Raw genomic sequence first — 57,671 nt, forward strand, 5'->3', positions numbered from 1 at the left:
CCCTTCCGGGCGGGAGAGGCGGGTGGGGCGGGTGCCGAGGATGAGGGTGTTGAGGGCGTGGTCGATGGTAGGGCCGAGGTACCAGTCGCCGGTGTGGTCGAGGCTGTAGACGCGGCCTTCGGTGTCGATGGCGAGGAGGGCCTGGGGGTGGCCGGCGGTGTGGGTGCCGCTGAGTTCCTCGCGGCCGAGGGGGGCGACGTCGGTGGCGAGGGCGCGGCCGAGGTCGCCGAGGGTGCGGGCGAGGTGGAGGCCGTGGAGCGGGTCGATGGTGAAGGGGGTGGGGGCGATGTGGCGGCCGGGGCCGGTGCCGGTGAGGTGGAGGCCGCCGAATTCGGCCCATGCCTCGACGGCGGCGGGGAAGACGGTGTGGCGGTGGCCGGCGGGGGAGGTGTGGTCGCGGAGGGTGTCGGCCCAGTGTTCGGCGTGCTTGATGTCCCAGCGGCCGGGGGTCCAGCCGGCGTGCTGGAGGGCGATGTCGACCGCCGGGGGGAAGCGGGTGGAGCCGGCGCGGTCGCGGGGGTCGTGGGTGTCGGTGGCGGGCACGGTGGTCAGCTCCCTGCGGGGGTGGTGCCGATGGGCATCACGCCGAAGTGGGCGAGGAGTGCGTCGCAGGAGCGGCAGGGGGGCGCGTAGCTGCCGTGCAGGGGGTCGCCGTCCTCGCGGATGTGACGGGCGGTGATCTTGGAGTGTTTCAGGGAGCGGCGGGCTTCGCCGTTGGTGAGGGGTTTGCGGGAGGCACGTTTGCCGCGGTTGTTCTCGACGGCGGTGAGGTGGCGGGAGAGCAGGACGGCTTCGGGGCAGCGGCCGGTGAACCGTTCGCGCTGGGCGGTGGAGAGGGTGTCGAGGAAGTCCTGGACGAGGGGGTGCAGCGCGGGTGGCTGCTCGGCCTTGCTCGCGGTGCAGGTGAGGGTGGCGCCGCGGACGGAGAGGGCGGCGCCGACGGTGGGGAGGATGCCGTCGCGGCGGTGGTGGAGCGTGGGGGTGTGCCCGTCGTCGGCGGGGTCGCTCCAGCCGATGCGGGGGTCGCCGGTGGCGGCGGTGTGGTGTGCCGTGGTGCTCATGCGGTGCTTCCCTCCCTGCAAACCCCCCGGTTGCGGGGGTCAGCCTGCCAAATGTCCCGGGTGTTCCGGTAGTCGGGCATGCCGTGGAGGGCGTCACGGGCGGGTGACAGTGTGTTGCGGGTGTGGCAACAGAGCTGGTTGGGGCGGGTGTGGTGTGTGGGGCGCGCAGACGCGGGTGGCGGCGTTTGTAGGGGTTCGGTGGGGGGCGCGGAGGGCGTCCGGTACCTGCGGTACGGCCTTGCGGTACGGCATAGGCTGTGCGCAGTAGCCAGATTCAGCCAGGGGGCACCGCGATGACGACAGGTCGGCTCGGGCAGCATGCCGCGCCACCGAACACCGCTTATGCCGGGCAGCTCGTGCGTTTCCCGGACCCGGTCCGTGCCGCCCGGCATCCCGCGGGGGTGCGGATGGACGGGCAGGGTTTCCCGTCGTTCTCGCCGTACGCGCGGGCGGCCGTGGAGATCGCCGAGCCGCCGGAGGGGTTCGGCGTCGATGAGTTGCGGTTGACGGACTACGTCTCGGCGAACGCGGCGATGCACGCGCAGCGGCACGAGCTGTGGGCGGACGGTCCCGCGGTGGCGACGCCGCACGGCTGGACGTGGCATCACGTCGCGGGGACGCGGCGGCTGGAGCTGGTGCCGGTCGAGGTGAAGGCGTTGCTGCGGCACCACGGCGGGCTGGCGACGGCGGCGGTGGCGCACGACAAGCGGGGCACCCGGCCGTTGCAGGAGACCCGTCCGGTGCACTTCGGGCTGGCGCACCGGGGGATCTCGGTGGGCGAGGAGCAGGTGGCGCAGGCGGAGGAGGCGCTGGGCTACCGGCTGCCGGGCGCGTACCGGTCGTTCTTGAAGGCGGCGGGGGGCTGCGCGCCGGTGGGTGTGGGGCTGGACGCGGAGCTGGGGCTGCTGGTGGACCAGCCGTTCTTCACGGTGCGCGATGACGCGGCGGTGAACGATCTGGTCTACGTCAACAAGTGTCTGCGCGACCATCTGACCAAGGATTACCTGGGCGTGGCGTTCGTGCAGGGCGGTCTGCTCGCGGTGAAGGTGCGGGGCGCGGACGCGGGCTCGGTGTGGTTCTGTCCGTACGACGACGCGCGGGATCGTGACGGGTGGACGGTGCAGGAGCGGGTGGAGCGGCTGCTGTTGCCGTGCGGGGCGGATTTCGACGCGTTCCTGGAGCGGCTCGCGGGGAACCCGCCGGAGCTGGAGACGGTGGCGAATCTGATGGTGGACGGTGGCTTCGCGCAGGTCGTCCCGGTGGAGGGGTGAGCGCGGTGGTGACGTTCGCGCAGGCGCAGGAGCGCGCGGAGCTGTGGGTCAACGGCGAGGTGGCGGCGGAGCTCCAGCGTGAGGTGCGGGTGCGGGAGTTCGACCTCGGGTTCGTCGCGTGGGCGGAGGACCGGGAGGACGGCGCGGGGCCGGGCGGGGGCCGCAGCCGGCTGGTGATCGCGCGGGACAGCGGGGAGACGACGCTGTGGCCGGGGTTGCCGGTGGGTGAGGTGATCCGGCGGTACGAGGAGGAGTACGGCGCGGCGGCGGCGCGGACACCGTCGGTGGTGGCGCCGCGGATCGATCTGGAGGCGACGTCGTTCCTGCTGACGCCGCCGGAGTGGTTGCAGGAGGCGGCGGACGCGCGGGCGGCCGAGGAGTCCGGTGCGGGCGGGGGGACGTCCGGCGGGGCGGCGGTGGCCGCGACTCCCGCGTCCGCGACTCCCGCGTCCGCGACTCCGGTCGGCGGGGACGGCGCGGCCGATGCCTGGGCCGGGGTGAACGTGACGGCCGGTGGCGGTCCGGGCGCGGCGGCGGACGACGACCGTTCCGTGGCGCCGCCGCAGACGGTGTTCGCGCCGCCGCTGGCCGGTCTCGACGAGGTCGGCGAGGAGGACGGTACGGACACGCCCGCGCCGCGCAGCAGCCCCGAGGCCAAGACCCAACTGCTGCAGGGCGGCAGTCAGTTGCCGCCGACGCGGGAGGCTCCGGCGTTGCGGCGGCCGGGGGCCGGCGGGCCGGGTGACGGGGCGTCCGGTGCGGGCGCGCCCGGTGGCGCGGGTGCGGCGTCCGGAGGGCAGCCGGTGCCGCCGATGCCGTCGGCGCCGCCCGCGGCTCCGGGGCTGGCGGATCTGCCGCCGCCGTCCGGTGCGCCGGTCGCCGATGTGCCGCCGCCGCAGGGCGCCGTGTCCGGCGCGTCCGTGCCGCCTGCGCCGCCGGTGGCCGGTGGCACGGGCGGCGGGGTGCACGCGGCGGCGACGATGCTGGCCGCCGGGGCCGCGGTGCCCGCCGACGCGGCGGGTCCGCCGCCGCCCCCCGGGGTGCCCGGCGGGCCGAAGGCGGCGTCCGGCGGCGCGGGTGCGCCCGCCGGGGGTTACGTACGGACGCAGTTGGTCTCGCAGCTCGACGGTGACGGGCTGGATCTGAGCGCGGTGGACGGCGCCGGTTCCGGTACGCCGGGTGGCACCGACGGTGCCGGGGGCGGGGTGCACGCGGCGGCGACGATGCTGGCGTCCGGCGCGGCGCTGCCCGACCCGGCGGCCGGTGGTCCCGGCGCGGGCGGCCCCGGTGTGCCGCCGCCGCCCGGTCCGCCCGGTGCGCCGAAGCCGCCGGGTCCGCCCGGTGCGCCGAAGCCGCCGGGTCCGCCCGGTGCGCCGAAGTCGCCCGGCCCGCCCGGTGCGTCCAAGTCCGGTGCCACGGGCGGGAGTTCGGGTGCGGGCGCGGACGGTCCGCCGCCGCCTCCGCCGGTGCCCGCGGCCGGTGGCGCCGGGGGCGGGGTGCACGCGGCGGCGACGATGCTGGCGTCCGGCGCGGCGGTGCCCGGTCCGGCGGCGCCCGGTCCGGGCAGCGGGCCGCAGGGCGCGGGCCCGGCGGGTCCGCCCGCGCCGCCGCAGGGCCCCGGTCCGGTGGCGCAGCCCGCGCCGCCGCAGGGTGCGGCTCCCGCCGCGCCGCCGCAGGGTGCCCCGGGCGCGTACGGCTACCCGCAGCCCGCGGGCGGGGTGCCGACGGTCGGGCCCGGTTACATGGCGGTGCTCAGCTACCGCGCGCCGGACGGGTCCGAGCAGAAGATCGTGCGCCGGTCCGCGCCCGGTACGCCGCACCCGGAGTGGCAGCTCCTGCACGAGCTGCGGGGGATGAACATCCCGCCGCAGCAGGTCCTGGAGCTCCACACCGAGCTGGAGTGCTGCGAGGTGCCCGGCGGTTACTGCGCCCGGCTGGTGCGGGACACCTGGCCGCAGGTGCGGATCAGCCACACCGCCGCGTACGGCCGCGACCACGCCTCGCGGCAGCAGGGCGTACGCCATCTCGTCGAGCACCAGGGCGAGTTGCACCAGGTGGCGGACGGCCCGGCGCGGCCGGCTCCGGTGCGGGCGCCGTTGCCGCACCCCTCGCAGGTGCAGCCGGTGCCTCCGGCGCCGCCGCAGGTCATCGGGCAGGAGCTGGAGCAGGCGTTCGGCCCGCAGGCGCTGTTCCGCTTCGATCAGCGGGCGGTCTCCCGGCAGGGCGTGCCGGAGGTCGTCGCGCAGATGCTGGTCTGGGCGGGGCTGCCGGTCGACTTCGGGCCGTTCTTCTGGGCGCAGGCGCAGCCGGGCCGTCCGGTGCCGACGCTGGCGGAGCTGGCGGCCGAGCGCGGGGTGCAGCCGTCGGCGGACGCCGGTTCGTACCTGGTGATGGGGAACGACTTCGGGCGGCAGCTCTGTGTGCAGTACGGCACGGCGCACATCGTGGCGGTGCCGCTGGAGGGGGTGCCGGGCGGGCGGCCCGCGCCGGCGCAGTTCGTCAACAGCGGGCTGCCGGAGTTCACGCGCTGTCTGGCGATGCTGGGCCGGATGTGGCGGCTGCGGTACGGGCTGACCCCGGAGCAGGCGGGCCGCTGGACGGTCGACTTCCAGGCGCAGCTCGTGGCGCTCGACCCGCCGGCGCTCGGTTCGCCGGAGACGTGGTGGTCGGTGCTGCTGGAGCAGATGTGGGACGGGCTGCTGTAGCGCCCTTCCGCAAGTTGTGGCCGCGACAGGGCCGCTGACCTCGGGTTTTTCCGGGTCGGCGGCGCTTCGTCGTACCGGCTCGGGCTGCGGGGACGGCCCGGCGCGCGGACCATACCGGTATGGAGCAGCTCGGGCAGGAGCCGCCACCGCCGGCCGCGACGACGTACCGCGCCGGGCGGCACGGCGGGCGCGGGACCGGACGCCGTCGCCGCCGCTGGCTGCGCCGGACGCTGCTGGCGCTGCTGGTCGTGGTGGTGCTGCTGGTCGCCGGAGGTGTGACGGCGTACGTCTGGGCCGGCGGGCAGGTGCGGCACGTCGCGGCGATCGGTACGTACCCGGGCCGCCCGGCGGCGGGCGCGGGCACCAACTGGCTGCTGGTCGGCTCCGACAGCCGCGCCGGGCTCACCCCGCGGCAGCGCAAGGAGCTGCACGTCGGCAACGGCGGCGGGCGGAACACCGACACCGTGATGGTGCTGCACACCGGCGGGCACGGCCCGTACCTGGTGAGCTTGCCGCGTGACAGTTACGTACCGGTGCCGGGCCACGGCCGCCGCAAGATCAACGAGGCGTACGCGGACGGCGGGCCGCGGCTGCTGACCCGCACCGTGGAGCAGGCGACGGGGCTGCGCATCGACCGGTACGCGGAGGTGAACTTCCTCGGCCTGGTGCAGGTCGTCGACGCGCTCGGCGGCGTACGGATCTGCCCGGAGAAGCCGTTGAAGGACGCGAAGTCGGGCGCGGACTTCCGGGCCGGGTGCCAGCAGGTCGACGGGCGGCGGGGACTGGCGTACGCGCGGGCCCGCTACAGCGACCCGGAGGGGGATCTCGGACGGGTGAAGCGGCAGCGGCAGCTCATGGCGGCGGTCGCGGACCGGATGCTGAGCACGGACATGCTCCGGCATCCGTCCCGGCCCGCCCCGGTGGTGCGCACCACGCTCGCCGCGATCCGGGTGGACGAGGGCGCCGGGATCCGGCAGCTCTGGGATCTGGGCTGGTCGATGCGGAAGATCACCGGAGAGAACGGGCGGGCGGTGACGGTGCCGGTGGCGCGGCCCGGGGTGAACGTCAGCGGCGCGGGCGACGTCCTGATGTGGGACGAGGCGAAGGCCCGGCAGTTGTTCCAGGCGCTCCGCAAGGGTGATCCAATTCCGACTTCTGTCACCAATTGACGCATCCTGGTGGGTGGAGCGGGCCGGTGCGTCGGGTGACGGGCGGCCCGGTCCGGAGAGTTCGGGTGCGGGACGGCGCACCGGCCGGACAGTGCGGTCCGGGCGGCGGGCCGTCGCGAAGGGCGTGACGTGTGCGCGCCGGAGAGGGGCTTGAGGATGAGTGCGTCGGTTTCGCCGCACGGTTTCATGACCGTACGCGGACGCGGCTACCGCCCGGACGACGTGGACCGCCGCGTCGCGGGCCTCACCGTCGACCGCGACTCGTGCTGGGAGCGGGCCGCGCAGCTCACCGAGACCGCCGAGGAGCTGGCGGCGCAGCTTTCGGAGCTGCGCGCGTACGTCGCCACGATGCCGCCGCAGACATACGAGTCCCTGGGCGAACAGGCGCTGCTGATCCTCACCACCGCCGAGTCCGAGGCGGCCCGGCTGCGCGCCGACGCGGAGCGCGCCGCCGAGGAGCTGCGGGACGCGACGGTGGCGTACGCGCGCGACACCGGGGAGGCGGCCGACGAGGTCGCGCACGCCCGCCGCAAGGACGCCGAGGAGCGCGGGCAGCGCACCCTCGACGCGGCGCGGGCGGACGCGGCGGCGCGGGTGAAGGCGGCGGAGAAGGACGCCGCCGAGTGGCGCGCGGAGGCCGCCGAGGCGCTCGCGGAGATGCGGCGCGACACCGCGGCGATGCTGGCCGACGCCGAGCAGCGGCAGGCCGACGCGTGGGAGGAGTGCGGCCGGGAGATCGCCGCGCGGGAGGCGGAGACGGCCCGCCGGATCGCGGAGCTGGAGGAGCGCGGCCGGGAGGTCGTGGCCCTGGCGGAGCGGCGGCACAAGGAGACGCGGGAGGCCGCCCGCCACCGGCAGGAGGACGCCGAGGCCCGCGCCGCCGAGCTGCTGGCCCAGGCCGGTGTCGAGGTCGAACGCATCGAGCGGGCCACCGCCCGCATCCTCCGCGAACACCAGGAGGAGCGCGACGAACTGCGCTCCCACATGACGCATGTCCGCAACAGCCTCGCCGCCCTGACCGGCAAGGACCCGGGCGACCTGCCGGGCCCGGACGGGGACGGGCCCGACGAGGCGCCGGGCGGTGCGCCCGGGGAGGGTCCGGCCGCACCGGGCGCCGCCGCCGGGGATGACGGTGCGGAGCCCGCCGCCGGGGACGCCGGTCCGGAGCCCGCGACCGGCCCCGCCGGCGGTGACCCGCGCACCCCCGTCAACCCGGACGACGAGGACACGATCGAGACGGAGCTGCCGCGCGCGACGTGAGGGGCGGGGGGCGGGGCGAGCCCGCTCCGTCCGCCCGCGCGGGCCCGCCGCGAGCCTGCTCCGTCCGCCGCCGCGAGCCTGCTCCGTCCGCCGCCGCGGGCCCGCCGCGAGGCCCCGGCCGCGGGCCCGCGGCGCCTGCCCGCACCCCGGGCGCGGGCCGGGCGCGGGCCCCTCGGCGCCGCCGTCCGACCGGTGGTCCGGGCCTTCCGTTCGCGCGGCGGGTTGTCGGTGGTCGGGCGTAAGGTGGGCAGCCCCGGCCCGTTCGACATGGGGACCGCTCCGGCCCAGATCGACGCGTCGGGCTGTTCGCGTTGTTCACCTCGCTGGGACGGAACCTTTCATGAGCCTTGCTGGTCTGCTCGACGCCGTCGTCAAGGATCCGGCGCTCGCCGAAGCGGTGCAGGCCGCCACCGACGGCCACCGCCCGCATGTGGACCTCGTCGGCCCGCCCGCCGCCCGCCCCTTCGCGGTGGCGGCGCTCGCCCGGGACGCCGGGCGGCCGGTGCTCGCGGTCACCGCCACCGGCCGGGAGGCCGAGGACCTCGCCGCCGCGCTGCGCACCCTCGTCCCGGCCGGCCAGGAGAACACCGTCGTGGAGTTCCCCTCCTGGGAGACGCTGCCGCACGAGCGGCTCTCGCCCCGCTCGGACACCGTCGGCCGCCGCCTCGCGGTGCTGCGCCGCCTCGCCCACCCCAGCCCCGACGACCCGGCCACCGGCCCCGTCTCCGTCGTCGTCGCGCCGATCCGCTCCGTGCTCCAGCCGCAGGTCAAGGGGCTCGGCGATCTGGTGCCCGTCAGTCTGCGGACGGGGCGGAGCGCCGATCTCGGTGAGGTCGTCGACGGGCTCGCGGCCGCCGCGTACTCCCGGGTCGAACTGGTCGAGAAGCGCGGTGAGTTCGCCGTCCGCGGCGGCATCCTGGACGTCTTCCCGCCCACCGAGGAGCATCCGCTCCGGATCGAGTTCTGGGGCGACGACGTCGAGGAGATCCGGTACTTCAAGGTCGCCGACCAGCGGTCCCTGGAGGTCGCCGAGCACGGGCTGTGGGCGCCGCCGTGCCGGGAGCTGCTGCTCACCGACGCCGTCCGGGAGCGGGCCGCGGAGCTGGCCGAGGCCCACCCCGAGCTGGGGGAACTCCTCGGGAAGATCGCCGAGGGGATCGCCGTCGAGGGCATGGAGTCCCTCGCGCCGGTCCTCGTCGACGACATGGAGCTGCTGCTCGACGTGCTGCCCGCCGGGAGCATGGCCGTGGTCTGCGACCCGGAGCGGGTCCGCACCCGCGCCGCCGACCTCGTCGCCACCAGCCAGGAATTCCTCCAGGCGTCCTGGGCCGCGAGTGCCGGTGGGGGAGAGGCGCCGATCGATGTCGGCGCGGCCTCGCTGTGGGGCATCGCCGACGTCCGGGCCCACGCCCGTGAGCTGGGGATGATGTGGTGGTCGGTGAGCCAGTTCACCGCCGACGAGGACACCGCGCCCGACTCCGGCGACACCCTCACCCTCGGGATGCGCGCCCCCGACACCTACCGCGGCGACACCGCCCGCGCCCTCGCCGACACCAAGGGCTGGCTCGCCGACGGCTGGCGCACCGTCTACGTCACCGAGGGCCACGGCCCGGCCGCCCGCACCGTCGAGGTGCTGGGCGGGGAGGGCATCGCCGCCCGCCTCGACGCCGAGCTGACCGCGCTCGCGCCGTCCGTCGTCCATGTCGCCTGCGGCTCCCTCGACAACGGCTTCGTCGATCCGGCGCTGCGGCTCGCCGTCCTCACCGAGACCGACCTGTCCGGGCAGAAGGCCGCCGCCAAGGAGCTGGGCCGGATGCCGGCCCGCCGCCGGAAGACCATCGACCCGCTGACGCTGAAGGCGGGCGACTTCATCGTCCACGAGCAGCACGGCGTGGGCCGCTACATCGAGATGGTGCAGCGCACCGTCCAGGGCGCCACCCGCGAGTACCTCCTCGTCGAGTACGCGCCCGCCAAGCGCGGCCAGCCCGGCGACCGGCTGTACATCCCCACCGATCAACTGGAGCAGGTCACCAAGTACGTCGGCGGTGAGGCGCCGACGCTGCACCGCCTCGGCGGCGCCGACTGGACGAAGACGAAGGCGCGGGCGAAGAAGGCGGTCAAGGAGATCGCCGCCGACCTCATCAAGCTGTACTCCGCGCGGATGGCGGCGCCCGGCCACACCTTCGGCCCGGACACCCCCTGGCAGCGCGAGCTGGAGGACGCCTTCCCGTACGCGGAGACGCCCGATCAGCTCACCACCATCGCCGAGGTCAAGGAGGACATGGAGAAGTCCGTCCCGATGGACCGGCTGATCTGCGGCGACGTCGGCTACGGCAAAACCGAGATCGCTGTGAGAGCGGCCTTCAAGGCGGTGCAGGACGGCAAGCAGGTCGCCGTCCTCGTCCCGACGACCCTCCTCGTCCAGCAGCACTACGGCACCTTCACCGAGCGGTACGGACAGTTCCCCGTCAACGTCCGCGCGCTGTCCCGCTTCCAGACGGAGTCCGAGTCGAAGGCGACCCTCGAAGGGCTCAAGGACGGCTCCGTCGACATCGTCATCGGCACCCACCGCCTCTTCTCCTCCGAGACGAAGTTCAAGGACCTCGGCCTCGTCATCGTCGACGAGGAGCAGCGGTTCGGCGTCGAGCACAAGGAGCAGCTCAAGAAGCTCCGCGCCAACGTCGACGTGCTGACGATGTCCGCGACGCCCATCCCCCGCACCCTGGAGATGGCCGTCACCGGCATCCGCGAGATGTCGACGATCACCACCCCGCCCGAGGAGCGCCACCCGGTGCTCACCTTCGTCGGGCCGTACGAGGAGAAGCAGATCGGCGCGGCCATCCGCCGGGAACTGCTCCGTGAGGGCCAGGTCTTCTACATCCACAACCGCGTCGAGTCGATCGACCGGGCGGCGGCGCGGCTGCGCGAGATCGTCCCCGAGGCGCGGATCGCGACGGCCCACGGCCAGATGTCCGAACAGGCCCTGGAGCAGGTCGTCGTGGACTTCTGGGAGAAGAAGTTCGACGTGCTGGTCTCCACCACCATCGTCGAGTCCGGTATCGACATCTCCAACGCCAACACCCTCATCGTCGAGCGCGGTGACAACTTCGGCCTCTCCCAGCTCCACCAGCTCCGCGGCCGGGTGGGCCGGGGCCGCGACCGCGGCTACGCCTACTTCCTCTACCCGCCGGAGAAGCCGCTGACCGAGACCGCCCACGAGCGGCTGGCGACGATCGCGCAGCACACCGAGATGGGCGCCGGTATGTACGTCGCCATGAAGGACCTGGAGATCCGCGGCGCGGGCAATCTCCTCGGCGGCGAGCAGTCCGGCCATATCGCGGGCGTCGGCTTCGACCTGTACGTCCGGATGGTCGGCGAGGCGGTCGCCGACTACCGCGCGTCCCTGGAGGGCGGGGCGGAGGAGGAGCCGCCGCTGGAGGTCAAGATCGAGCTGCCGGTCGACGCGCACGTCCCGCACGACTACGCGCCCGGCGAGCGGCTGCGCCTCCAGGCGTACCGCGCCATCGCGGCGGCATCCAGCGAGGAGGACATCAAGGCGGTCCGCGAGGAGCTGACCGACCGCTACGGCAAGCTGCCCGAGCCGGTGGAGAACCTGCTGCTGGTCGCCGGGCTGCGGATGCTGGCGCGCGCCTGCGGCGTCAGCGACATCACCCTCCAGGGCTCCAATGTCCGCTTCGGCCCGGTGGAACTGCGCGAGTCCCAGGAGCTGCGCCTCAAGCGCCTCCACCCGCGCGCCGTCCTCAAACCGGCCACCCACCAGGTCCTGGTGCCCCGCCCCACCACCGGCAAGATCGGCGGCAAGCCGCTGGTCGGCCGGGAACTCCTGGCCTGGGTGGGCGAGTTCCTGACGACGATCCTGGGGGCGTGAGGCGGTCGGACCCGCGCATACGGGCCGGAGGCGGCGGATGGCCTTCGGCCCGTACGGCGGTCGGCGGCCCGGCTCACCCCACCCGCCGCGCCACCTCCCGCGCGCACTCCCGCGCCGTGCGGCGGCCGGTGTCGACCTCGATGTCGTACGTCATCCCGCGGTGGACGAGGGACGCCTGGGCGGCGGCCATACCGGGGACGCGGTCGGGGCGGGTGCGTTCGCGGGCGGTGGCGGTGGCCGCGTCGCAGCGGACGCCGACCCACAAGACGGGCAGGCCGTCCAGGACGGGCTCCCAGGCGCGGCGCCCCTCGACGCCGCCGAGGAACACCTCGTCGAGGATGACCGGCGCCCCGGCGCGGGCGACCGCCGCGACGCCGTGCCGCCAGCTCTCCTGGAGCGCCTGGAAGGCGGCGCCGGGCGTGACCGAGCCGTCCGCGCCGAGGACCAGGCCGTCCGGGTCGTCCATCAGCCCGGGCGGCAGCGCCTCGATCAGACTGTCCACGCCGAACGTCAGCCACGGGCGCGGCAGGACCTCCTGGAGGGCGCGGGCCAGCGACGACGTACCGGAGCTTGAACCACCGTTGAGAACGATCACCTGGATGGGCATCGCGCCACCGTAACCACCGGTGGCCGCCACCGCCCCCGGTTTTCCGTCCGGTGCCGGGGCCCGCCCGGCGTCAGGGGCCGGATGTCCGCCGCAGCACCACGAGGTCCGTCGTCGTACCGGAGACCGCGTAGCGGGTGCGCGGATGGCGCTGCTCCGCCTCGGCCGCGGCCTGCTGCGGGGTGCGGCCGTCGGCCAGTTGCACGGCGACGTAGTCGGGGGCGATCCCGCGGGTGTCGCCGATCCAGAACACCCGGGTACGGGAGACCAGCCGGGACAGCGGCCGGATGTCCGCCTCGACGCTCGCGCCGTCCGGGACGGTCGCCAGCAGCCGGTTCGCGGCGACGGTCTGCGGCGGGACGCGGTAGGTGGCCGCCTCGGTGAGCCGGGACAGCGGCAACGTGCAGGTCAGCGCGAGCGCCGCGGCCAGGCACGCGGCCGGCAACTGGCCCGCCAGCGACCGCAGCCACGGCCGCGGCGAGCGCCCCGACCGCTCCAGCGCGTCGACGAGGGCGAGGAAGACCACCGGCATCAGCACCGCGTTGTAGTGCCAGTCGATGCCCCAGTAGTGCGGCTCGTGGGAGACGAACCGCCAGCCGAGCGTCGGGACCGCGGCCAGCAGCAGCGGGGAGCGCAGCGCCAGCGGCGCACCGGCCGGCAGCAGCACCCACAGCAGGGTGTGCAGCGCCTCACCCGCCCCGATCCCCGGCCCCGCCGCGCCCTCGCCGCCCAGCTTCGTCCAGTAGTCGTACGAGCCGGTGCCGTTGAACCCCGGGATGATCACGCCGAGGGCGACGGCGGTGGCGGCGAGACCGAAGCCGATCAGCGCCACGGCGAGCGGCACCGCCCGCCGCGCCCGCACCAGCACCACCACGCCGATGGCCGCGGCGGTGACGCCCAGATCCTCCTTGACCAGCACCAGCGGTGCGGCCCAGCACACCGCCGCCGTCCACCGCCCGCGCACCACCGCCTCCAGCGCGAACGCCAGCAGCGGCAGCGCGAACGCGATCTCGTGGAAGTCGAAGTCGACGGCCTTCTGCAGCCCCCACGACAACCCGTAGGCGACACCGACCGCCAGCCCCCGGGCGCGCCCCAGGAAGCGCGCGGCGGTGCGGGTGACCGGTACCGACGACAGCGCGAACAGCGCCGCCTGCGCCGTCAGCAGCGTCATCGGCGACGGCAGCAGCCGGTAGAGGGGCGCGAGCAGGATCAGCACCGGGCTGAAGTGGTCGCCGAGGATGTTGGTGCCCGGCCCCTTGAGGTCCACGATCGGCGCCCCGAGGTGGGCGTAACCGCGCACCGCCTGCTCGAAGATGCCCAGGTCCCACGAGGCGCTGCCCGCCGTGAGGTTCCGCAGCAGCGACAGCGTGGCGTACGCGGCGAAGAGCAGCAGCGCCGTCCAGTACGGATCGAGACGCGGGGCGCCCAGCGCCGCGAGGCGGCGGGGCCGGCGCGTACCGCCGGGGCGGTCGGCCCGCGGCGTGCCGGGCGGGGCGGTCCGCTGTCCGGGCGGCGCGCCGGCCGTCCGGCCGGTCGTGCCCGGACCGGCGCCCGCCGCCGTCGCTGCGGCCGTATCCATGCGCGTCCTCCGTCTCGGCTCCCGAAAAGATACTCGAAACCGTCGAACCGGACGGTGACGACCTGACGGGCGCCGGGTGTGCCGGGGCGTTTTCCCGCCGGGCCGTCAGACATGCCCGCCCCGTGCCGCGTACGCTCCTTCGCCGGACCGGCCACCGGCGCCCCGGCGGCCCAGCTCTTGAGGAGGGGACCCCGACGTGAACCGCATACGGACCGTACTGCCCGCCGCAGCCGTCGCCGCACTGCTCGCCCTGACCGGCTGTTCGCCCGCCGACGGGACGGACGCCGAGGACGCCAAGGACGGCGCGTCGGCGTCCGGCGCACCCGGCGCGGCCCTGTCGGCGCTGGCCGAGCTGCCCGTCAAGAAGCGCGGCTCGCAGGACGGTTACGCCCGCGCCCGCTTCGGCAGTGCCTGGGCCGACACCGACGGCAACGGCTGCGGCACCCGCGACGACATCCTCGAACGCGACCTGGAGAACACCAAGCACCGCGGGAAGACCTGCGTGGTCGTCTCCGGGACGCTCACCCACGACCCGTACACCGGCGGCACCATCCGCTACCGGCGCGGCAGCAGCAAGGTCGACATCGACCATGTCGTGGCCCTCTCCGACGCCTGGCAGAAGGGCGCCGCCCGCTGGGCGCCCCGCAAGCGGATCGCGCTCGCCAACGACCCGCTGAACCTCATCGCCGTGGAGGCGTCCGCCAACCGCGGCAAGAGCGACGGCGACGCGGCCGCCTGGCTCCCCGAGAACCAGGGGTACCGCTGCACCTACGTCGCCCGGCAGGTGGCGGTGAAGAAGAAGTACGGCCTGTGGGTCACCCGCGACGAGAAGACCGCGATGACGAAGGTCCTCAACGGCTGCCCGAGCGAGAAGCTCCCCTCCGGCGGCAACCCGACCGAGGCGCCGCAGCGGTTCACGGCGAAGTAGGGAGTAAGGAGTAGGGGGAGCGGGGGCGGTGGCCGGGGCGTGATGGGGCCCGGAGGCGCGCACCGGCCGGGCTTCCGTCCGGTGACGACGGGCCGGGCGCGGGCACCCCGTGCGCCGCGGGGACGCGGGGCGTCCGGCGACCCCGTCCCGCGTACCCAAAAACCTGGGGAATCGTTGGCCAACCGGTGGCCCGGGGCATCCGGACTCCCTACTATCGATCAACGCCAGATCGATGAGATGCCCGCTCCCGGCACCCGCCGGGAGCGCCCCGCCCACCGCCGCCGCACGGCGTTCGCGCCGCGCCGTCTCGTTCACGATCTCTGCCGGGAGGCCCCGTGCTCCGCCGTAGGACAGTGCTCTCCGTATCCCTCTCCGCCGCCCTGCTGGCCGCGACCCCGCTGCTCACCGCCTGCGGCAGCGACGCGCACCCCGGTGCCGCCGCGATCGTCGACGGCAAGCGGATCACCGTCGCCCAGCTCCAGGCGAAGGTGAAGGACGTACGCCAGGCGCAGAGCAGGTCCCCGCAGGGCGGCCAACTCATCTCCAACACCGGCCAGTTGAGCCTGGCCACCCTCAACGGCATGATCTTCCAGCGGGTCCTGGAGCGCAGCGCCGACCGCGCCGGGGTCACCGTCACCCGCGCCGATGTGCAGCGGTGGCGCACCACCGCCGAGAAGGAACTGGGCGGCCCGGAGCGGCTGAAGGCCGTCTGGCTCCAGCAGCAGTCCGTCGCCCCCGACGAGGTCGACGCGACCGTCCGCAACCAACTCCTCCTGGACGGCCTGGCCAAGAAGATCGGCGCCGACCGCACCAGCCCCGAGGGCCAGCGCCGCCTCGTCGACAACCTCGCCCGCACCTCCCGCGCCATGGGCGTCGACGTCAACCCGCGCTTCGGCTCCTGGAACGACCGCCGCGTCATCCTCGGCGCGACCAAGGACCCGTGGCTCACCCCCGCGACGACCGCCCGGCAGGAGGCGTAACCGGGTACGTACGCGTACGGGGCGCGGCCCCGGCGCCCGGCCGACCGATACGGCGGCCGGGCGCCGGGGCCGCTGCTCGTGTGCGGCGCGGGGCGGGGCCGGTCCGGGAGCCCGCCGGTACGGGCCGGTACGGGCGGGGGCTGCCGGCGGCTCGCGCCGGTGCGGCCCCGCCCCGCGGCCGCGGGGCGCTGTCAGTGGGGTGCGTTACGTTCGAGGGGTGAACGCTGACGTGCCCTTCGCCGACGCCGGAGCCGCCGACCGCCCCGAGGGCGGCACCGGACGCCTGGTCCTGCTCACCACCAGCCACCGCGTCGCCCCGGGACTGCTGTCCTGGCCCGCCTGGCAGGCGCTGCGCACCGCCGACCGCGTGCTCTGCGCCGACCCCGCCCACCCGCAGTTGCCCTATCTGCGCGAGGCCGGGATCACGGTGGAGCCCGCCGTCCCCACCGCCCGCGAGCTGGTCGACGACTGCGTCGCCGGGGACCGCACGGCCGTCGTCCTCACCTCCGCCGACGGCGAGAGCGCGCTCACCGACGGTCTGGCCCGCCTCGCCGGATCCGGCCGCGAGGCCATGCCCGACCTGGAGCTGCTGCCCGGCGCGTACGACCTGCCGGGCGCCCGGCTGCTCGACCTCGTCCAGGTCATGGACCGCATCCGCGCCGCCTGCCCGTGGACGGGCGTGCGCACCCACGAAGACCTCGCCAAGTACGCCCTGGAGGAGGCGTACGAGCTGGTCGAGGCCATCGAGAGCGGTGACCGCGAGGAGCTGCGGGAGGAGCTGGGCGATGTCCTGCTCCAGGTCGTCCTGCACGCCCGCATCGCCCAGGACGACCCGGACGCGCCGTTCTCGGTCGACGATGTCGCCGGGGCGCTGGTGGAGAAGCTGATCCACCGCCATCCGCACGTCTTCGGGGACGAGTCCGCCGAGACGCCCGAGGAGGTCCGGGCGCACTGGCTGCGCACCAAGGCGACCGAGAAGCGGCGCGCCTCGGTCACCGACGGCGTCCCGCTCACCCAGCCCGCGCTGGCCCTCGCCGCGAAGCTCGCCTCCCGCGCCCGCACCGCCGGTCTCGACGTCCGCCCGTCGCCCCCCGGCATCGGCTACGAACTCCTGGCCCTGGCCGCCCGCGCCGAAGCCGAGGGCACCGACCCCGAAACCGCCCTCCGCGCCGCCGCCCGCACCTACCGCACCGCGATCCGCGCGGCGGAGGGCCTGCCGCCGTCGGAGGAGCCCGCCCCGGGGGAGATACCGGAGTAGAGGGCCCTTCCCCCTTCGGCGGGGGAGCCGGACGGCCCTTCCCTTGGCGAGGGGGCTCGCCCTCACGGAGGCCCGCCCCTACGAGGGCCCGCTTACGGGAGGCCCTTCCTTCGGCGAGAGAGGCCCGCCCTTACGAGGTGCCGCCCTTGCGAAGGGAGGCGTCTACGAGGGGAGGCCCGCCCTCACGGCGGTGGCGGTGGGGGAGGCCCGCCCGTACGAGGCGGGCGCAGGGCCGTGCAGTCCGTGCCGCCCCGGGCAGCGGTTACCGTCGAAAGGTGCACCTCACGCCCGACGCCACCCCTGACGCGCCCCGCACCGCCCCGGGCCCCGCCGCCCGCCCCGCCGGAGCACCCGCCCCGGACCGCCCGTCCGCCGCCGCGCCCTCCACCGGGCCCGGCGCTCCCGGCTGCCCCGCGCACCCCGAAGCCACCAGGTCCGACGCGACGCCCCCGTTCCCGGAAGCCGCCACGGACCGGGCTCCTTCGGCTTCGGGCCGCCCCGTGCACCCCACCTCCACCGGTACCGGAGTGTCCCCTGCGACGTCCGAGCGCTCCGGACGCACCGGACCCGACGTGACTTCCCCGTCCCCGGAAGCCGCCACGGGCCTGACCTCTTCGGCCCCGGGCTGCCCCGTGCACCCCACCTCCACCGGCACAGGCGCGTTCGCCGCTACGTCCGAGCGCTCCGGACGCACCGGACCCGACGTGACTTCCCCGTCCCCGGAAGCCGCCACGGGCCTGACCTCTTCGGCCCCGGGCTGCCCCGTGCACCCCACTTCCACCGGCACAGGCGCGTTCGCCGCTGCGTCCGCGTACCCCGAAGCGACCGGGTCCGACGTGACTTCCCCGTTCCCGGAAGCCGCCACGGGCCTGACCTCTTCGGCCCCGGGCTGCCCCGTGCACCCCACTTCCACCGGCACAGGCGCGTTCGCCGCTGCGTCCGCGTACCCCGAAGCGACCGGGGCCGACGCGACGCCCCCGTTCCCGGAAGCCGCAGCCGAGCGCGTCCCCGCCGCCCCCGCCCTCTTCACCTGGGAGTTCGGTGCCGACCCGTATCCGGCGTACGCCTGGCTGCGGGAGCACGCGCCGGTGCACCGGACCGCGTTGCCCAGTGGGGTCGAGGCGTGGCTGGTGACGCGGTACGCGGACGCGCGGCAGGCGCTCGCGGACTCCCGGCTGTCGAAGAATCCGGTGCACCACAGCGAGAGCGCCCACGGCAAGGGCAAGGTCGGCATCCCCGGCGAGCGCAGCGCCAACCTCATGACGCATCTGCTCAACATCGACCCGCCGGACCACACCCGGCTGCGCCGGCTGGTCTCCAAGGCGTTCACCCCGCGCCGCGTCGCCGCCTTCGCACCGCGCGTCCAGGAGCTGACCGACAGGCTCATCGACTCCTTCGCCGCCCGCGGCGAGGCCGACCTCATCCACGAGTTCGCCTTCCCGCTGCCGATCTACGCCATCTGCGATCTGCTCGGCGTCCCGCGCGAGGACCAGGACGACTTCCGGGACTGGGCCGCGATGATGCTCCGCCACACCAAGCCGGGCGGCACCGGCGGCGGTCCGCGCGGCGGCGTCGCCAAGGCGGTCAAGAAGATCCGCGGCTACCTCGCCGAGCTGATCCACCGCAAACGCGCCGTCCTGCCGCCCGAGCCCGCGCCCGGCGAGGACCTGATCTCCGGCCTGATCCGCGCCTGGGACCACGGCGAACACCTCACCGAGAACGAGGTCGCCGCGATGGCGTTCATCCTGCTCTTCGCCGGCTTCGAGACCACCGTCAACCTCATCGGCAACGGCACCTACGCCCTGCTGCGCGCCCCGGACCAGCGCGAACTCCTCCAGAAGTCGCTGGCCTGCGGCGACGCGGACGTCCTCGCCACCGGCATCGAGGAGCTGCTGCGCTACGACGGGCCGGTCGAGCTGGCCACCTGGCGGTTCGCGACCGAGGAGCTGACGATCGGCGGCGAGCGGATAGCCGAGGGCGATCCGGTGCTGGTGGTGCTGGCCGCCGCCGACCGCGACCCCGCACGTTTCGACGCCCCGGACACCCTCGATCTGCGCCGCGGCGACAACCCGCACCTCGGCTACGGCCACGGCATCCACTACTGCCTCGGCGCGCCACTGGCCCGCCTCGAAGGACAGACCGCCCTCGCCACCCTCCTGACCCGCCTGCCCGACATCCGGCTTGCGGCGGAACCGGACGATTTGCGGTGGCGCGGCGGGCTCATCATGCGCGGTCTGCGCACCCTCCCCGTGACGTTCACCCCGGCCCCCTGACGACACGCCGCCCACCCGCGCGGACGGCCGTCCGGGGCCCAGTAATTGACGCTCCATCAGGCACGTGACCTACACGTGATCTCCGCTACACCAGCTTGTGACGCCCCGTGGGCCCGGCTACCTTGCCACCGAACAAACGCTCCACCGCTCGGTGGTGGCCGTACCGGACCCCGGGCGGCCGCGCCGGGGCGCCGGGGCGGACAACTCAACCGCCGCTCGAAAGGCAATCGCATGCGCACCGGCAACGGCAGACACCGTCGCCCCCGCCAGGCACCGGCCCTCTTTGTCACGGCGGGAGTGACCGGCGCGGGCCTCGCCCTGCCCCTCCTCGGCACGGGCGCCGCCCACGCCGCCGACGCCACCACCTGGGACCGCGTCGCCCAGTGCGAGTCGGGCGGCATCTGGTCCAGCGCCCCCGGCAACGGCTTCTACGGCGGACTCCAGCTCACCCTCGACATGTGGCGCGACCACGGCGGTCTGGAGTACGCCGCCCGGCCCGACCTGGCCAGCCGCTCCCAGCAGATAGCCGTGGCCCAGGCGATCCTCGCCGAACGCGGCCCGGACGCCTGGCCGCGCTGCGCCGTCGACGCCGGGCTCACCGAGGACGGCGGCACCCCCGACGTCGACCCCGGCGGCACACCCCCCGCCGACACGGACGGCAGGCTCCCCGACACCGGTACCGACACCGACCCCGGCACCGACCCCGGCGCCGACCCGGGCACGGACACCGGCCAGGACGGGACCCACGCCCCCGGCACCCCGGACCCGGACACCACCGACCCGTCCACCCCGGACGGCACCCCGGACCCGTCCACCACCCCCGGCACGCCTGACCCCACCGGCTCCCCGAAGACGCCGGGTGAGCCGCGGCGGCCCGACGGCACCGCCCCCTCCGGCGATCCGTCCACCGATCCGTCCGGCCACGCCACCGACCCCGCCGGGCCGTCGCACCCGTCCCGTACGACGCCCCCGGCGGACCGCGACGGCTCCCGCGGCGACGGCTCCGGGCGCCACCGCGGCGGCGGTGACGACGAGGGGGACGGCGACCGCACCCCGGGGCGGCACGCCTCGCGGGGCGGCGAGCGGGCGGAGCCGGGCGACGGCTCGTACACCGTGCGCCCCGGTGACAACCTGTCAGCCATCGCCGAGGCGCGGGAGCTGCCGGGCGGCTGGCCCGCGCTGTACGAGCGGAACGAGGACGTCATCGGTGACGACCCGGACCTCATCCACCCCGGTCAACTCCTCGATCTGGGCCACTGATCGGGGCGATAGGCGCCTTTTGCCCGTTTTGGCGAAAGTGAGACATGGCTCTCGTCGCGCTCCGTGGTGTCCGACCCGTCCCGGCAAATCCGCACCACGCCCCACCTGCGGAAATGTGACCCCTCTGTGATCATTGACGGTCAACTGGGCGCAGAAAGCGGGGTTTGAACGAAACAGAGGGTTCTGCTTACGGTCAGCACCGCTCGCCAAAGCGGGCCCTTCGTTCACACGCCGAATCCTGCCGGTGGGCGAAGGTGGTCGACGCGCAAGCGCCGAAGGCAGGAGCGGGGGACCCAAGGTAAGCGCCGGCCCCACCCGTGAAAGCGGGTCAACCGGCTTGGGGTGAAGCCGTGCGAAAGCACGGCCGGGCAATCCACGCCGCCCGAACCCGACAGCTCACCTCGCAGGCGTCGGTGAGGAAAACGAACCATGCTGAGCAACAAGGCCAAGCACCGCCGCCCCTCCAAGGCCGTCCGCGTCGCGACCCTCGCCGGTGTCGCCGGCGCCGCCGTGGCCGTCCCGCTGATGGGCGCCACCAACGCCTCCGCCGCCTCCGTCGCCACCTGGGACGCCGTCGCCCAGTGCGAGTCCGGCGGCAACTGGTCGATCAACACCGGTAACGGCTACTACGGCGGCCTGCAGTTCTCCGCCTCCAGCTGGGCGGCCGCCGGCGGCACGCAGTTCGCGCCCCGCGCCGACCTGGCCACCAAGGCCCAGCAGATCCAGGCCGCCGAGAAGCTCCTCGCCATCCAGGGCCCGGGCGCCTGGTCCTGCGCCGGCGCCGGCAACCTCACCGCCGGTGGCCCGTCCCCCGACCTGAACACCGGCGCCACCACCAAGGCCGCCCCCAAGCAGCAGGCGCCGAAGCAGCAGGCCCAGCCCAAGGCGGCGCCGAAGCAGCAGGCCCCGCGGACCGAGGCCGCCCCGAAGCGCGCCCCGCAGCACCACGTCATGGGCCACGGCAACTACACCGTGAAGTCCGGCGACACCCTGGCCAAGATCGCCAAGGCGCACGGCAAGAACTGGAAGTCGGTCTACGCGGACAACAAGTCCACCATCGGCTCCAACCCGAACCTCATCTTCCCGGGCCAGAAGCTCCACATCTGATCCCCGCGGCCCGATCCCCCCCCGCGGGGCACCGCTCACCGCCCCGCACCCCGGGCTCCCCGGCCCCGCCGTCCCCGTCCCCACCGCCACGAGGCGCGCCGGGACATGACGGCCGCCCCTCCCGGTCCACCGCTCCCGTACGTACGGCGGTACGTACGGCACACCGGACCGGGGGACGGCACCGGCGCCCGGGCCTCGCGGGCCGCGGCCCCGGCACCGTCCGGGCCCCGCGCCCGCCGCATCACCCTCCCCACGCGACGCCCCGTCCGGCGCGCACGTCCCCGGGGTGGCACCGGCTCCCGAGCCGGTGCCACCCGCCGTGCGCCGAGGCGGGGTTTCGCCGTTCCGTACTCTGGTGCCGGACACACCGTCGTGGCCTGCCCCTTATCCGCCTGCTTTTCCGTTCCGTGGCCTTCGTTGCCGAAAGGCCGGAACCCGGCGTCCGAGGCACTTTCGTCCCGTAGTGCGGGCCGCGAGGCAGTCGAGGACCCGGGGGCCGTTAGGCTCGTGCCGCAGAACTCCAGACACCCATGAAGGAGACAACGTGCCGTCCATCGACGTCGTCGTAGCCCGGGAAATTCTCGACTCGCGAGGTAACCCCACGGTCGAGGTCGAGGTCGGCCTCGACGACGGCTCCACCGGCCGGGCCGCCGTTCCGTCCGGCGCCTCCACCGGCGCCTTCGAGGCCATCGAGCTGCGCGACGGGGACCCCAACCGCTACCAGGGCAAGGGCGTCGAGAAGGCCGTCCTCGCCGTCATCGAGCAGATCGGCCCGGAGCTGGTCGGCTACGACGCCACCGAGCAGCGCCTCATCGACCAGGCCATGTTCGACCTGGACGCCACCGACAACAAGGGCTCGCTGGGCGCCAACGCCATCCTCGGCGTCTCCCTCGCCGTCGCGCACGCCGCCTCCGAGGCCAGCGACCTGCCGCTCTTCCGCTACCTCGGCGGCCCGAACGCGCACCTGCTGCCCGTCCCGATGATGAACATCCTCAACGGTGGGTCGCACGCCGACTCCAACGTCGACATCCAGGAGTTCATGATCGCCCCGATCGGCGCGGAGTCCTTCTCCGAGGCGCTGCGCTGGGGCGCCGAGGTCTACCACACCCTCAAGAAGGTCCTGAAGAGCAAGGGCCTGGCCACCGGTCTCGGCGACGAGGGCGGCTTCGCCCCGAACCTCGGCTCCAACCGCGAGGCCCTCGACCTCATCCTGGAAGCCATCAAGGAGGCCGGTTACGCCCCCGGCCAGGACATCGCGCTCGCCCTGGACGTCGCCGCCTCCGAGTTCTACAAGGACGGCAAGTACCAGTTCGAGGGCAAGGAGCGCTCCGCCGCCGAGATGACGGAGTACTACGAGGAGCTGGTGGACGCGTACCCGCTGGTCTCCATCGAGGACCCGCTGTTCGAGGACGACTGGGCCGGCTGGAAGGTCATCACCGACAAGCTCGGCGCCAAGGTCCAGCTCGTCGGCGACGACCTCTTCGTCACCAACCCCGAGCGGCTGGCCCGCGGCATCGAGGAGGGCTCCGCCAACGCCCTCCTGGTCAAGGTGAACCAGATCGGTTCGCTCACCGAGACCCTGGACGCCGTCGAGCTGGCCCAGCGCAACGGCTTCAAGTGCATGATGTCGCACCGCTCCGGCGAGACCGAGGACGTCACCATCGCCGACCTGGCCGTCGCCACCAACTGCGGCCAGATCAAGACCGGCGCCCCGGCCCGCTCCGAGCGCGTCGCCAAGTACAACCAGCTCCTGCGCATCGAGGAGATCCTGGACGACGCGGCGGTCTACGCCGGCCGTTCGGCCTTCCCGCGGTTCAAGGGCTGACCCTCTCCAGGGCTGATACCCCGGCACAGGTGCGCCCCGCCCCACCCGACCGAGGGCGGGCCACCCGCCGCCACGGCCTGCGTTCGTCCCCGGCGACGGTCCCGTACCGTTGCCGGGGACGGCTGCGCTTCCGACCGGCCCCGCCCGGCGGGAGCGCAGGAACTCCATGACGGTCGGCCCAAGGGGAGGCGACGTGTCCGCGGACCGGTTCTCGACCGCGACCCGGCTCAAGGCGCTCGGCGAACAGGCGGCGGCCCGCGTGCAGCGCGTCCGGCGCCCCCGCCGCAACCGCCTCACCGGCCGGGCGGCCCTGCTGGCCCTCGTCATGTGCTCCCTCGTCGTGGCCCTGGCCTACCCGATACGGCAGTACGTCTCGCAGCGCTCCGACATCGCCGACCAGCGCCGCAAGGCCCAGGAGGCGGCCCGGACGCTGGACCGGCTGCGCGACGAGAAGTCCCGCTGGCGCGACCCCGCCTACGTCGAGCAGCAGGCCCGCCTGCACCTGCACTTCGTCCGCCCCGGCGAGACGGGATATATCGTCCAGGACGGCTCACGCGCCGGTGACGGCGCTCCGCGCGAGGGCGCGGCGGCGGCCTCCACCCCCTGGTACGAGAACCTCTGGACCGACGTCGACACGGCCGACCGGTGACGCCCCGCGCCCCGGAACCGCCCGCCCCGGCCCGCGTCCGCCGGCGCGCCGCACCCGCCGCGTCCGCCCGTCCGCGGCCGTGAGCCCACCGAAGACCCCATCGAAGATCCCACCGAAAGCGCACATGGACACGCCTCCGCCCCAGACCGAGCCCACCGAGCCCACCGCCGCGGACATCGCCGCCTTCAAGGAGCAGCTCGGCCGCCCGCCGCGCGGCCTGCGGGCCATCGCCCACCGCTGCCCCTGCGGTCAGCCGGACGTCGTCGAGACGGCCCCGCGCCTGGAGGACGGCACACCGTTCCCGACGCTGTACTACCTGACGTGCCCGCGCGCGGCCTCCGCCATCGGCACGCTGGAGGCCAACGGCGTGATGAAGGAGATGACGGAGCGGCTGGCGACCGACCCCGAGCTGGCCGCCGCCTACCGCGCCGCCCACGAGGACTACATCCGCCGCCGGGACGCCATCGAGGTGCTGCAGGGCTTCCCCAGCGCCGGCGGCATGCCGGACCGGGTCAAGTGCCTGCACGTCCTCGTCGGCCACTCCCTCGCGGCCGGCCCCGGCGTCAACCCGCTGGGCGACGAGGCGATCGCGATGCTGCCCGAGTGGTGGCGCAAGGGCCCGTGCGTGAGCCCCTGCCAGGAGACGGCCCCCGAAGGAGACGCCGAATGACCCGGGTCGCCGCCGTCGACTGCGGTACCAACTCCATCCGGCTGCTCGTCGCCGACGTCGATCCGGCCACCGGTGAGCTGACCGAGCTGGACCGCCGGATGCGGATCGTCCGCCTGGGCCAGGGCGTGGACCGCACCGGGCGGTTCGCCCCCGAGGCGCTGGAGCGGACCTTCGCCGCCTGCCGCGAGTACGCCGCGGTCATCGAGGAGCTGGGCGCCGGGCGCACCCTGTTCGTCGCCACGTCCGCCTCCCGCGACGTGGCCAACCGCGACGACTTCGTCCGCGGTGTGCGGGACATCCTCGGCGTCGAGCCCGAGGTCATCACCGGCGACCAGGAGGCGAAGTTCTCCTTCACCGGCGCCACCCGCGAACTGCTCGCCACCGACCTGCCCCGCCCCTTCCTCGTCGTGGACATCGGCGGCGGCTCCACCGAGTTCGTCCTCGGCGACGGCACGGTCCGCGCCGCCCGCTCCGTCGACATGGGGTGCGTGCGGATGACCGAGCGGCACCTGGTGCGCGACGGCGAGATCAGCGACCCGCCGGCCCCCGACCGGATCGCCGCGATCAAGGCCGATGTGGCCGCCGCCCTCGACGAGGCCGCGGCCGCCGTCCCGCTCGGCGAGGCCGCCACCCTCGTCGGTCTGGCCGGTTCGGTGACCACCGTCGCCGCCATCGCCCTCGGCCTCGACCGTTACGACTCGGACGCCGTCCACCACGCGCGGATCTCCCGCGCCCGCGTCGCCGAGATCACCGACCGCCTGGTCGCCTCCACCCACTCCCAGCGCGCCGCGATCCCGGTGATCCACCCCGGCCGCGTCGACGTCATCGCCGCCGGCGCCCTCGTCCTCCTCGCGATCATGGACCGCACGGGCGCCGAGGAGGTCGTCGTCAGCGAGCACGACATCCTGGACGGCATCGCGATCAAGGCGGCCGAGGAGGCCGCGTAGTACGGGCGATACGCCCCCCGGACGACGCCCGCCTGCTTCCGGCCGGGCGGTCCCCGGAACCTCCGGCCCCCGTGTCCTCCAGGGCACGGGGGCCGTGCGCAACGCGCCCCGTACGCCCCCGTTCTCACGCCAGGTCAGCCCCTTCCGGCGGTGGCGCGGGCCGGTCCGCCGGGAAAGTTCGTGAAACTCTTCACATGAAAAAAGTGGCCGATGGTCGAAGAAAGGGGTCCTACGAGCCTCAATCGAAGGTCCTAGGACCTCTTGAACCGGTGAATACGCGGCGGGGCGGGAACGGTGTCGGCGCTCACCCGGCGTGTGGTTCGGTCGCCCGTGTGTTCACAAGCCCTGATCACAAGGGGTCTCAACGGGTCGTGGCGCCGGGTGGTTCCCCGGAGGCGGTATGGCGTCCGTCACGGGGGCGGCGCAGTGTAGCAGACCCCCCTGCTGTTCTTGTGAAGGGGCTCACGAGCGGCCCCCCAGGGGGAGGTGGATACTCGATTGCATGAGCACCACGGAGCGTCCCAGGATCCTCGTTGTAGGCGGTGGGTACGTAGGCCTGTACGCGGCACGCCGCATCCTCAAGAAGATGCGGTACGGCGAGGCGACCGTCACGGTCGTCGACCCGCGCTCGTACATGACGTACCAGCCCTTCCTCCCTGAAGCTGCGGCCGGCAGCATCTCCCCGCGCCACGTCGTGGTTCCGCTGCGGCGTGTGCTGCCCAAGGCGGAGGTTCTCACCGGCCGGGTGACCACCATCGATCAGGACCGCAAGGTCGCCACCGTCGCGCCGCTGGTCGGCGAGGCGTACGAGCTGCCCTTCGACTACCTGGTCATCGCGATGGGCGCGGTCTCCCGTACCTTCCCGATCCCCGGCCTGGCCGAGAACGGCATCGGCATGAAGGGCGTCGAGGAGGCCATCGGTCTGCGCAACCACGTGCTGGAGCAGCTCGACAAGGCCGACTCCACCACCGACGAGGAGGTCCGCCGCAAGGCGCTGACCTTCGTCTTCATCGGCGGCGGCTTCGCCGGTGCGGAGACCGTCGGCGAGGTCGAGGACATGGCCCGCGACGCCGCGAAGTACTACAACAACGTCAAGCGCGAAGACATGCGCTTCCTGCTGGTCGACGTCGCCGACAAGATCCTTCCCGAGGTCGGCCCGAAGCTCGGCGCGTACGGCAAGGCCCACCTTGAGGGCCGTGGCGTCGAGGTCTACCTCAAGACCGGTATGGACTCCTGCGTCGACGGTCACGTCGTGCTCAACAACGGCCTCGAGGTCGACTCGGACACCATCGTGTGGACCGCGGGCGTCAAGCCGAACCCGGCGCTCTCCCGCTTCGGTCTGCCGCTGGGCCCGCGCGGTCACGTCGACACCGCCGCCACCCTCCAGGTCCAGGGCACCGACTACATCTGGGCCGCGGGCGACAACGCCCAGGTGCCGGACATGGTCGGCCGCAAGGCCGGTAACGAGAACGCCTGGTGCCCGCCGAACGCCCAGCACGCGCTGCGGCAGGCGAAGGTCCTCGGCGACAACGTGGTCTCCGGTATGCGGGGCTTCCCGCAGAAGGAGTACAGCCACGCGAACAAGGGCGCCGTCGCGGGTCTCGGCCTGCACAAGGGCGTCGCGATGATCGTCATGGGCAAGATGAAGATCAAGCTCAAGGGCCGTCTCGCCTGGTACATGCACCGCGCGTACCACGGCATGGCGATGCCGACGTTCAACCGCAAGATCCGGGTCTTCGCCGACTGGACGCTCGCGATGTTCCTCAAGCGTGAGGTCGTCTCGCTCAGCGCCATGCAGAACCCCCGCGAGGAGTTCTACGAGGCGGCGAAGCCGGCGCCGAAGCCCGCCGCCGAGGCCGACAAGCCGAAGGCCAAGGCTTCTTGATCTCCAGGCCGGTGTAGTCCGGTCGGCCCGAAGGGCGTCCGCCATCCGTGGGGCGGACGCCCTTCGGCATGTCCGCCGTCGGAGCCGTTGCGCGCTTTGCCGTCCCCTTACGCGGGAACGGGATTATCCGGGCGCCTGCACGGCGTTTACGTGGTCGGTGAAACTGTTTCGCCGACTCGTCAAGACGGAGGTGTGCGACATGGCCGACGCCGCTGGACGGCTCACCAAGCTCGCCGAGGAGGTGCTGGGGGCGAAGCTCCCGGTCCGTATCCGCGCGTGGGACCGCAGCGAGTTCGGCCCTCCGGGCACCCCGGTCCTCGTGTTCCGTAACCGCCGCGCGCTGCGCCGCCTGCTCTTCAAACCCGGCGAACTGGGCCTGGCCCGCGCCTGGGTCGCCGGTGACCTCGACATCGAGGGCGATCTCTACGAGGCGCTCGACCTGCTGGCCGGCCTCATCTGGGAGCGCGGCACCGCCGCCCCCGCACCGCAGCGCGCGCCCGTCCTGCGGGCCCTGGCCCGGCCCGAGGTCCGCGCCGCCGCCAAGGAGTTGCTCTCCCTCGCGGGCGCGCCGCTGCCGCCGTCGCCGCCCGCCGAGGAATCCCGCCACCGCCGCGGCCCGCTCCACACCCTGCTGCGCGACAAGGACGCCATCAGCCACCACTACGACGTCGGCAACGACTTCTACGCGCTGGTGCTCGGCCCGTCGATGGTCTACTCGTGCGCGTACTGGTCGGGCCCCGACGCGACGCTGGAGGACGCGCAGCGCGACAAGCTCGATCTGATCTGCCGCAAGCTCGGCCTGACGGAGGGGCAGCGGCTGCTGGACGTGGGGTGCGGCTGGGGCTCGATGGTGCTGCACGCCGCCCGTGAGTACGGCGTCCGCGCCGTCGGCATCACCCTCTCCGAGGAGCAGGCGGCGTACGCCCGGAAGCGGGTCGCGGAGGAGGGGCTGGCCGACCGGATCGAGATCCGGGTGCAGGACTACCGCGAGATCCACGACGAGCCGTTCGACGCGATCTCCTCGATCGGGATGGCCGAGCACGTCGGGCGGGCCCGCTACGCCGAGTACGCGAGCGCGCTGTACGCCCTGCTCAAGCCGGGCGGGCGACTGCTCAACCACCAGATCGCGCGGCGCCCGCTGGACGACGAGGACGCCTACCACGTCGATGAGTTCATCGACCGGTACGTCTTCCCCGACGGTGAGCTGGCGCCCGTCGGGCGGACCGCGGGGGCGCTGGAGGACGCCGGGTTCGAGGTGCGGGACGTGGAGGTGCTGCGGGAGCACTACGCGCTGACGCTGCGGCGGTGGGTCGCCAACCTGGAGGCGGGCTGGCAGGAGGCGGTGCGGCTGACGTCGCCGGGCCGGGCCCGGGTGTGGCGGCTCTACATGGCCGCGTCCGCGCTGTCCTTCGAGCGCAACCGCATAGGGGTCAACCAGGTGCTGGCGGTGCGGACGCCGGAGTCCGGGGCGTCCGGGCTGCCGCTGCGGCCGCGCGCCTGGCAGGGCTGAGGCACCGTACGGCGCGGGGCCCCGGACCGCATCAGGTCCGGGGCCCCGCGGGTGTGCGGCGGCTACTCCGCCTTGAGGGCGGTGAGCATGTTGAGCTTCGCCGCGCGGCGGGCCGGCCACAGGGCGGCGACCACACCGACCACCGCGGCCATGGCGAGGAAGACGCCCATCCGGCCCCAGGGCAGCACCAGTTCGTAGGTGGTGAGCGAGCCGGAGACGAGCCGGCCTGCGGCCCATCCGAAGAAGACGCCGAGGCCGATGCCGAGGATCCCGCCGAAGAGCGAGATGACCAGGGACTCCAGGCGGACCATCCGCTTGACGCCGGTGCGGTCCAGGCCGATGGCGCGGAGCATGCCGATCTCCTGGGAGCGTTCGAAGACCGACATGGCCAGGGTGTTGACGACGCCGAGGACGGCGACGATCACGGCCATGGCGAGCAGTGCGTAGACCATGTTCAGCAGCAGGTTGATGGTCTGGGAGATGCCGTCGGAGACGTCCTTCTTGTCCTGGACGCTGAGGGCCGGGTTCTTGCCGAGCGCGTCGATCAGGTGCTGCTTGGCGGTGTCGGTGGCGCCGCCCTCGGTCTTCAGCAGCACCTGCGTGTCGGTGGCGTGCTTCTGGTGGGGGCCGACGACGCCGTTGTCGACGACGATCTGGTGGATCATCTCGTTGGCGCGGTAGACGCCGGAGACGGTCAGGGTCTTCGCCGTACCGTCCTCGAACGTCACCGGGACGCGGCTGCCGGCCCGCCAGCCCTGCTCGCGGGCGGTGTCCTCGTCGGCGAGCAGGCCGCCGGAGGTCAGTCCGGAGAGCGAGCCGGAGGCGAGGTCGAGGCGGGTGAGCTTGCCGAAGTCCTTGCCGTTGACGCCGGTCAGGGAGGTGTCGGTGGTGCCGATGGTCGCCTCGGAGTCGCGCAGCGGGCTGACGGCGGTGACCTCGTCCAGGGTGGCGAGCTTCTGCGCCACCTCGGGGGAGAGCGGCGTCTTGGAGGCCATCGACACGACGTAATCGGCCTTGAGGGAGTCGGCGGCCATCTTGTCGACGCCCTTCTGGACGCTGGTGGCGATGACCGTCAGGCCGGTGATGAGGGTCAGGCCCACCATCAGCGCGGAGGCGGTGGCGGCGGTGCGGCGCGGGTTGCGGACCGCGTTCTGCCGGGCGAGCTTGCCGGCGACGCCGAACGTCCGCAGCAGCGGTGTGGCCAGGGCGATCAGCGGGCGGGACAGCAGCGGCGTCAGGACGAACACGCCGATCAGCAGCAGGACCGCGCCCAGGCCCATGACGGCCTTGCCGTCGCTCATGCCGGTGGCGGCCAGGACGGCGGCGGTGCCGGCGCCCGCGAGGAGCGCGCCGAGGGTGTTGCGGACCACGAGGGTCTTGGTGGTGGCGGTGGCGTGGACGCTGCTCATCGCGGCGACCGGCGGGATCTTCGCGGCGCGGCGGCCCGGCAGCCAGGCGGCGAGGACGGTCACGCCGATACCGACCACCAGCGCGGTGATGACGGTGGAGGCGCCGATGACGAGCGGGCCGTCGGGCACGGTGGCGCCGGCTGAGTTCATCAGGGCGCGCATCCCGGCGCCGATGCCGATGCCGGCGGCCAGGCCCGTGAGGGCGGCGACCGCGCCGACGACGGCGGCCTCGATCAGCACCGAGCGGGTGACCTGGCGGCGGCTGGCGCCGACCGCGCGCAGCAGCGCCAGTTCCTTGGTGCGCTGGGAGACCAGCATGGTGAAGGTGTTGGCGATGAGGAAGATGCCGACGAACAGCGCGATACCGGCGAAGCCCAGCAGCGCGGTCTGCATGCTCCGCATGCCCTCGGCGATCATCTCGGCCTCGTCGTCGGCGAGCTGACGGCCGGTGGTGGCCTCGGCGCCCTTGGCGGGCAGCACGTCGCGGATCTGCTTCTCCAGGGCCTGCTGCGAGGTGCCCGGCGCGGCCTTGACGTGGATCTCGCTGTACGTGCCGGGGGTGAGCAGCAGCTTCTGGGCGCTGGCGTTGTCGAACAGCGCGAGGCTGCCGCCGGCCGAGACGGCGCCGTCGGTGGTGGTGAAGATGCCGGTCAGCCGGGCTGAGCGGACCGGTCCGTCGAAGGAGACGCGGACGGTGTCGCCGACCTTGTACCCGGCCTCGTCGGCGGTCCGGGCATCCAGGGCGAGCTGGCCGGTGCCGTGCGGGGCGACGCCGTCCCGCATCGGGTAGCGGGCGTCCTTGCCGTCGGCGCCGGGGTAGTAGTTGCCGCCGCTGGTGGCGAAGCCGCTGCCGACCAGCTTGCCGTGCTTGTCGGCGATGGCGGTGAAGCCGGTGACGGTGCCGGTGGCGGAGGCGGCGCCGGGCACGTGGGCGGCCGCGTCGAGCAGCTTCTGGTCGAGGGCGGGGCGGTGGCCGGGGCCGGAGTCGTCGCCGCGCGGCTGGATGGCCACGTCGACGTCGGCGTAGCCCTCCTGGGCGCTGGAGCGCAGGGCGCCGGAGATGGTCGAGGTGAAGACCAGGGTGCCGGAGACGAAGGCGACGCCGAGCATGACGGCGAGGACGGTCATCAGCAGCCGGGCCTTGTGCGCGAGGACGTTGCGCAGGGCGGTGCGGAGCATGGCCAGTAGTCCTGGGGGAGAGGTCCGGAGTGCGGTCGGCGGGGCGTCAGCTCGTGCGGCCCTTGGCGTCGAACCCCTTCATCCGCTCCAGTACGCGGTCGGCGGTGGGGTCGGCCATGTCGTCGACGATGCGGCCGTCGGCGAGGAAGACGACGCGGTCGGCGTAGGCGGCGGCCACGGGGTCGTGGGTGACCATCACGACGGTCTGGCCCAGTTCGCGGACGGAGTTGCGCAGGAAGCCGAGGACCTCGGCGCCGGAGCGGGAGTCGAGGTTGCCGGTCGGCTCGTCCGCGAAGATGATCTCAGGCCGGGAGGCGAGGGCGCGGGCGACGGCGACGCGCTGCTGCTGACCGCCGGAGAGCTGGCCGGGCCGGTGCTTGAGGCGGCCGCCGAGGCCCACGGTTTCCACGACGCGGTCCAGCCAGGCGCGGTCGGGCTTACGGCCGGCGATGTCCATGGGGAGGGTGATGTTCTCCAGCGCCGTCAGGGTCGGCAGCAGGTTGAACGCCTGGAAGATGAAGCCGATCTTGTCGCGGCGTAGCTGGGTGAGCTTCTTGTCCTTGAGGCCGGTCAGCTCGGTCTCCCCGATGCGGGCGCTGCCGCCGGAGATCGCGTCCAGCCCCGCCATGCAGTGCATCAGCGTCGACTTGCCGGACCCGGAGGGGCCCATGATCGCGGTGAATTGCGCCTGGTGGAACGTGACGGAGACGGCGTCGAGGGCGACCACCCGGGTTTCGCCCGCTCCGTAGACCTTGGTGAGATCCGTCGCGCGGGCTGCCGCCGCGGTGGCGCGGGTGGCGGTGGGGACGCCGGAGGGGATGGTGGTCACGGGAACGTGCTCCTGTCGGGACGGGGCGGCGGTCGGCCGCGGTCTGGGGACCTTTCCATCGTCGGCCGGGCGGCGGGCCCGAGGGGTCAGCCCGGATGACCGTCCTGGGCCAGCCCTGGGGCGTAGCGGGGCGGGCGGTCCTCATACCTGGGGATGAGGGGCGCCCCTGAGGCGCGCGGGTGGTCCGGGGGCGGACGGCGGGTGTCCGGCGCGGTGGGATTCGTGCCGGAGTGTCGGGGGAGCACATATCGGGGTGCGACGGCGATGCGGTACGGCGACTTTCCGTCATTCCGGGTCCCGAACGTGTTTCAGGGCGTTACACCGGAGGTGCGCCGTGGGCATGTGGCAACGGGCCGATGCGGTGACTGACGCACCCTCAGTTGCCAATAAAATAAGACAACCTCGGGATGAGCGGCCGGGGCTCCGGTGGCCTGCGGGCTACGCTCGTGCTGCCTCTGTGTGGGGCATGGGGGAGTCCACGCCCGGATGGTGGAATGCAGACACGGCGAGCTTAAACCTCGCTGGCCTTCGGGCCGTGCCGGTTCAAGTCCGGCTCCGGGCACTTCCGGCAATCGGCCGCCCGTTCCGAAGAGTTTTCCCGGCCCCCGCCCCGCACCGCACACCCCCTGACGAATCCCGTCCGCCCCGGCGTCCCGGAGCGGGTGCGCACCGCCGCCCTTCGCCACGTTCTCCCTGCCCGGACGGGGGTTGTGCGGGTCCGGGGTGCTCCGTCCGCCGGGGGCCGCCGCCGCGCGGCGGGGCGGACCGGGCGGGTCCCGGGAGGAATTGCGGCGGGCGTTTGCGGGGCCTGCGCGCCTTCCCGTCGGCCTTTTCGTAACCCTCCGATTCCGCCGCGTCACGCTGTGGTGCGGGTGTTTTGTCTCCGTATCACGATGCGGACACCCGGAATACGGGAAGGCGGGTGCGGGCGGGCGATTTCCCGGGCCTCTTCCGCGGTATTCCGCATTCGCTCGTTCCGGGGAATTCGCCGCCCCGCCGACCGGATTTCACCACCTGGCGCAGAGTCAGCCCTTGCCGAGCCGCGGCATCGTCCGCCGCCGTCGTGTCCCGCGCGGCGGACCGGCGAATTCCGGGCGAAGGGCCATTACGGACGTACCCGGTGAGCCGGTCGCCGGGCCCCGGATCCCGGCCCCCTCTTCCGTGGGGGGCGTTTCCGTCGGATTCGGGCGTGATGGGGAGGGCGGCTCGCGGCAGGGGACTCTCCTGCCGAGGGGTGCGGGGCCGGTCCGGAAACCGCCCGGCGCCGGGCACGATCGCGGCGGCCCGTTCGTACTCCCCGTGGTGTAGGTGAGCCCCCGGATGGCGGGGGAAGATCGTGCTCAGGAAGTAGCCCCGCGTCTTTGCCAAGCCATTACTCTTGTGGCGAGGTCGCGCAGGGCGGCCATGGAGGAGTGAGGATGAGGAGCAGCAACCCGGTCTTCTCGCGACGGGGGTTCAGCCGCGACACCGGCTACGCGGGCTTCAACGCGCCGCCGCAGGCCGGGGGCGTCGGAGCCAACCCGTACGCCGGGGCCAACCCGTACGCGCAGACCGCCACCCAGACGCCGCAGTACACGCCGCAGACCCGCCCGATGACGATGGACGACGTCGTCATCCGCACGGCGTTCACCCTCGGCACGGTCATCGTCGGCGCCGTCGTCGGCTGGCTGTACCTGTCGGACAAGATCGGCTTCGCGGTCGGCGCGGGCATCGCCGCGATGGTGCTGGGCTTCGTCCAGTCCTTCAAGAGCAAGCCGTCGCCCGCGCTGATCCTGGCGTACGCGGCGCTGGAGGGCCTCTTCCTCGGCGCGCTCAGCGGCAACCTCAACGACCTGCCGAAGATGAACGGCGCGCCGATGCAGGCGGTGCTGGGCACCCTGGCGGTCTTCGTCACGATGCTCATCGCCTACAAGACGCGCATCGTGCGGGTCACCGCCCGCTTCACCCGCTTCCTGATGATCGCGACGATGGGCTTCGTGCTGCTGTCGCTGGTCAACGTCCTGTTCATGGTGTTCGGCGGCGGTGACGGCCTCGGCTTCCGCAGCGGTGGCCTCGGCATCGTCTTCGGTCTGGTCGGCGTCGTCCTCGGCGCGCTGTTCCTGGCGCTGGACTTCAAGCAGGTCGAGGACGGCATCGCGTACGGCGCTCCGCGCGAGGAGTCCTGGCTGGCCGCGTTCGGCCTGACGGTGACCCTGGTGTGGGTCTACATGGAGATGCTGCGGCTGATCTCGATCCTGCGCGACTGACGGATCGTCAACCCGCCCGGCCCGCGCGCCGGACCGCACCACCGCGAAGCCCCGCGGGCCACCCGCCCGCGGGGCTTCGCGCGTTCCCGGACGCCGTACGGCCATCCGCTCCGGCGGCCCGACGCCCCGGGCCCGCCGCCCCGCCCCGGGCCGTACGCGCTGCCGCGCGCCGTCGCATAGGCTCGCGCCGTGCCTGACGTAACGCCGCTGCTCCACGCCGTGGACGCCTTCGCCGACCGCCTCCGTTCGCTGCCGCAGAGCGCCCTGCGCCGGGGCGCCGCCGCCGACGGGCTCGCCCTGGCGCGTGAGCTGACCGCCCGCGCCCAGCGCCTGGAGCGCCCGGACCAGGAGCCGTACGAACTGCCCGACGCGGGGCTGTTCGCCGCCGGCGATCAGCTCTCCGTCGCCGGACACGACCTCGTCGAGGCCCTGCGGAACGCGGAAACGGCCTCCGCCGAGGATGTGGCGGAGGCCGTGGCGCGGGTCGGGGAGACGGCGCGGCGCTGGTAGCGCGGGCCCGGACGGCGGCGGCCGTGGCGCGCCGCCCGCGGGTCAGAGCGAGGCGATGACGCGGTCGGCCAGGATGTAGACGCTCTCCTGCCGGGCCTCGCCCCACGCGAACGTCAGGGCGTACGCCCCGGCGATGGCGGAACCGCCCAGCAGCACCGGGGCCAGCCCGTCCCGCAGCGCCTCGGCGACGCTCTCGGACGTCTCGCGGTGGCCCGGCGTCAGACAGAGGGTGGTGCCGTCGGTGAAGACGTACACGTCGAGGGTGCCCAGCGGCCCCGGGCGGACGTCGGCCAGCGGCACGCTCCGCTCGGCCAGCTCCTCCAGGCGCGCCACCGTCCGCTCGTGGTCGGTGACGGCGGCGACCGGCGTGAAGTCCGGGTGCGAGGGGTGGCGGCGGCGGGCGGCGGCCAGCTCCGCCGACTCCCCCTCCTCGACCGCGTCCCACTCGGCGGCGCGCAGCGCCTCCGACGCCTCCAGGGCGGGCTCCACGACGGTGAACGGCTCCGGCATGGCGAACGGCTCCAGCGCGTCCGGGCCGAGCAGCGGCTCCAGACCGGCCAGATCCGCCTGGCGCGGCAGGAACGGCCGTGTGTCGAACCGGTCGTCCAGGAGGTCGCGGGGGTCCAGCGGGCTCTCGTCGCCGACGCCGGTCACCCCGCCCAGCAGCGACGGGGCGTCCGCGGCGTCCCGGGCCTCCTGCGCGGCCCAGAACGCCCGCGCCTCGGCCAGCTCCCGCTCCCGCTCCTCGGCGAGGGCGTCGGCGACCGCCGCGCGTATGTCGGCCAGCGGCGTCGCGTCGGCCTCGGTCCGCCGGGCGGCCGGGATCGCGCAGAGCGCGTCGGCCCGGGCGGCGAGGGTCTCGCGGGTGGTCACCAGCTCCGTGCGCATCTCGGTGAGCTGACGGCGCAGCCCCCGGACGGTGTGCAGCGCCGCGGCGCCGGCCGCCACGGAGCCGGCCGCGGCCACGAGGAGGACGAGGTTCATGACGCTCATGCGCCCTCCCCGTGTCGCTCCGTGGCACGGGGCGCGCGCCGGTCGACGGCCCACTCCCGGCCGACGGCCGCGGAGGCGGCCTTGCTGGGTTCGCTGCGCTCGCTCACTGGTGTACTCCCCATAGCAGAAGGTCTTTCGACTTCTACCTCAGCCTGCCGGTCGTCGGCGACCGTTCCCAGAGCGCTTTGTCCCGAAATAGTGGGGGCTTGGGGCCTCATGCGAACGAGTGACCCCCAACTGACCTGCAAGAACCCTGCCCCGACGGGGCGTTGGTCACAATCCTGGCGGCGATTGGGTCGCGATCTTGTCACCGGGTGACCCATCTCACGCGGCCTTGCCGAGCGTGCCCGTACGACGACGAAGGGTGCGCGGGAAAAGGGCAGTTGACCTCTGGCTTTCCCCACGCACCCTCAACGGCGGATCAGCTCGAACGGCGTGCGTTCACGGACGGCTTCGGCTCGGCGCGCCTCAGCTCAGCCGCGCGTGCTCGTGGTCGCGTTCCGCTTCGCCTCCGCTGCGGGCAGGCGCCGCCCTCCTTCGTCGGGCGACCCCTACCCTCCGCTGCGGCTCAGCTCAGCCGCGCGTGCTCGTGGTCGCGTTCCGCTTCGCCTCCGCTGCGGGCAGGTGCCGCCCTCCTTCGTCGGGCGACCCCTACCCTCCGCTGCGGCTCAGCTCAGCCGCTCGATGACCATCGCCATGCCCTGGCCGCCGCCCACGCACATCGTCTCCAGGCCGAACTGCTTGTCGTGCCACTGGAGGGAGTTGATCAGGGTGGTGGTGATGCGGGCGCCGGTCATGCCGAAGGGGTGGCCGACGGCGATGGCGCCGCCGTTGACGTTCAGCTTGTCCAGCGGGATATCCAGGTCCCGGTAGCTCGGGATGACCTGCGCGGCGAACGCCTCGTTGATCTCGACCAGGTCGATGTCGGACATGGTCAGACCGGCCCGGCGCAGCGCCTGCTTGCTCGCCTCGACCGGGCCGTAGCCCATGATCTCGGGGGAGAGGCCGGAGACGCCGGTGGAGACGATCCGGGCCAGCGGCGTCAGGCCCAGCTCACGCGCCTTGGTGTCGGACATGATCACCAGCGCCGCGGCGCCGTCGTTCAGCGGGCAGCAGTTGCCCGCGGTGACCAGCCCGTCCGGGCGGAACACCGGCTTCAGGCCCTGCACGCCCTCCACCGTGACGCCCGCCCGCGGGCCGTCGTCCTGCGAGACGACCGTGCCGTCCGGCAGCGTGACCGGGGTGATCTCCCGCTCCCAGAAACCGGCCGCGATGGCCTTCTCGGCGAGGTTCTGCGAGCGGACGCCGAACTCGTCCATGTCCTGGCGGGTGACGCCCTTGAGCCGGGCGAGGTTCTCCGCCGTCTGCCCCATCGCGATGTACGCGTCCGGGACCAGGCCGTCCTCGCGCGGGTCGTGCCAGTCGGCGCCCGTCTGCTCCGCGCGGGCCGCGGTGCGTGCCTCCGCGTCGGCGAAGAGCGGGTTGTGGGTGCCGGGCATGCCGTCCGAGCTGCCGTTCACCGACCGCGAGACGGTCTCGACGCCCGCCGAGATGAAGACGTCGCCCTCGCCCGCCTTGATCGCGTGCAGCGCCATCCGGGAGGTCTGGAGCGACGAGGAGCAGTAGCGGGTGACCGTACAGCCCGGCAGGTGGTCCATGCCCAGCTGTACGGCGACGATCCGGCCGAGGTTGTGGCCCTGCTCGCCGCCGGGCAGACCGCAGCCGAGCATCAGGTCGTCGATGTCCTTCGGGTCCAGCTCGGGCACCTTCGCCAGGGCCGCCTCGACGATCTTCGCGGTCAGGTCGTCCGGCCGCAGCTCCTTGAGCGAGCCCTTGAAGGCGCGGCCGATCGGGGAGCGGGCGGCTGAGACGATGACGGCTTCGGGCATCACGGCTCCAAGGGGTCGTAACTGCGGCGGGGCGAGACCCTGGGGCCTCGTCGGGCGCGGGCGGGCTGGACTCTCAGGGAAGTTACCGGTACGTACCGCCAAGGTCACGGGGTGCGCGCTGTGATGCGGGACTCTTTTCTAAGCGGACGCTTATGTGCGCCCCGGTGGGGAGGCCGACCCGGCGTGGCCGGGGCCCGGCCCGGGGCCCGCGACGGCGCGGGGCGCCGGAAGGCTTCCGCCCCGGCGCCCCGCGACCGCACCGTCCCTCACCGCACCACCGGCGGCCGGTCCGACTTCTCGGGAACGGGGATGCGGCGGCGCCTGCGGTGCTTGAGCAGGGCCCAGGGGGCGCGGACCGAGGCGACCTCCGTACCGGCCTCGGACGCCGCCTCCGCCGCCGCCTGCTCGACGGGCAGCACGCCCTCGTACCGGGCGGGCTCGGGGCGCTCGCCCTCCGGCCACAGGCCCAGGGACGCGCAGAGCGTCGGCAGCACCGCCATCGCGGCGGTGGCGTACCCCTCCGCCGACGGGTGGTAGTTGTCCGGGCCGAACAGCTCCCGCGGACGCGCCTCGAACTCCGGGCCCAGCAGATCGCCGAGCGAGACCGTCCGGCCGCCGTTCTCCACGACGCCGATGGTCTGCGCCGCCGCGAGCTGCCGCGACAGCCGCCGGGCCACCCAGCGCAGCGGCTGGTAGACCGGCTCGATGGTGCCCATGTCCGGGCAGGTGCCGACGACGACCTCGCTGCCGGCCGCCCGCAGCCGGCGGACCGCGTCCGACAGCAGCCGGACGGAGCGGGCCGGCGGCATCCGGTGGGTGACGTCGTTCGCGCCGATGATGATCACGCAGACGTCCGGGACGGGCGCGTCGTCCGCCAGCAGCAGATCGACCTGACGCTCCAGGTCGTCGGATTGCGCCCCGGGCAGCGCGACGTTGCGGAAGTCGACGGGCCGCTCCGACAGCGCGGCGAGGCCGGAGGCGAGGAGCGCGCCCGGGGTCTCGCGGGCCCGGCGGACGCCCTGGCCCGCCGCGGTGGAGTCGCCGAGGAAGCCGAGCCGCAGCGGCGGCCGGTCGGCGCCCCGGCCGAACGCGGCGCCGTAGCGGCCGTCGGCGCACGGCGGGATGTCGCCGGAGCCGCCGACCGTGCGGCGCGCGAGCTGTACCTCGGTCAGCAGCACCCCGGCGGCGGCCGCCCCGAGCAGGCCGATCCCGCCGCCGCCGTACGCCGCGGCGGCGGCGATCCGCCGGGCCACCCTCGCCCTGGACAACATCATCGGCATGGACCGGGCACCTCCCCGTGCAGTGCGTCGGCGCGCCCCGTACCGGAGGGTCGGCGCGCGCCGGGAACTCGTACAACAGGTTGTTGCCCCGTAGGGCACCGAACGCAACGCGGCGGCCCCCGGGACGGCCGGGCAATAGGCTGAAGTGATGGGCGCAGGACAGCGTGCCCCCGACCGCGGAGACCACCGTGCAGTTTTACGAATCGATGATTGAGCTTGTCGGCAACACCCCGCTCGTGCGGCTCAACAACGTCACCCAAGGCATCCAGGCGACCGTGCTGGCCAAGGTCGAGTACTTCAACCCCGGCGGCTCGGTCAAGGACCGGATCGCGGTGCGGATGATCGAGGCGGCCGAGGAGTCGGGCGCGTTGCGGCCGGGCGGCACCATCGTCGAGCCGACGTCCGGCAACACCGGCGTGGGGCTGGCGATCGTGGCCCAGCAGAAGGGCTACAAGTGCATCTTCGTCTGCCCCGACAAGGTCTCGACGGACAAGATCAACGTGTTGCGGGCGTACGGCGCCGAGGTCGTGGTCTGCCCGACCGCCGTCGACCCCGAGCACCCCGACTCGTACTACAACGTCTCCGACCGGCTGGTCCGTGAGACGCCGGGCGCCTGGAAGCCGGACCAGTACAGCAACCCGAACAACCCGCGCTCGCACTACGAGACGACCGGCCCGGAACTGTGGGAGCAGACCGACGGGAAGATCACCCACTTCGTGGCGGGCGTCGGCACCGGCGGCACGATCAGCGGCACCGGCCGCTATCTGAAGGACGCCAGCGACGGCCGGGTGAAGGTCGTCGGCGCCGACCCGGAGGGCTCCGTCTACAGCGGCGGCTCCGGGCGGCCGTACCTGATCGAGGGCGTCGGCGAGGACTTCTGGCCGACCGCGTACGACCGGACCGTCGCCGACGAGATCGTCGCGGTGTCGGACAAGGACGCCTTCCAGATGACCCGGCGGCTGGCCAAGGAGGAGGGGCTGCTGGTCGGCGGCTCCTGCGGGATGGCCGTGGTGGCCGCCCTGGAGGTCGCCTCCCGGCTCGGCCCCGACGACGTCGTGGTCGTCCTGCTGCCGGACAGCGGCCGCGGCTACCTCTCGAAGATCTTCAACGACGAGTGGATGGCCGACTACGGCTTCCTGGAGGAGGGCGGCACCACCGCCGTCGGCGAGGTGCTGGCCCACAAGGAGGGCGCGCTGCCGTCGCTGGTGCACATGCACCCGGAGGAGACCGTCGGCGAGGCGATCGAGGTGCTGCGCGAGTACGGCGTCTCCCAGATGCCGATCGTCAAGCCGGGCGCCGGACACCCGGACGTGATGGCCGCCGAGGTCGTCGGCTCCGTCGTCGAGCGGGAACTCCTCGACGCGCTCTTCGCCCAGCGCGCCTCGCTGTCGGACCCGCTGGAGAAGCACATGTCGGCGCCGCTGCCGCAGGTCGGCTCCGGTGAGCCGGTCGCCGACCTGATGGCCGTCCTGGAGGGCGCGGACGCCGCCATCGTCCTCGTCGAGGGCAAGCCGAAGGGCGTCGTCAGCCGCCAGGACCTGCTGGCGTACCTGGCGCGCGAGGCCGGGAAGTAGGGCGCGGCACGACCGGCTGCCGGGCTTGCGGTACGGGGCGCGGCGCCGGGCCGCCGGCGGCGGGGTTTCGGGCGCGGGCGCGGGGCCGTGCCCGGGGCCGGTGGCGCGCCCGGTGCCGGGCGGCGGGGCCGGCGGCGGCCCGGCCGCCGTGCGGCACACCGCCGGCCCGCCGCGCAAGATGTACGGATGCGTCATGTGGACGCAGCACGGACTTAACACGGCTCCGGCAGATTACTGAGCACGGCGATCGGAACTCCGGAGCGGCTCCCGGACCTCCAGCTTCGCCGGGACGCCTTCCGGACCTGGCCCGGAAGGTCTCCCCCCACGGGGACCGCCGTCGTCCCGACTCCGGCTGCGGCCGGGGTGCGGCGGTCCCCGTCCCCTCTTTTTCCGGTGTTCCCGGCGTTCCCGGCGGGCGGCCCGCTCAGCGGGGCGTGGCCGGTTCCGCTCCCTCGGCGGGGGCCGCGTCCGGCTCCGGCTGCACCACCCGTCCCGTGTCGCGCCGGGCGAGGATTCCGTACAGCGCGGCGGGTACCAGCAGGCCGACGAGCCAGGAGAGGTCGGCGCCGCCGAGCGGGGCGACCAGCGGGCCGGTGTAGAACGCGGTGGCCAGGAACGGTAGCTGGGCCAGGACGCCGAGTACGTAGACCGAGAGCGCCGTGCCGTTCCACGCGCCGTAGCGGCCGTGCGGATCGGTGAGCGCGGGGATGTCGTACCGCTCCTTGGAGATCAGGTAGTAGTCGACGAGGTTGATCGCCGACCACGGCGTGAAGAACGTCAGCAGGAACAGCAGGAAGTCCTTGAACGCGGTGAGGAAGGAATCCTTGCCCAGCAGCGCGACGACGGTGCCCGCCACCATGATCCCCGCGATGTACGCGGCGCGGGCGCGCGGCGACAGGGTGCGCTGTCCGCGGAAGCCGCTGACGCAGGTCACCAGCGACATGAAGCCGCCGTAGGTGTTGAGGATGTTGATCGTGAGCTTGCCGAGCGCGATGACGAAGTAGAGCAGCGACGCGATCAGCCCGGCGCCGCCGAGCCCCACGATGTACGTCACCTCGTGCCCGACGAACGCGGCGGGCGCCGCCGCGGCGGCCAGCGCGCCGAACGTCATCGACCACTGCGCGCCGAGCACCGAACCGGAGAGCGTCCACCAGAACGTGGCGCGGGCCGAGGTGCGGCGCGGCAGATAGCGCGAGTAGTCGGCGACGTACGGACCGAACGCCAGTTGCCAGGAGGCGGAGAGGGAGACGGCCAGCAGGAAGACGGGCAGGCCGAACCCGTGCGGGCGTAGCAGCGCACCGAGGTCGGCGTGGCCGAGAAGGCGGACGCCGAGATAGACGAAGGCGAGCGCGCACACCAGCCCGGCGACCTTGCCGAGCAGATGGATCAGGCGGTACCCGACAGTCGCGGCGACGCCTGTGACCAGCGCGAACACGATGATCCCGGTGGTGTCGCCGAGATGCGTCAGCTCCCCGACCGCCTGTCCGGCCAGCACCGTGCCGCTGGCGAAGAAGCCGATGTACATCACGATGACCAGCGCCAGCGGGACGACGGCGCCGCGCACTCCGAACTGCGCCCGGGAGGTGATCATCTGCGGCAGCCCGAGCCGCGGGCCCTGCGCGGAGTGCAGCGCCATCACGGTGCCGCCGAGCAGATTGCCGACGAGCAGACCGGCCAGCGCCCAGAGGGGCGTCGCGCCGAAGACGACGGCCAGGGCCCCGGTGACCACCGCCGTGATCTGCAGATTGGCGCCCAGCCAGAGCGTGAACTGGCTGAACGCGCTGCCGTGCCGCTCCTCGTCCGGAACGACATCGATCGAGCGTCTCTCCACCACACCGGCCATGGAGACCACCTCCCTGTATGAAGTCATTCAGATTTAAGGGGGAATGAATGGGAGGTCAATAGGTCGGGGGGAGCGGGATGGGTGGGAGGGGGCGGTGGGAGTGGCGGGAGTGGGGCGGGCCGGTGGTGGTTGAGCGGGTGAGCGTGGCGCGGGGCGGTGGCGTGGGGCGATGGCGTGGGTGTGCCGGACGCCGGCGGGCGAGGTTTCCGTAGAGTCGGGCGGTAGGCGAGAGGGCCCCCGACCGGCCCGGGAGGTTAAAAGCGATGAGCGGGGATGGGGACAGCGGTGCGGGGGCTGAGGGTGAGGCCGGAGCGGTGGGGGGAGCTTGGGCGCCCGAGGGGGGCGGTGAGGCGGAGGCTTCGGCTGGTGCTGCCGGGGCTGCCGGTGCTGCCGGGGCGTCGGGTGAGGCCGTCGCGGCGGGTGAAGCCGAGGGCTTCGGTGGGGCCGGGGTGCCTGGTGGGGCGGAGGGGGCGGCCGGTGGGGCCAGCAAGGTTGGCGGGGCCGGTGGGGGCGGTGAGGGCTGGGTGCCTGAGGTGTCCGGTGAAGTTGGAGCGTCGGGTGAGGCGGGGGTGCCCGGTGGAGTGTGTGGAACCGGTGTTGTCGGTGTGACTGGTGGGGCCGGGGCTGAGGACAGGGGCCGAGCGTCCGAAGGGGCCCAGGTGTTCGGTGAGGCTGGGGTGCCTGGCGAGGCCGAGGGATCCGGTGAGGCGGAGGCTTCGACCGGTGCCGTCGGGGCGTCGGGTGAAGCCGTCGCGGTGGGTGAAGTCAAGGTCTCCGGTGGGGCCAGGGTGCCTGGTGGGGCGGAGGGGGCGGCCGGTGGGGCCAGCGGGGCTGATGGGGTTGGTGAGGACTGGGTGCCTGAGGTGTCCGGTGCGGCTGGAGCGTCGGGTGAGGGCAGGGCGTCGGGAGGGCCCGGGGCCTCGCGTGAGGCCGGGGCGCCCGGTGGAGCCGGGGCTTCGGCCGGAGGCGTGGCGGAGGGAGTGCTTCCGGTGGGTGGTGGGGCGGCGGCCGCGCGGTTGCAGCGGCTCTTCGAGGGGCGCCGGCTGACGCCCACTCAGCGGCGCATCGCGCACTGTATGGTGCGCCGGGCCGCCGACGCGCCGTTCCTCTCCAGCGTCGAACTCGCCGAACTCGCCGGGGTCAGCCAGCCCTCCGTCACCCGCTTCGCGGTCGCCCTCGGCTTCGACGGCTACCCGGCGCTCCGCCGTCACCTGCGCGACACCGCCCCGGCCGGGCCGGACGCCGCGGCCGTGGCCAACGAGTACCAGCAGGCGGTCCAGGCGGAGATCGACAACCTCCGCCACCTCGCGGCCGTTCTCGCCGACCCGGAACCGGTCGCCCGGGCGGGCCGGCTCTTCGCCGCGTCCCGGCCACTGCCCGTCCTCGGCCTCCGCGCGGCCACCGCGCAGGCCGCCGGCTTCGTCTACTTCGCCCGCAAGGTGCACCCGGACGTCCGTCTCCTCGACGAGGGCGGCTCCCTCCTCGCCGACCGCATCGACGCCGCGGTACGCGCCGGGGCGACCGCCCTCCTCTGCTTCGCGCTGCCCCGCCACCCGCGCGAGGTCGTCGAGGCCCTGGAGTACGCCCGCGCCGCCGGGCTGACCGTCGTCACCGTCGCCGACAGCGCCTTCGCCCCCGTCGCCCACCACACCGATCTGCTCCTCCCCGCCCCCGTAGGCACCGGCCTGGCCTTCGACACGGTGTGCGCCCCGATGCTCCTCGGCCGCGTCCTCCTGGAGGCGATGTGCGACGCCCTCCCCGACGCCCAGGCCCGCCTGGAGGAATTCGACGCGAGGGCCGCGGCCCGGGGACTGTTCGTGGAGTGAGTCAAGCGCCGGGCGGGGCGTGCGCCGGCTGACTGGCGCTGCGCGGGCGGGGCCTGGGTGGCTCGGATGACGTGCAGGGCGGGGCTGTGCCGGGCGGTTCGGGTGTCACGCCGAGTGGTTCGGGCGTTGTGCCGGGTGAGGCAGGGGCTGCGCGGGCGGCGATCGGGGATGTCCGGGCGGCTGTGCCTGGGTTGGTTCACCCGGCCCGGCCCGGCCCGGTTCGTCCGGGCCGGGTGGCTTGTCGCTGTCCGCTCCGGTGGGCCTGCCCGCGCGTTGGTCCTGGTCGGGGCGCTTGTTCATCTGTTCTGTTCCGGCCGGTCTCCGTCTGGCCCGGCCGGGTCGTGTGTTTCCGTTTGCCGGGGCCCGGAGCCCGGAGCCCGGTGGCTCCGGGGCGGGAGTGGTGCCTTGCGGGGTGGACGTGGCGTCCCGCGGGTGTCGCCGCGTCGGCCCTGCGGCGGCGCGGCGGACGGGCGCACGCACTGCGGGGTGCCACCGCTCCGGGAGGCACCGCAGGGGTGCCGCCTCCCGGTGATACCGCGGCCCGCGGCGTCCGCCCGGAGGGCCCGACGGCCGAGCCGCCACCCGAGGGCCGAGCCACTACTCGGCGGACACGTCCCCCCCCGCCGCCCCCACCTCTCACCGCAACGTGCGCAGCTCCTCTCCATACGCCGCGCCGCTCTCCGCCGTCAGTTCCTCCAGGGTCTGCGGCGCGCGGACGGTCGCGAAGCGGACCTCGCCCGACGGGGCCGCCGTATAGCCGTAAACCCCGGGGCGGGGCAGGGAGTTGTAGGCGAAGTGGGTGGAGAAGTAGTACGCGCCGGTGTCCAGCAGGGCGGCGTGGTCGCCGGCCCCCAGGAGGGGCAGGGAGCGGTTCTCGGCGACCAGGTCGCCCGCGAAACAGCACGGCCCGGCGACGTCCTGGGCGACCGGCGGCCCCTCCTTGCGCAGCCCCCGCGCGTCGTAGGCGGCGACCCGGATCGGCCAGGCGCCCGGGGCGAATACCGTCCGGGTGGCGACCTGCGCCCCCGCGTGGGTGACCGCGATCGGCCTCCCGCCCGCCGCCTTCGCGTACTCCACCCGCGCCAGGACCGTGCCGTGCTTGGCCAGCAAGGACCGGCCGAACTCCGTCACCAGCCCGTACCGCCCCCGGAACAGCCCCGGCACCCGCTCCCGCAGCACCTCCACATACTCCCGGTAGGTGGGCGTGACCCGGTCCGACGAGAAGTTCACCGGCAGCCCGCCGCCGATGTCGAGGGTGGTGACCTGCGCCCGGCCCGCCTGCGCGTTGATCTCCTCGGCGAGGTCGTACAGGGCCCGGACACCGTCGGCCATCACCGGCAACGCCATGCCTTGCGACCCGACATGGCCGTGCAGCCGGGTCAGCCAGGGGCGGTCCAGGTAGGCCCGCACCACCCAGGCGCGGGCGCCCTCGTCACGCAGCGCCACTCCGAACTTCGAGGTGTCCGTGGCGGTGCTCATCGCGCCGATGCTGCCGCCGCCGAGCTGCGGATTGACCCGCAGCCCCAGCGGCGCGCCGGTCGGTGCCGACGCCACCAGGGCGTCGACCCGGGCCAGCTCCTCCGGGTTGTCGATGTTGACCGCGATGCCCAGCGCCAGGGCCTCCCGCAGTTCTGCCGGGGTCTTGGCGGGCGAGTCCAGCACCGTGCGCCGGACCGGGACCCGTGCCGCGCGGGCCAGCGCCAGTTCCCCGGGGCTGGCCACCTCGCAGCCGAGCCCTTCATCGACGAGCAGCCGCAGCACCGGCACCAGTGACGCCGCCTTCACCGCGAACGCGTGCAGCACGGGCACTCCGGCATCGGTGAACTCGGCGAACGCGGAACGGAGCTCGGCCGCCGAACGTCGCACACCCGCGACGTCCAGCAGCCCGGCGACGGGCGCGGCGGGGCCCACCAGCCCCTGCTCGACGGCTGCCCGTACGGCGTGGTCCCGGTCCGTGAGGCCCGGAAGGATCGGAGAACCAGAGGTGAGGCCAGTCATACCGTCACTCCATCATCGCGGTGGCGCAGGGCGCCACAGATGTCCGGGGAGCGGTCACCGAGCTGTTACACCACTCCGGCGCCGCTCAGCTCCGCCTTCCGCCGCCGCGCGGACAGCCGCGAACCCGACTCCCGCCGGGTGGCCCGCCGCAACAGCGGTACGGCCAGCAGGAACCCGAGGACCGCCCACGCCGCCAGTACCAGCGCGACCCACGGCAGATCCCAGGAACCGCCGGGCTCCGCGACCCGCGCCGCGTCCGGCAGCAGCGCCGACCGTATGCCCTGCGCCATCCACCGCAGCGGGAAGCAGGAGGCCACCCGCTGGACCACCTCGGGCAGCGCCGTCAGCGGGAACACCGCCCCCGACGTCACCAGCAGCGCCATCACCGGCAGCATCAGCAGCGCCAGCGCCTCCCGAGGGTTGGGGAGTACGGCTCCGATGGCGGCGCCCAGCGGTATGACGGCGAGCAGGCCCAGCACGGTCACCCACAGCAGCGTCAGCCAGCCGCCCACTCCGTGCGGCAGCGGGCCGTCCACCAGCAGTGCACCCGCCACCAGCAGCACCACCAGCGTGCCCACGGCCATCGCGGTCATCAGCAGCGACTTGGCCAGCAGATAGGCCGGTATGCCGCCCGGTGTGGCCCGCAGCCGCAGCAGGGTGCCCTCCTCCCGCTCGGTCACCATCATCTGCGGCAGGTTCATCAGACCCACCTGGAAGAGCAGATACGCGGCGAACCCGGCGAGGGTGAGATGGCCCAGCGGGATCCGGGTGCCGGGCACGGTGCCGCTCAGCGATCCCGCGATCAACAGCGCGATCACGACGTTGAACAGTTGCCCGCTCATCTCCTTACGGCTGCGCAGCAGATGCCGTATCTCGATGACACCCCGCGCCCACCCGGCCCGCCAGACCCGTCCTCGCGCACCGGCGGCCCCCGCCCCGACGCCTCCACCCCGCACCGGGGCCCCGCCGGGTGCCCCCTTGGGGACCGTTTCCGTGCCTGTACTCGTCTCTGCACCTGTCATGGCGTCATTCCCCCTTGGTGGTTCCCGTCGTTCACGCTGTGCGGGGCGGGGCCTCCAGCCGGGCGTCCCGCTGCTCCAGAGCTGGGCCGAAGCGCGTCCATCTCCAGGCCCACTCCGCCCCGCCTCCAGGCCCACTCCGCCCCGCGCTCCCCGCTCCCGCGGTCAGGCCGCTCGTATTCCGTCGCCCGCGGCGTTCTGTGCGCGGCCCGCTGCCGGAACGGCCGTGCCGTCCTTCCCGTGCAGCATGTGGAGGTAGGTGTCCTCCAGCGTGGGGCGGCGTACCTCCAGGTCGGGGAGGGGGCCGTCGGTCGCGCGGTGCAGCTCCCAGACCAGTTGGGAGGGGTCGGCGGTCCGCTCCCGGCGCGGCGTACCGTCCGGGGCCGTCCAGCGGGCCTCCGCCTGTGCGGCCGCCCGACGGGCCAGCTCCCGCGGTGTGCCGCAGGCCCGTATCCGGCCGTTGACCAGCATCGCCATGCGGTCGGCCAGCCGTTCGGCCTCGGCGAGGTCGTGCGTGGTGAGCAGGACCGTCACCCCCTCGTCCCGGGCGAGGCGCTCGACCAGGTCGTGGAAGTCGCGGCGCGCCTCGGGGTCGAAACCGGTGGTCGGCTCGTCCAGGAAGAGGAGTTCGGGACGGCCGACGATGCCGAGCGCCACATCGAGGCGGCGCCGCTGGCCGCCCGAGAGCCGGGCCGCCTGCTGGCCGGCGTGATCGGTGAGACCGACGAGACGCAGCAACGCCTCCGGGTCCCGCGGCTCGCGGTAGTAGCGCGCGAAGTGGGCCAGGAGTTCGCCGACCCGCCAGCGTCCGTGGTCCCGCCAGGTCTGGAGGACCAGACCGAGCCGGGCGCGCCATGCCTCGTCCCCGTGGGCCGGATCGGTGCCCAGCACCTCGACCTCGCCCGCCGAACGCCGCCGGAAACCCTCCAGGATCTCCACGGTGGTGGTCTTGCCCGCGCCGTTCGGCCCGAGCAGGGCGAGGATCTCGCCGCGGTGCACCTCCAGGTCCACACCGCACAGCACGTCCCTGCCGCCGTACGTCATCCGCAGCTCGCGCGCCCGGATCACCGGGGCGTCGCCGGGGCGCGCGGGCACCGTGCGTGCCGTCATCGGGTCGCCTCGGCGGCGGACGCCGTGACAGCGGCGTCCTCGGTGGGCGGGGTGGCCGGTGGGGTGGCGGTCGGGGCGTTCTCCACGATGGCCCGGAGCGCCGCCACATGGCCCTGGAACGCGGTCCTGCCGCGGCCGGTGAGCCGGACCTTGGTGCGGCGCCGGCGGCCGCCGCCCTCCTTGCGGATCTCCAGGTATCCGGCCTCCTCCAGGGTGTGCAGTTGCTTGGAGAGCGCCGAGTCGCTGAGCGAGAGGCTGTCGCGGATGAACGGGAAGTCGGCCCATTCGGCGGTCGCGAGCAGGGCAACCACGGAGAGCCGGGTCGCCGGATGGATCAGCTCGTCGAAACCTGTCGGGGTGCTCATCGGGTGTTCCTCTCCTCGCCGAGGGGGCGGATCATCGGGTGACCGGTGCGGCAGGGGCATCGCCCGGGGCGGGGCCGTCGCCGTGCCCGCGCAGCGCGGTCAGCGTCCAGCGGTTCATCGGGCCGGCGCAGAGTATGAAGACGACCGCGGAGACGGTGGCCTGGATCACGGTGGGCAGTGGCAGCCGCAGGGTCTCGGCGACGTATCCCGAGAGCAGGATCGTGGTGAGCGTCACCACGGCGCCCAGCAGAGCGGAGACGCCCGAGCGCCAGGTGTACCGGGAGCGGTGCAGCCGTACCCGCGCGCGGCGGGCGCGGAGGCCGATCAAGGTGCCCAGCAGGGCGACGTAGGCGACGGTCAGCAGCAGGAAGGTCCAGCGCGGCAGGGTCAGACCCCAACTGGCGACGAAGAGCCACATGAGGGCGGCGGTGGTGTAGGTGGTGGCCGCGTCGCCGGACGCGCAGCGCTCCATCTCGTCGTAGACCCGCTCCTGCGGTACCCGGATGCGCTGGAGGTCCTGCCAGGCGCGCTCCGCATCGACCGGTGTGGTCATGGTCGTCCCCTCCCCGTCACGTTACTTTCCCACCAGGAAAGCTAACACCGACTTTCCTGGTGGGCAAGTCGAAAGCGGGGTGAATCTTCGCCGGGCCCGGTCCCGCTGCGCCGTCCTGCCCCCTCCCGTCCCTGTTGACTAGCCATATTCAGCGAAGCCAATATGTGAATATCCCGATCCAATCCATGCCGGGAGGCACCCGTGCCAGGACCTCGTCCCGTTCCGCGTGAAGGCGTCGCAGATCCCATGACGGGAGCGCGCGCATGACCGGCCGGCCCGCGTCGTTCCACACCATGTGGCGGGAGCTGCGGCCCCTCGGCCGTAACGCCTCCTCCGGCGGATACCGCCGCCACGCCTGGACCGCCGCCGACGCCGACTGCCGCGCGTGGTTCCGCGCCCAGGCGGAGTCCCGCGGACTCGCCTGCGAGACGGACCGCAACGGCAACCAGTGGGCCTGGCTCGGCGTCCGCTCGTACACCGAGGTCACCCCAGGCACCGCCGTCGTCACCGGCTCCCACCTGGACTCCGTGCCCGACGGCGGCGCCTTCGACGGCCCCCTCGGCGTCGTCTCCGCCTTCGCCGCCCTCGACGAACTCCGCCGCAGGGGAGTGGAGTTCGGCGCGCCGCTGGCCATCGTCAACTTCGGGGACGAGGAGGGCGCCCGCTTCGGGCTGGCCTGCGTCGGCTCCCGGCTCAGCGCCGGTGCCCTCACCCCCGAGGACGCCCGCGAGCTGCGGGACGCCGACGGCGTCAGCCTGCCGCAGGCGATGGAGCGCGCCGGGTACGACCCCGACGCGATCGGTCCCGACCGCGACCGGCTGGCGCGGATCGGCGCGTTCGTGGAACTCCACATCGAGCAGGGGCGCGCCCTCGACCTGACCGGCGACCCCGTGGGCATCGCCTCCGCCATCTGGCCGCACGGCCGCTGGCGCTTCGACTTCCACGGCGAGGCCAACCACGCGGGCACCACCCGCCTGGAGGACCGCCGCGACCCGATGCTCAGCTACGCCCGGACCGTCCTCGCCGCCCGCGAGGCCGCCCGGACCGCGGGCGCCCTGGCGACCTTCGGGAAGATCAGCGTCGAGCCGAACGGCGTCAACGCGATCCCCTCGCTCGTCCGCGGCTGGCTCGACTCGCGCGCCGCCGACCAGGACATCCTGGACACCGTCGTCAAGGAGATCGAACGCGCCGCCGAGGAGAGCGCCGCCCGGGACGGCGTCGACCTCCGCGTCGTCCGTGAATCCTTCACCCCCGTCGTCGAATTCGGGCACGCCCTCCGCGACGAGCTGGGCACGCTGCTGGCCCGCGCCGGCGGCGGGCGGCCCGTGCCCGTCCTGGGGACCGGCGCCGGACACGACGCGGGCATTCTCTCCGCGAGCGTCCCGACCGCCATGCTGTTCGTACGCAACCCGACCGGCGTCTCGCACTCGCCCGCCGAAACCGCGGCCGAGGACGACTGCGTCGCCGGGGTCACCGCACTCGCCGACGTACTGGAAGGTCTCGCGTGCCCATGACGCCGCAGGACACGACGCAGCAGGACACGGCCCCCGCACCGCAGGGCGCGGCGGTCTACTGGCTCGAACACGCCTGGCTCGGCACCCACACCGAGCCCGGTGTGACCGTCGAGACCGCGCAGGGGCGGATCACGGCCGTCCGCACCGGCACCGCCACCCCGCCGCCCGGCGCCACCGCCCTGCGCGGACTGACGCTGCCCGGCCTCGCCAACGCCCACTCGCACGCCTTCCACCGGGCGCTGCGCTCCACCGTGCAGGTGGGCTCCGGCACCTTCTGGACCTGGCGCGAGGTCATGTACGACACCGCCGCCCGCCTCGATCCGGACAGCTACCACGCTCTCGCGCGGGCCGTCTACGCCGAGATGGCGCTCGCCGGCATCACCTGCGTCGGTGAGTTCCACTACCTCCACCACCGGCCCGGCGGCGGCGCCTACGCCGACCGCAACGCCATGGGCGAGGCGCTGATCGCCGCCGCCGACGAGGCCGGTATCCGTATCACCCTCCTCGACACCGCCTACCTCTCCGCCGGCTTCGGCACCCCGCCCGCCCCGCACCAGCGGCGCTTCTCCGACGGGACCGCCGACGCCTGGGCCGAGCGCGCCGCCGCTCTCAAGGGCGCCGGGCACGCCCGTATCGGCGCGGCGATCCACTCCGTACGTGCCGTGCCCGCGGCCCAGTTGGGCACCGTCGCCGACTGGGCACGCGAGCGCGGTGCCCCGCTGCACGTCCACCTCTCCGAGCAGACGGCGGAGAACGACGCCTGCCACGAGGCGCACGGCTGCACGCCCACCCGCCTCCTCGCCGACCACGGCGTCCTGGGCCGCCGCACCACCGCCGTGCACGCCACCCACCTCACCCCGGAGGACATCGGGCTGCTCGGCGGCGCCGGCACCGGCGTGTGCATGTGCCCGACCACCGAACGCGACCTCGCCGACGGCATCGGCCCCGCCGCCCGCCTCCAGCACAGCGGCAGCCCGCTCTCCCTGGGCAGTGACAGCCACGCCGTCATCGACCTGCTCGAAGAGGCCCGCGCCATGGAGCTGAACGAGCGGCTGCGCAGCCGCGCCCGAGGCCACTGGACCGCCGCGGCGCTGCTGCGCGCCGCCACCGCCGACGGGCACGCCGCCCTCGGCTGGGACGACGCGGGCACCCTGACCACCGGCGCCCTCGCGGACCTCACCACGATCGCGCTGGACTCCGTACGTACCGCCGGCCCGCTGCCCCGGCTCGCCGCGGAGACCGCGGTATTCGCGGCGACGGCGGCCGATGTGCGGCACACCGTCGTCGGCGGCCGCCAGATCGTCCGGGACGGTGTGCACACGCTCGTGCCGGACGTGCCCACCGAACTCGCCGCGGCCATCGCCGCCGTGCGCACGAGCAACTGACGCGCCCCCAGCGGACGAAGGAGAACGCCCCCGCGATGAGCACCACCGTCCTGACCCATCTCACCCAGCTCGTCACCAACGACCCCTCCCTCGGCGAAGGCCCCCTCGGTCTGATCCAGGACGCGGCCGTCGTCATCGACGGCGACCGCGTCGCCTGGGTCGGTCCGTCCAGCAAAGCACCCGCCACTGACAACGCCGTCGACGCGGGCGGCCGCTCCGCGCTGCCCGGCTTCGTCGACTCCCACTCCCACCTGGTGTTCGGCGGTGACCGCACCGAGGAGTTCAACGCCCGGATGTCCGGCCGCCCCTACGAGGCGGGCGGTATCCGCACCACCGTCGCCGCCACCCGCGCCGCCACCGACGCCCAGCTCTCCGCCAACGTCGCCCACTACATGGCCGAGGCGCTGCGCCAGGGCACCACCACCTTCGAGACCAAGTCCGGCTACGGCCTGACCGTCGAGGACGAGGCCCGCGCGCTGCGCATCGCCGCCGAGCACACCGACGAGGTCACCTACCTCGGCGCGCACATCGTCTCGCCCGACTACGCCGACGACCCGGCCGGCTACGTCAGCCTTGTCACCGGCCCGATGCTGGACGCCTGTGCCCCGCACGCCCGGTGGATCGACGTCTTCTGCGAGAAGGGCGCTTTCGACGGCGATCAGGCCCGCGCGATCCTCACCGCGGGCAAGGAGCGCGGTCTGCTGCCCCGCATCCACGCCAACCAGCTCTCCTACGGGCCCGGTGTGCAGCTCGGCGTGGAGCTGGACGCGGCCTCCGCCGACCACTGCACCCACCTCACCGACGCCGACGTCGACGCGCTGGCGAACTCCGCCACCGTCGCGACGCTGCTGCCCGGCGCGGAGTTCTCCACCCGCGCCACCTGGCCCGACGCCCGCCGCCTCCTGGACGCCGGGGCGAGTGTCGCGCTCTCCACCGACTGCAACCCCGGCTCGTCCTTCACCTCGTCGATGCCGTTCTGCATCGCCCTGGCCGTACGGGACATGGGGATGACGCCGGACGAGGCGATCTGGGCCGCGACGGCGGGTGGCGCGCGGGCGCTGCGCCGGACCGATGTCGGCCGGATCGCCCCCGGCGCACGCGCCGACCTCACGCTGCTGGACGCGCCCTCGCACGTCCATCTCGCCTACCGGCCCGGTGTCCCGCTGGTGTCCGGCGTCTGGCGCAAGGGCGTCCGGGTGGTCTGAGAGGCGTCACAGGGGCCCCTGGCGGCCCCGGACACGGAGGAGGGCCCGCCCCGAGTCGCCCGGGGCAGGCCCTCCTTCGCGCGGGCGGGCACCGGCCGGTGGGCCGGTGGCGACCGCGGGTGCCTCACTCGTCGATCATCAGACCCTTGCGCAGCCGCACCAGGGTGCGTGAGAGCAGCCGGGAGACGTGCATCTGGGAGATGCCCAACTCCTCGCCGATCTCGGACTGGGTCATGTTGGCGACGAAGCGGAGCGACAGGATCTTCCGGTCGCGCGGCGGGAGTTCGGCGATCAGCGGCTTGAGGGATTCGACGTACTCGATGCCTTCGAGTCCGTGGTCCTCGTAGCCGATCCGGTCCGCCAGCGCGCCTTCGCTGTCGTCCTCCTCGGGCTGGGCGTCGAGCGAACTCGCGGTGTACGCGTTGCTCGCCGCCATGCCCTCCACGACTTCCTCGCGGGTGATGCCGAGGCGTTCGGCCAGTTCGCCGACGGTGGGCGCGCGGTCCAGCTTCTGCGCCAGTTCGTCGCCGGCCTTCGCGAGGTCGAGGCGGAGTTCCTGCAACCGCCGCGGCACGCGCACCGACCAACTGGTGTCGCGGAAGAAACGCTTGATCTCGCCGACGATCGTCGGCATCGCGAACGTCGGGAACTCGACGCCGCGGCTCAGTTCGAAACGGTCGATCGCCTTGATCAGACCGATCGTGCCGACCTGGACGATGTCCTCCATCGGTTCACTGCGGGAACGGAACCGGGAGGCCGCGAACTTGACCAGGGCGAGGTTGAGTTCGACCAGGGTGTTACGGACGTAGGCGTATTCGTGGGTGCCTTCTTCGAGCGATTCGAGCCGCTCGAAGAGGGTTTTGGACAAGGCCCTCGCGTCGACCGGGCCCACCTCGTCGAACGGCGGGATCTCGGGCAGTCCGTCGATCTCGGGCACCGCGGTCAATTCGGGTTCGGCGGTGGCCGGCTGGGAAGGGATCTGTCCGGTCGGGTCGGACGGGGGTGTCGACGAGGTGTGCTGCCGGGTGTCGTCGGTGCGCATTTCGTCGAGCCGGGGTGACATGGTCTCCTCCATCGTTCTCGGCATATGGCTGCCGATGCCTCTACGTGAAGCTGCGGTGTGCGGCGCCTCCGAAGCCGGCCGTGGTGAATGTGTCTGCATCTACGCCTACCTGGCTTTGCTGGAAGATGGCAAGTACGCGATGTCCGTATTTGGTGTTATATGCGGATTGTTCGGCTACCCCTGTGTGAAGCGAAGGCGTAGGGTTCGAATGAGCGCAGTCATAGGCAAACGACGTCGAGACAGCAAGAGGGGTGCGCGCGCATGGACCGCGGGACGGTCGGCAGTGCGAGCCGGGGCCGGCTTCACGTCGCGATCCGGCATCACGGCGCCAGCGCGGTCGTGACGCCGGCGGGTGAGCTGGATCATCACACCGCCGATCTGTTGCGTGACGCGCTGGAGGGGTGCGTGGAAGAGGGGTACGCCCGCCTCGTGGTCGACTGCGAGCCCCTGGAATTCATGGACTCCACCGGGCTCAACGTCCTGCTCGGGGCCCGCCTGACGGCGGAGGCCGCGGGAGGCGGGGTCCATCTCGTCGCGATGCAGCCCGTAGTGGCCCGCGTATTCGAGATCACCGGCGCGGAGGCGGTTTTCACGGTGCACGACTCACTCGATGCGGCGCTGGCCGACCAAGGGTGACGAGGGCGGTCCGGAGGATGACATTCCGGGCACGTAGTCCGCGTCACAACTTCCGTATCAAAGAAGTGGGTGTTCTCACGGTCCGGTCGGGCAGGAGACATCTGAATCCGTTGAATCTGTCAGTTATCCGTTTTCCGTGAAAAGGCGAATCGGTGAGGTGAAGCGCTGATGAGCACCACCCGGCCGTACCCACCGGGCGACCTCGGCCCGGAGCCGGGCGGCGCCGGTGCTTCCGCCGTCGCACCGGCCGCCGCCCCGGTCGGTCAGGTCCGCAGGCTGCGCCTGAGCGGCGCCCGGGGGGCCGTCGCGCGCGCCCGGGACTTCGCCCGCGAGGCCCTTCAGGACTGGGGCTGGCTGCCGGCCGCCACCGCCGACCAGCGCGCGGCCGCCGAGGACGTCCTGCTGGTCGTCTCCGAGCTGGTCACCAACGCCTGCCTGCACGCCGACGGCCCCGAGGAGCTGCGGCTGCGCTGCACCGCCAAGGTGCTGCGCCTGGAGGTCAGCGACCTCGGCGCCGGGTCGCCCGCGCCGCGCACCCCGCACCGTGCCGGGCGTCCGGGCGGGCACGGCATGTTCATCGTGCAGCGGCTCTGCCTGGACTGGGGCGTGGTCCGTAACGCCGACGGCGCCGGGAAGACCGTCTGGGCCGAACTGGCCGCTCCGTCCTGAGCGGTGACGGGCGGCGCGGGCCGTATGCGGGCGAGGAGTGAGGGCGTGGACCGAGGGTCCGCGCCCTCCGTGCGTTCCGCCCCGATCCGCCCCGCGCTGTGCCTTCCCCCTTCGCGGTCCCCGGCGTACCTTGAGCCACCCATCTGATGCGCCGTCAGTAAAACGGGGCGGCGCCCAGGGACGGTACGGGGTCCGCCGCCGGGCTCGTGGTCCGCACGGGCCCCGCCGCGCCCCTGGACCCGGGAGAAGGGAACGAGAGGTGGCCCGCTTCCACGTACCGCACAACCGGCGCCCCCGCCGCGCGGCCCGGCCCGCCGTCGCCGCGGCGCTGACCGGGGCGGCGGTGCTGCTCTCCGCGCCGGCCGCGCACGCCGAGGTCGTCGACGTCAACTACCAGTGCAAGACACCGATCGGGAACAAGGGCGCGGTCTCGCCCATCGACATCAAAGGCACCCCGAGCGGCGGCGGGTACAAGCTCGTCATGTCGTTCCAGAAGGGTGTCTCGTCCAGCCCCGTCGAGCTGGGCAAGGGCGCCATGAAGCCGTCCGCCGTCATCGAGCTGGGGGGCGCGGACAGCGGGACGGTGCCGGTGACCGGTCCGCCCAACGACCGGGCCATCCCGGCCAACACTCCCATCAAGATCAGTGACTTGAGCGGGACGTACACCCCCAAGGCGAGCGGCAAGGTGACGTTCACGGCGGGCAAGCTGACGATCAAGGCCCTCGGGACGACGACCACCTGCACTCCGGACAACAGCCCGAAGCCGTCGCTCAGCCTGGACGTCAAGGGCGGTTCGGGCTCCTCGGGCGGCGCGTCCGGTGGTGCGTCGGGCTCCGGCGCGTCGGGGGGCGCGTCCGGTGGCGGGCAGTTGCCGCAGACCGGGCCCGCGGACTCCGCCGTCGCCCTCGGGACCTTCGGCGGCACCGTCCTGCTCGCCGGGGCGGCCGGAGCGCTCTGGCTCAGCCGCCGCCGCGCCGCCTGATCCGGGGTGCGCGGCGCCGCCCGGCCCCGGACGGCGCCCGCCCCCGCCGCCCGGGGCGCCCGTACCGCGCCCCTCCTGTTCGCGCACGAGCACCGGGAGCAGCCGATGCCGTTCCGTACCCGAGGCGCGTTGGTGGCGCTCGCGGCGGTCGCCGCGCTGGCGTGTGGGCCGCCGGGCGCCGCGGCGGCCGATGCCCGGCCCGGCTGGACGGCCGCGCCCGCGCCCGGCGCCGGGAGCCGTCCGGCGGGGGCCGGGCGGGCGTTCTGCTATCTGGAGGGGGCGCCCGGCGCCGTCCTCGGTGACCGGATCGCGGTGACCAACCCCTCCGGGCGCCCGCTCACCGTCCGGCTGCGCTCCGCCGCGACGGGGGAGACCGCCGGCTGGCTCACCCCCGCCGAGACGCGGGTGCGTATCCCGGGGCGGACCCGGGCGGCGGTGCCGTTCACCGTCACCGTGCCCCGGGGCGCCGCGCCCGGGGAGCGCACCGCCGCGCTCCGCGTCGACGGGCCCGGGGGCGGGCGCACCGTCCCCGTCCGGCTGCGGGTGACCGGGCCCGCCCTCGCCGCGCTGAGCGTCGAGGATGTCGCCGTCACCCGGCGCGGCGGCGGGGCGGAGATCCGGTACACGCTGGTCAACCGCGGTACGACGGTGCTTCGGCCCCGGCTCGCGGTGCGTGCCGACGGCGCGCTCGGGACCGCGCTGCGGCGTCCGGCCCGCGCGCTGCCGCTCACGCTCGCCCCCGGGCAGCGGGTCCGGCGCACCGA

General features: G+C 73.8%; 44 protein-coding genes, 1 tRNA gene and 1 riboswitch (2 of these 46 cut by a window edge). Of the genes, 29 read left to right on the forward strand and 16 right to left on the reverse strand.

All coding sequences use genetic code 11. From position 1 onward, the window contains the following. Together ACGH2B_RS17180 and ACGH2B_RS17185 are read right to left on the reverse strand one after the other, a co-directional pair. Positions 1-543 carry the 5' portion of an SUKH-3 domain-containing protein gene (locus tag ACGH2B_RS17180; protein ID WP_399089907.1) on the reverse strand. Its footprint begins 6 nt before the window's first position, so only the first 543 of its 549 coding nucleotides appear in the window; it begins with the start codon at positions 541-543; the stop codon falls past the left edge of the window. A gap of 5 nt (positions 544-548) precedes the next feature. Next, the gene (locus ACGH2B_RS17185; protein ID WP_399089910.1) at positions 549-1,061 is read right to left on the reverse strand and encodes a YwqJ-related putative deaminase; all 513 of its coding nucleotides are present in this window, start codon (positions 1,059-1,061) and stop codon (positions 549-551) included. Positions 1,062-1,354: 293 nt separating this feature from the next. Between ACGH2B_RS17185 and ACGH2B_RS17190 the strand changes: the two genes are divergently transcribed. The 5 genes from ACGH2B_RS17190 to mfd all read left to right on the forward strand — a co-directional run bounded on the left by ACGH2B_RS17190 (position 1,355) and on the right by mfd (position 11,355). Continuing rightward, positions 1,355-2,332 (forward strand): SMI1/KNR4 family protein, encoded by a 978-nt coding sequence (locus tag ACGH2B_RS17190; RefSeq protein WP_399089913.1) that lies wholly within the window; start codon positions 1,355-1,357, stop codon positions 2,330-2,332. Positions 2,333-2,337: 5 nt separating this feature from the next. Beyond that, the gene (locus ACGH2B_RS17195) at positions 2,338-5,037 is read left to right on the forward strand and encodes an SUKH-4 family immunity protein (RefSeq protein ID WP_399097080.1); all 2,700 of its coding nucleotides are present in this window, start codon (positions 2,338-2,340) and stop codon (positions 5,035-5,037) included. Between the two features lie 119 nt (positions 5,038-5,156). Continuing rightward, positions 5,157-6,206 (forward strand): LCP family protein, encoded by a 1,050-nt coding sequence (locus ACGH2B_RS17200; RefSeq protein WP_399089916.1) that lies wholly within the window; start codon positions 5,157-5,159, stop codon positions 6,204-6,206. 186 nt (positions 6,207-6,392) lie between these two features. Then, complete coding sequence (locus tag ACGH2B_RS17205; protein ID WP_399089919.1) at positions 6,393-7,466, forward strand: cellulose-binding protein; 1,074 nt, start codon at positions 6,393-6,395, stop codon at positions 7,464-7,466. Positions 7,467-7,806: 340 nt separating this feature from the next. Continuing rightward, positions 7,807-11,355, forward strand: a complete 3,549-nt coding sequence (gene mfd, locus ACGH2B_RS17210; RefSeq protein ID WP_399089922.1) for a transcription-repair coupling factor — start codon at positions 7,807-7,809, stop codon at positions 11,353-11,355. 73 nt (positions 11,356-11,428) lie between these two features. Here mfd and ACGH2B_RS17215 read toward each other — a convergent pair whose 3' ends face one another. Then, entirely contained in the window at positions 11,429-11,962 is a 534-nt protein-coding gene (locus ACGH2B_RS17215; RefSeq protein WP_399089925.1) for a chloramphenicol phosphotransferase CPT family protein, read from the reverse strand. A gap of 70 nt (positions 11,963-12,032) precedes the next feature. After that, positions 12,033-13,538 (reverse strand): DUF2079 domain-containing protein, encoded by a 1,506-nt coding sequence (locus ACGH2B_RS17220; RefSeq protein WP_399089928.1) that lies wholly within the window; start codon positions 13,536-13,538, stop codon positions 12,033-12,035. A gap of 196 nt (positions 13,539-13,734) precedes the next feature. Between ACGH2B_RS17220 and ACGH2B_RS17225 the strand changes: the two genes are divergently transcribed. The 12 genes from ACGH2B_RS17225 to ACGH2B_RS17280 all read left to right on the forward strand — a co-directional run bounded on the left by ACGH2B_RS17225 (position 13,735) and on the right by ACGH2B_RS17280 (position 28,830). Further along, positions 13,735-14,466 (forward strand): HNH endonuclease family protein, encoded by a 732-nt coding sequence (locus ACGH2B_RS17225; protein ID WP_399089931.1) that lies wholly within the window; start codon positions 13,735-13,737, stop codon positions 14,464-14,466. Between the two features lie 335 nt (positions 14,467-14,801). Beyond that, a complete protein-coding gene (locus ACGH2B_RS17230; protein WP_399089934.1) occupies positions 14,802-15,446 on the forward strand; it encodes a SurA N-terminal domain-containing protein in 645 nt (214 codons plus the stop codon). A gap of 217 nt (positions 15,447-15,663) precedes the next feature. After that, on the forward strand, positions 15,664-16,704 hold the full coding sequence (locus ACGH2B_RS17235; protein ID WP_399089937.1) for a nucleoside triphosphate pyrophosphohydrolase: 1,041 nt from the start codon (positions 15,664-15,666) through the stop codon (positions 16,702-16,704). Between the two features lie 896 nt (positions 16,705-17,600). Further along, positions 17,601-18,977 carry a cytochrome P450 gene (locus tag ACGH2B_RS17240; protein WP_399089940.1) on the forward strand — a complete coding sequence of 459 codons (1,377 nt, stop codon included), beginning with the start codon at positions 17,601-17,603 and terminating at the stop codon, positions 18,975-18,977. Between the two features lie 231 nt (positions 18,978-19,208). After that, positions 19,209-20,237 (forward strand): transglycosylase family protein, encoded by a 1,029-nt coding sequence (locus ACGH2B_RS17245; protein WP_399089943.1) that lies wholly within the window; start codon positions 19,209-19,211, stop codon positions 20,235-20,237. Positions 20,238-20,456: 219 nt separating this feature from the next. Next, a riboswitch (cyclic di-AMP (ydaO/yuaA leader) is annotated at positions 20,457-20,662 on the forward strand. Positions 20,663-20,666: 4 nt separating this feature from the next. Next, positions 20,667-21,344: a transglycosylase family protein gene (locus ACGH2B_RS17250; RefSeq protein WP_399089946.1), complete on the forward strand. Its 678-nt coding sequence runs from the start codon at positions 20,667-20,669 to the stop codon at positions 21,342-21,344. Between the two features lie 544 nt (positions 21,345-21,888). After that, positions 21,889-23,169 (forward strand): phosphopyruvate hydratase, encoded by a 1,281-nt coding sequence (gene eno / locus ACGH2B_RS17255; protein ID WP_399089949.1) that lies wholly within the window; start codon positions 21,889-21,891, stop codon positions 23,167-23,169. 193 nt (positions 23,170-23,362) lie between these two features. Next, the gene (locus ACGH2B_RS17260; protein ID WP_399089952.1) at positions 23,363-23,818 is read left to right on the forward strand and encodes a septum formation initiator family protein; all 456 of its coding nucleotides are present in this window, start codon (positions 23,363-23,365) and stop codon (positions 23,816-23,818) included. A 124-nt stretch (positions 23,819-23,942) separates the two neighbouring features. Then, on the forward strand, positions 23,943-24,488 hold the full coding sequence (locus ACGH2B_RS17265) for a DUF501 domain-containing protein (RefSeq protein WP_399089955.1): 546 nt from the start codon (positions 23,943-23,945) through the stop codon (positions 24,486-24,488). Continuing rightward, entirely contained in the window at positions 24,485-25,435 is a 951-nt protein-coding gene (locus tag ACGH2B_RS17270) for an exopolyphosphatase (protein WP_399089958.1), read from the forward strand. The genes ACGH2B_RS17265 and ACGH2B_RS17270 overlap by 4 nt, the downstream gene beginning before the upstream one ends. Before the next feature lie 502 nt (positions 25,436-25,937). Continuing rightward, the gene (locus tag ACGH2B_RS17275; RefSeq protein WP_399089961.1) at positions 25,938-27,320 is read left to right on the forward strand and encodes an NAD(P)/FAD-dependent oxidoreductase; all 1,383 of its coding nucleotides are present in this window, start codon (positions 25,938-25,940) and stop codon (positions 27,318-27,320) included. A gap of 199 nt (positions 27,321-27,519) precedes the next feature. After that, the gene (locus ACGH2B_RS17280) at positions 27,520-28,830 is read left to right on the forward strand and encodes a class I SAM-dependent methyltransferase (RefSeq protein ID WP_399089964.1); all 1,311 of its coding nucleotides are present in this window, start codon (positions 27,520-27,522) and stop codon (positions 28,828-28,830) included. Between the two features lie 62 nt (positions 28,831-28,892). Here the strand turns inward: ACGH2B_RS17280 and ACGH2B_RS17285 are convergent, their stop codons facing one another. Together ACGH2B_RS17285 and ACGH2B_RS17290 are read right to left on the reverse strand one after the other, a co-directional pair. After that, positions 28,893-31,418 (reverse strand): ABC transporter permease, encoded by a 2,526-nt coding sequence (locus tag ACGH2B_RS17285; protein WP_399089967.1) that lies wholly within the window; start codon positions 31,416-31,418, stop codon positions 28,893-28,895. A gap of 46 nt (positions 31,419-31,464) precedes the next feature. Next, positions 31,465-32,247, reverse strand: coding sequence for an ABC transporter ATP-binding protein (locus ACGH2B_RS17290; RefSeq protein WP_399089970.1), 783 nt, complete (start codon positions 32,245-32,247; stop codon positions 31,465-31,467). A gap of 480 nt (positions 32,248-32,727) precedes the next feature. On the opposite strand from ACGH2B_RS17290, the gene ACGH2B_RS17295 reads away from it, so the two are divergent. The 3 genes from ACGH2B_RS17295 (at position 32,728) to ACGH2B_RS17305 (ending at position 35,003) form a co-directional block, all read left to right on the forward strand. Further along, positions 32,728-32,809, forward strand: a tRNA-Leu gene (locus ACGH2B_RS17295). Between the two features lie 856 nt (positions 32,810-33,665). After that, entirely contained in the window at positions 33,666-34,493 is an 828-nt protein-coding gene (locus ACGH2B_RS17300; RefSeq protein ID WP_399089973.1) for a Bax inhibitor-1/YccA family protein, read from the forward strand. A 189-nt stretch (positions 34,494-34,682) separates the two neighbouring features. Then, positions 34,683-35,003 (forward strand): hypothetical protein, encoded by a 321-nt coding sequence (locus ACGH2B_RS17305; protein WP_399089975.1) that lies wholly within the window; start codon positions 34,683-34,685, stop codon positions 35,001-35,003. A gap of 42 nt (positions 35,004-35,045) precedes the next feature. Here the strand turns inward: ACGH2B_RS17305 and ACGH2B_RS17310 are convergent, their stop codons facing one another. The 3 genes from ACGH2B_RS17310 to ACGH2B_RS17320 form a co-directional block, all read right to left on the reverse strand. Next, a complete protein-coding gene (locus ACGH2B_RS17310; protein WP_399089978.1) occupies positions 35,046-35,996 on the reverse strand; it encodes a hypothetical protein in 951 nt (316 codons plus the stop codon). Positions 35,997-36,664: 668 nt separating this feature from the next. Continuing rightward, positions 36,665-37,885 carry an acetyl-CoA C-acetyltransferase gene (locus ACGH2B_RS17315; RefSeq protein WP_399089981.1) on the reverse strand — a complete coding sequence of 407 codons (1,221 nt, stop codon included), beginning with the start codon at positions 37,883-37,885 and terminating at the stop codon, positions 36,665-36,667. Positions 37,886-38,151: 266 nt separating this feature from the next. Continuing rightward, complete coding sequence (locus tag ACGH2B_RS17320; protein ID WP_399089984.1) at positions 38,152-39,165, reverse strand: SGNH/GDSL hydrolase family protein; 1,014 nt, start codon at positions 39,163-39,165, stop codon at positions 38,152-38,154. 188 nt (positions 39,166-39,353) lie between these two features. On the opposite strand from ACGH2B_RS17320, the gene ACGH2B_RS17325 reads away from it, so the two are divergent. After that, positions 39,354-40,739: a cystathionine beta-synthase gene (locus tag ACGH2B_RS17325; protein ID WP_399089987.1), complete on the forward strand. Its 1,386-nt coding sequence runs from the start codon at positions 39,354-39,356 to the stop codon at positions 40,737-40,739. Between the two features lie 424 nt (positions 40,740-41,163). On the opposite strand, the gene ACGH2B_RS17330 is transcribed toward ACGH2B_RS17325, so the two are convergent. Continuing rightward, positions 41,164-42,582, reverse strand: a complete 1,419-nt coding sequence (locus ACGH2B_RS17330) for a purine-cytosine permease family protein (protein WP_399097083.1) — start codon at positions 42,580-42,582, stop codon at positions 41,164-41,166. Positions 42,583-43,550: 968 nt separating this feature from the next. Between ACGH2B_RS17330 and ACGH2B_RS17335 the strand changes: the two genes are divergently transcribed. Further along, entirely contained in the window at positions 43,551-44,408 is an 858-nt protein-coding gene (locus tag ACGH2B_RS17335) for a MurR/RpiR family transcriptional regulator (RefSeq protein WP_399089990.1), read from the forward strand. A gap of 636 nt (positions 44,409-45,044) precedes the next feature. Here ACGH2B_RS17335 and ACGH2B_RS17340 read toward each other — a convergent pair. The 5 genes from ACGH2B_RS17340 to ACGH2B_RS17360 form a co-directional block, all read right to left on the reverse strand. Next, positions 45,045-46,406 (reverse strand): diaminopimelate decarboxylase, encoded by a 1,362-nt coding sequence (locus ACGH2B_RS17340; protein ID WP_399089993.1) that lies wholly within the window; start codon positions 46,404-46,406, stop codon positions 45,045-45,047. A gap of 65 nt (positions 46,407-46,471) precedes the next feature. Further along, positions 46,472-47,428, reverse strand: a complete 957-nt coding sequence (locus tag ACGH2B_RS17345) for an ABC transporter permease (RefSeq protein WP_399089996.1) — start codon at positions 47,426-47,428, stop codon at positions 46,472-46,474. 162 nt (positions 47,429-47,590) lie between these two features. Beyond that, positions 47,591-48,535: an ABC transporter ATP-binding protein gene (locus ACGH2B_RS17350; RefSeq protein WP_399089999.1), complete on the reverse strand. Its 945-nt coding sequence runs from the start codon at positions 48,533-48,535 to the stop codon at positions 47,591-47,593. Beyond that, positions 48,532-48,900, reverse strand: coding sequence for a transcriptional regulator (locus ACGH2B_RS17355; RefSeq protein WP_399090002.1), 369 nt, complete (start codon positions 48,898-48,900; stop codon positions 48,532-48,534). The genes ACGH2B_RS17350 and ACGH2B_RS17355 overlap by 4 nt, the downstream gene beginning before the upstream one ends. A 31-nt stretch (positions 48,901-48,931) precedes the next feature. Further along, positions 48,932-49,453: a hypothetical protein gene (locus ACGH2B_RS17360; protein ID WP_399090005.1), complete on the reverse strand. Its 522-nt coding sequence runs from the start codon at positions 49,451-49,453 to the stop codon at positions 48,932-48,934. Between the two features lie 263 nt (positions 49,454-49,716). Between ACGH2B_RS17360 and ACGH2B_RS17365 the strand changes: the two genes are divergently transcribed. From ACGH2B_RS17365 to hutI, 3 genes are read left to right on the forward strand one after another with little or no spacing between them, the layout of a single operon-like run. Then, on the forward strand, positions 49,717-50,967 hold the full coding sequence (locus ACGH2B_RS17365; RefSeq protein ID WP_399090007.1) for an allantoate amidohydrolase: 1,251 nt from the start codon (positions 49,717-49,719) through the stop codon (positions 50,965-50,967). Further along, positions 50,964-52,352, forward strand: coding sequence for a formimidoylglutamate deiminase (locus ACGH2B_RS17370; RefSeq protein ID WP_399090010.1), 1,389 nt, complete (start codon positions 50,964-50,966; stop codon positions 52,350-52,352). The genes ACGH2B_RS17365 and ACGH2B_RS17370 overlap by 4 nt, the downstream gene beginning before the upstream one ends. A gap of 35 nt (positions 52,353-52,387) precedes the next feature. Beyond that, on the forward strand, positions 52,388-53,557 hold the full coding sequence (hutI, locus tag ACGH2B_RS17375) for an imidazolonepropionase (RefSeq protein ID WP_399090013.1): 1,170 nt from the start codon (positions 52,388-52,390) through the stop codon (positions 53,555-53,557). Between the two features lie 124 nt (positions 53,558-53,681). Here hutI and ACGH2B_RS17380 read toward each other — a convergent pair whose 3' ends face one another. Next, positions 53,682-54,632, reverse strand: a complete 951-nt coding sequence (locus tag ACGH2B_RS17380; protein WP_399090016.1) for an RNA polymerase sigma factor SigF — start codon at positions 54,630-54,632, stop codon at positions 53,682-53,684. 249 nt (positions 54,633-54,881) lie between these two features. On the opposite strand from ACGH2B_RS17380, the gene ACGH2B_RS17385 reads away from it, so the two are divergent. The 4 genes from ACGH2B_RS17385 to ACGH2B_RS17400 all read left to right on the forward strand — a co-directional run. After that, positions 54,882-55,256, forward strand: coding sequence for an STAS domain-containing protein (locus ACGH2B_RS17385; protein ID WP_399090019.1), 375 nt, complete (start codon positions 54,882-54,884; stop codon positions 55,254-55,256). Between the two features lie 168 nt (positions 55,257-55,424). Then, positions 55,425-55,925 (forward strand): ATP-binding protein, encoded by a 501-nt coding sequence (locus ACGH2B_RS17390; RefSeq protein WP_399090021.1) that lies wholly within the window; start codon positions 55,425-55,427, stop codon positions 55,923-55,925. A gap of 259 nt (positions 55,926-56,184) precedes the next feature. Next, positions 56,185-56,907 carry an LPXTG cell wall anchor domain-containing protein gene (locus tag ACGH2B_RS17395; RefSeq protein WP_399090024.1) on the forward strand — a complete coding sequence of 241 codons (723 nt, stop codon included), beginning with the start codon at positions 56,185-56,187 and terminating at the stop codon, positions 56,905-56,907. A 105-nt stretch (positions 56,908-57,012) separates the two neighbouring features. Further along, positions 57,013-57,671, forward strand: the 5' portion of a protein-coding gene (locus ACGH2B_RS17400) for a hypothetical protein (protein WP_399090027.1). 256 nt of this gene lie beyond the right edge of the window; 659 of the gene's 915 nt are visible here — the first part of the coding sequence; it begins with the start codon at positions 57,013-57,015; the stop codon falls past the right edge of the window.

The sequence above is a fragment of the Streptomyces sp. BBFR2 genome (assembly GCF_044497305.1).
GTDB lineage: Bacteria > Actinomycetota > Actinomycetes > Streptomycetales > Streptomycetaceae > Streptomyces.

Excerpts from the sequence above, each read along its gene's own strand:
- ACGH2B_RS17365 (WP_399090007.1), top strand. The coding sequence starts at position 49,717 with ATGACCGGCCGGCCCGCGTCGTTCCACACCATGTGGCGGGAGCTGCGG.
- ACGH2B_RS17360 (WP_399090005.1), bottom strand. The coding sequence starts at position 49,453 with ATGACCACACCGGTCGATGCGGAGCGCGCCTGGCAGGACCTCCAGCGC.
- ACGH2B_RS17370 (WP_399090010.1), top strand. The coding sequence starts at position 50,964 with ATGACGCCGCAGGACACGACGCAGCAGGACACGGCCCCCGCACCGCAG.
- ACGH2B_RS17310 (WP_399089978.1), bottom strand. The coding sequence starts at position 35,996 with ATGAGCGTCATGAACCTCGTCCTCCTCGTGGCCGCGGCCGGCTCCGTG.
- ACGH2B_RS17380 (WP_399090016.1), bottom strand. The coding sequence starts at position 54,632 with ATGGAGGAGACCATGTCACCCCGGCTCGACGAAATGCGCACCGACGAC.
- ACGH2B_RS17265 (WP_399089955.1), top strand. The coding sequence starts at position 23,943 with ATGGACACGCCTCCGCCCCAGACCGAGCCCACCGAGCCCACCGCCGCG.
- ACGH2B_RS17350 (WP_399089999.1), bottom strand. The coding sequence starts at position 48,535 with ATGACGGCACGCACGGTGCCCGCGCGCCCCGGCGACGCCCCGGTGATC.
- ACGH2B_RS17355 (WP_399090002.1), bottom strand. The coding sequence starts at position 48,900 with ATGAGCACCCCGACAGGTTTCGACGAGCTGATCCATCCGGCGACCCGG.
- ACGH2B_RS17245 (WP_399089943.1), top strand. The coding sequence starts at position 19,209 with ATGCGCACCGGCAACGGCAGACACCGTCGCCCCCGCCAGGCACCGGCC.
- ACGH2B_RS17220 (WP_399089928.1), bottom strand. The coding sequence starts at position 13,538 with ATGGATACGGCCGCAGCGACGGCGGCGGGCGCCGGTCCGGGCACGACC.
- ACGH2B_RS17190 (WP_399089913.1), top strand. The coding sequence starts at position 1,355 with ATGACGACAGGTCGGCTCGGGCAGCATGCCGCGCCACCGAACACCGCT.
- ACGH2B_RS17285 (WP_399089967.1), bottom strand. The coding sequence starts at position 31,418 with ATGCTCCGCACCGCCCTGCGCAACGTCCTCGCGCACAAGGCCCGGCTG.
- ACGH2B_RS17250 (WP_399089946.1), top strand. The coding sequence starts at position 20,667 with ATGCTGAGCAACAAGGCCAAGCACCGCCGCCCCTCCAAGGCCGTCCGC.
- ACGH2B_RS17330 (WP_399097083.1), bottom strand. The coding sequence starts at position 42,582 with ATGGCCGGTGTGGTGGAGAGACGCTCGATCGATGTCGTTCCGGACGAG.
- ACGH2B_RS17345 (WP_399089996.1), bottom strand. The coding sequence starts at position 47,428 with ATGACAGGTGCAGAGACGAGTACAGGCACGGAAACGGTCCCCAAGGGG.
- ACGH2B_RS17280 (WP_399089964.1), top strand. The coding sequence starts at position 27,520 with ATGGCCGACGCCGCTGGACGGCTCACCAAGCTCGCCGAGGAGGTGCTG.
- ACGH2B_RS17390 (WP_399090021.1), top strand. The coding sequence starts at position 55,425 with ATGAGCACCACCCGGCCGTACCCACCGGGCGACCTCGGCCCGGAGCCG.
- ACGH2B_RS17385 (WP_399090019.1), top strand. The coding sequence starts at position 54,882 with ATGGACCGCGGGACGGTCGGCAGTGCGAGCCGGGGCCGGCTTCACGTC.
- ACGH2B_RS17340 (WP_399089993.1), bottom strand. The coding sequence starts at position 46,406 with ATGACTGGCCTCACCTCTGGTTCTCCGATCCTTCCGGGCCTCACGGAC.
- mfd (WP_399089922.1), top strand. The coding sequence starts at position 7,807 with ATGAGCCTTGCTGGTCTGCTCGACGCCGTCGTCAAGGATCCGGCGCTC.
- ACGH2B_RS17215 (WP_399089925.1), bottom strand. The coding sequence starts at position 11,962 with ATGCCCATCCAGGTGATCGTTCTCAACGGTGGTTCAAGCTCCGGTACG.
- ACGH2B_RS17300 (WP_399089973.1), top strand. The coding sequence starts at position 33,666 with ATGAGGAGCAGCAACCCGGTCTTCTCGCGACGGGGGTTCAGCCGCGAC.
- ACGH2B_RS17275 (WP_399089961.1), top strand. The coding sequence starts at position 25,938 with ATGAGCACCACGGAGCGTCCCAGGATCCTCGTTGTAGGCGGTGGGTAC.
- ACGH2B_RS17200 (WP_399089916.1), top strand. The coding sequence starts at position 5,157 with ATGGAGCAGCTCGGGCAGGAGCCGCCACCGCCGGCCGCGACGACGTAC.
- ACGH2B_RS17205 (WP_399089919.1), top strand. The coding sequence starts at position 6,393 with ATGACCGTACGCGGACGCGGCTACCGCCCGGACGACGTGGACCGCCGC.
- ACGH2B_RS17320 (WP_399089984.1), bottom strand. The coding sequence starts at position 39,165 with ATGCCGATGATGTTGTCCAGGGCGAGGGTGGCCCGGCGGATCGCCGCC.
- hutI (WP_399090013.1), top strand. The coding sequence starts at position 52,388 with ATGAGCACCACCGTCCTGACCCATCTCACCCAGCTCGTCACCAACGAC.
- ACGH2B_RS17315 (WP_399089981.1), bottom strand. The coding sequence starts at position 37,885 with ATGCCCGAAGCCGTCATCGTCTCAGCCGCCCGCTCCCCGATCGGCCGC.
- ACGH2B_RS17270 (WP_399089958.1), top strand. The coding sequence starts at position 24,485 with ATGACCCGGGTCGCCGCCGTCGACTGCGGTACCAACTCCATCCGGCTG.
- ACGH2B_RS17185 (WP_399089910.1), bottom strand. The coding sequence starts at position 1,061 with ATGAGCACCACGGCACACCACACCGCCGCCACCGGCGACCCCCGCATC.